Genomic DNA, 57,671 nt, shown 5'->3' with positions numbered 1-57,671 from the left:
TCCAAAGTTAGATTTAATATTATTTTCGTTGGCTCTTCCTTGTTCAGACACCCATCCAATTCTATGTAAATCTACGCCTTTATCCTTTAAGTAGATGCATAACTCTTCTATTTCCTTGAAATCTTGCTCGGCTATGCAAGTAGCTACAACCAATTGAACGTTCTTATTTTTAATAACTTCTAAGAATTTTATAGTTTTTTCAAATGAATCTGATTTTCCTCTTATAAAGTTATGTGATTCATTAAATCCATCAATACTAATTTGTATAAGTCCATTAACATTTTCTAACTTATCAATACATTTTAAAATTTTATCATTTAAAATATATCCACTTGTCGTTACCTGAACCTTTACTTCTTTACTAACTAAATAATCTATAACCTTATCTATATGCTCATATAAAAATGGTTCTCCTCCTGTTAGCTGAAAACATTGAACCCCTTGATCTATCATTTGTTCCAAAACGTTCATTAAAGTTTTATAATTCATTGAGTCTCCAACTCCTGCATTTAAATAACAATGCTTACATTTTAATGGGCAATTATGAGTCAACTCTAAAACAACAACTTCTGGAGTGTAATATTGTTTACTTCCTTTTATCTTGCAAGGAGTTAAATTCTTATTGTTATTGTAAGATACTACATTACCATCTTCTAATTGCAAAATAAATTGACTTACAAAATTTTTTACAGTGTCATAATTCTCATTATACTTTTTACATAACTTATCAATAATATCTTCTTGAGAGTTAGTTCCATTACATAATTCTAGTATATCTTGAGCACTTTGGTTAATTCCGAACTCTTTTCTAATTCCTTTTATTGCTACTGATATAAAATTGCAGTCTGGCTGTAATTTTATATAATTATTTTCTACTAGTGAAATATACATATTTTCCTCCATATATAAAAATAGTTGCCTTTGAAGAAGTTAGTAGAGAGTAATACATCATTACAATATATCACCCTCTAATTTCAAGACACCTATTTTTAGCCTGCTACAATTGCAAGAGCTCCACATATTGCTGTAAGAGCTGCTAACCCTTCTGTGAATCCTATAACCGCTAATTCAGGTTGAGCTATACATACTCCTAATTCTGCTTTAAATAACATTGGTTTTTCCATTTTGTTACCTCCTATGTATTAGATAATTTTTAATTTTTTAGATAAAATTGTTTAATGTCATAACATTTTTATCCCCTCCTTATTAACGTGTATTCGCTAAAATTCATATATAAAATTTCCTACTGATATATCATCAACTCTTGATTTAGTTCCTCTAATTTCTTTTGCTGAATTTAAAAACTCTATTAAATTTAATGTAGTTATCTTACTTTTAAAATTTGATTTATTAATCGTATGATTCGCTACAATAGATATGTTCATATTTTGAAAATCAATTCCTAGTATTTTGATATCTTGAATTATATTTTGACTATATTCATCTACTTCATCTGTAGATACTATAAGTGAACTATATTTTGATTGTAATTTACCTTCTGAATTTATTTCACAGTTTCCATATGCTGTCTGATTCAAAATAATACTTTGTTCTAAGGTAACTATATAATTTTTTAAAGTTCCATCCTTAATTAAGTATCCATCTGATATAGGCATTCCTTCATCATCTAGATCTAAAGGGCTTATTTTTTGCTGAAATATACTAAGTTTAGAAGAAAATACTTTTTTATTTAATAAATTGACATTAAATGCTGATTGTTCGCTTAATACTCTTTCTCCAGACAAGCTTTCTAAAATAATATTTATTAGTTTAATTACAACATTATTTTCTAATATGTACTTGCCTTTCAATTCTTTTTCTTGCAAGTTCTCATCATTTTTTATTAAATTTTTATAAATTTTATCTCCTATAGATGAAAATAATTTTATATTTTTATTATTATAAAAACGATAAGTTTTTCTTGTAAATATCGATATTTCACATGTTAACTTATCCTTAGAAATAATAGTATTCACACATGTCTTATTTTCAGATATTTTATTTATTTTTTGTTTATAGATCAATTTAAAACCTATATTGAAATCTTCATTGATTTTATTTCGTATAATTTCTTTTTCTCTACTTAGCCAATCTAATATCTTATATTCATCATAGTTAAATGTTTTATTTTCTATATGCCTACGTGTGTCTAAATAGCTAGTTGGATTTTCATTAATTTTTAAATTGCTTATATTTAACTTCTTTAAATTTTTATAATTAATAGTTCCTTCACTGCTTATAAAGGATGCATTAGTTGTGTATACTCCTTCATCTAATTGAATAATCAAATTCGGATAGTTTAATTCTTTTTTTGAACAAGTTTGTGTTTCATCAATGTCTTTAATTTCCAAAATAGAGTAATTTACTTTAGTTCAAATAAATTTTTTAATATCATTATCTTTACTTAATATCGAAATTAAATCTTTACAGCTCATATCCTACTCCTTTTACCTTCACATTAGTTATATGGATTGTTGGAGCTCCAATACCTACCCTTACAACTTGATTTTTTTTAACACAAAATCTTGATGAGATTGTTAAATCATCGCCTATTTCAGATATATTATTTAATATATCTACTATGTTCCCTTCTATTTCTAAGTTAGGTATGTAAAATATAGAATTTTGATTATATTTTATATAACCCTCTCCTATCAATTTATATGTAAATTTAGAAGGTATAAACTCTCCATTTATAATCGATGATAAATGGATATACTCTCCTTTTAATGGAGTTATCAACTTATTTCCTTTTAAAATTGTCATTCTCATTCTAGATAAAGGTGTATGCTGATAATTTTGACTCCTAGCAAACCCATATAAATCACTTTTTCTTAAGTTATCTTTACTGTCTATACTAATTATTTCATTAACCTTGCCAGAATCTATTAAAGTTAATGGTTTTATTTCTCTACCAATATCGTCTAGCTTATTTAACCCTATTTTGTGTTGGTGACCTTCTATATCATCTACTACAGTCATTTGCTTAGGAAACTCCATTTTAGAAATTTGTTCCCTTTTAATGTTGAAAATATCATTTTCTAAAAGATGACCTATTATTTCATGACAGAAATATCCACTTGAAATAGGTGCTAGCTCTACTTCTTTAAATACACTATCTATCTTTAATAGATTTTGCTTATTGTATATTGCAACTACTTTGTGGTGATTTTCTTTAAAAAAGTCATCTATCATAGCCTTTATTTTGATAAATGAAATTTCATTTATATTTATAGGCTCTTCAAAAATAATATTTATATTGGAATTTACCTTTATGACAAGTCTTAAAAGATTATAGTATCTTTTATCTAAATTCTCATTAATTGTAACTGTTTCCAAGTGATCTTTAATATAACAAACAATACTTGCATTATATTTACATATGTCTTTACTATAATAATTTAATAGCATTTCTAATTCTTTAATATGGTTTTCTAAAAATGCTAACGGGTTAATCAAATTAGACTCTTTATATACAACTTCATTCTTAACAACCTCTATTTTTGAATATTCTTTTCTGGATCCTTTGTCTATAGAATAATATGATATTGCCTTATTATTTATATATTTTATACAATACTCTTGTATATATTGTTTAAAAACCATATCTGCTCTCTACCCCTTAATATTATTAGTAACTCTTTTGTCTATAATCTTAGATACCGCTAATAATATGATTATAGATGTGAAAATTATTGAGTAAATAAAGTAGAATGTACTTTTGTATGGGTTAACTATAGTTATAATAATTACCAATATAGCAATTAAGCTTAGAACACAATATAATTGATAATACATTTCATCTTTAACTATATAAATTAACATAAAACTTATACATGACGCTAATAATGCTGCTAATAAACCTATAGTTAGATATAAATGAACTTCATTGATTGTATGAACATCTTTTATAAAAAGAACTTCATATCCTAACAAGATTAAGTCAAATAAAAATGAGACTATTACTGGTATCAGAACTTTACATCCCATATATACATATTTATTTATATCACTAGACAATATATATAAATTCATTTTATCTTTTTTATCGCATAATAAAGTATAGTTAGAAAATTGTAAGCAAATAGTTGAAGGGATTATTGCTAAAAACATGACTATAATACTTTCCTTGCTTATGAAACTATAATTTTTTGCTCCTATGATCATTGGCAAAAGAATAATTATTATCATTGATAATACGATGTTCTTCTTTTGTCTAAGAATACACTTTAACTCTCTATAAATAATCGCATTCATTTACTCATTCTCCTCTGTATATTCAAAGTATTTTTTTTGAAAATCATCAAATTCATAGTTTACATACTCGTCGCATACTATTTCACCTTCATTTAATATGATTGTTCGATCCGAAAGCTCGTAAGAAAATTGTAGATCATGAGTAACTAAAATAATAGTTTTTCCATTGTTCTTTAAATCCATCAATAGTCCTTTGAGTAAAACCTTAGTTTCTGGATCTATTGCATTAGTTGGTTCATCTAGCAATATCATTGTTGGATTTGACATTATTCCTAAAATTAAAGATAATCTCTTTTTTAATCCTGATGACAATTCATAGCAATATTTGTTTAAATGTTTCTTCATCTTAAACTTAACTATTAGTTCATCATTATCCCATTTGTATTTTGTTTTTTGGCCAAGAGCTAATCTCTTGAAGTTTAAGTTTTCTTTTACTGTCATATCATTGTAAAAACCACCACTATCAAATAAAAAGAATATTTCCGATCTTTTTTTTGCTATGGATTTATCTATACAAATTTGACCTTTATTAGGAATTAAATATCCATTTATTAAATTTAGTAATGTAGTTTTCCCTACTCCATTGTGACCAATTATAGATACCATTTCGCCTTTTTTGAAATTTAAATTTAAATCATTAAATATTAAATTTCCATTAGACTTATACTTAAAGTCCAAATTATTAATTTCAATCATTTTTATCACCACAATTCATAAAATTATTATAAGTTTTTAATTAATTAAACATAAAAACAGCATTTGATTGTTTTAAAATAAACAATTATTTATTGATACTTTATAATAAATATTCTTACTATTATAAAAACAGAAATAGTCTTTAGTATCAATGAATACGTTGAAATAGCTAAATGTAAGCTTTCGAATTGGACTGATTCAAAATTGTACATGTAATAAGAAACATGTTGTATTATCGGTGGAAAGCTCTTTTATATTTAATTTTTAAAACTCTTTGTTTATTTTATAACATATAAAAATCTAAAAGTCTTATTTTTAGTACAACTTGTCATTATATAGCATAATTGGTATTAAAATGTTTAAAATAAATTCATTTATATAATTAATTAAGAATTTTTATTTTATTTTTTATTAACTTTAAAATCATAGAAATTCTTTATATGGGCTCTAGTAGCTGATTCCAATTTTAAATAAGAATTTATTATCTTTTCTTAGATAAATCTATATCAAATAAAGAAAATGAAATTGATGCTAAAACTTAGAGATCTACTAGTAGGCGAGAATACTTTTTTACAATGTTAAAATCAATTATGATATCTTATAGATTTTCTATTTTTATTCAACCCCTATCCTTAAACATACTTTGATACTTAAATAATAAGAGAAGTATTTCAAGTTTAACTTTTTTCAATATTATGACTTTAAAGAAATTACTGGATAAGCATTTAAATGAATGATACTATAGATTCAGGTTTATAGGTAAAAATTACCAATTTAATAATTAGAACATTTCAATTATTAAATAATGTTGAAAGGGTTATTTATGAATAAAAAAAAGATAATATTAAGTATAATAATAGGTTTATTGGTGTTTTCATTTATTAACAAGAGATTTAATAAAAAAGAAGATATAGAGACATTTAACGAATCTTTTATAAATCCAGAATTCTATAGAATTTTAGATATAGATAAGTGGACTGAAAAAAAATCTCCAATGAATTATACTCAGTTAGAAAACGCTAAAATTAAAGTAACATCTAAAGATAAAAAAGATATTGAATCTATAACAAACATATTAAACAACGGCAAACTTATACCTATTGAAAAAAGCAGTTTTGATCAATACTGGGATAATACTTACAATACAGATAGATTTTGGTTATATATTTTTATGGATGCTAATAAACAAAAAACTGGATGTTATCCTGCAAATATTATAATAGAAAATAATTTAACATTTTATGTAGATGCATTTAACCAAAGTAATGGAAAATCGATATATCTAAAAGGTAAAATGAGTCAGGATGAATTTAATTTAATCGAAAAAATTTATAAAAAAGAAGAAAAAGTAAAATCATAGACATTTTATTATATGTCTTATAGTACAAGATACAATTAGCTAAGTTTTTAATCATTTAGTATGGGGGGGAGGTGTAAAAACTTGGTTTTAAAAAAATATAAAGAGATATTAAGCATTTTCATGGCATTATCAATAGTATTAGTAATAGCTATTGTAGGAATTCAATTAAATATTGACCTTTCTAAAAGCATAGAAAATGATATACCATTTAAATCTAAATTATTTAATAGTAAATCAGAATCTCAGACAGACACACCTTCTATAGATAATAAAATAATTAACAGAAGATATAAGGTACTAAATAAAAATGTTTTAACATACAAACTGGCAAGGAAGAATGTAAAAGAAAACTATTTTTTTGAGTTTGAAAATGCATTTGCTCAAAAAGTTTATACTTTCTTAGATTTAAAACCTATAAATAATGAAAAATATGGACAAATTTTATTAGGATATTCATACTATGATTTAGATAAATCACTTACTAAAGATGAAGCAATAAGTAAAGTTAAATCTATTTTACCTGATAATGCAAAAGAAGTTTATAACACTAAGTTTGAGAAGTATGAACTTATTAAATATAAAACAGATAAAGATACTTTTATAGCTTTTTTAGAGTATAAAAAGACTGTATCTAAGAAAAGTCCTTTTCCAATGATTTTGTATGATTATGATGATAATAAGATACAATCTATCGAATACTTTAAAGCAATAAAATAAAGATACTCCGGGGAGGTGTTTATTATCGAGTTTAAATTTATTAACACAATGGATGAGTATGTAAATGGATACAAGCTTATGATTAGACTAAGAAAAAATCTTTTTTTTCTATTTCATATACTTCCAAAGTTATTATGTATTGTAGGCATGATATACATTGTATATGGATTTAGAGTACTTTATCTAACTTCTTTATCTATAGAGACCTATTTAAATACTTTAGTGTTGATTTTGATATTAATCCTATTATTTAGAAGTAAAAAACACTTATTCAAATCAATAAAAAAGAAAGTTAAAGCTAGATATGGTGAATTTAAAGAAGTAACTTGTACAGTAGATGATAATAGCTTTTTGTGCGAGCAAGGAAATAATAGAAATGAAATTTTATTTAGTCAAATTTATAAAGTTGTTGAAGATAATAAATCTATTTACATATTTGGAGAAGAGTATATAATACTTTTGGTGATACCAACTAGCGTATTTAAAGACAATAAAGAAAAAGATGAGTTACTAATAAAAATGGAAGGATTAATGACTTAAAAAGTATTAATCCTTCCATTTTTATTCTTCATAATAGTTTACCATGTAAATATAATCTCCGTTTGCTAATATAGATATAATTCCATTCTTTCTTTCATATCTGTATGTTTTTAAATCAGGCATATTATCTTGAATTTTTTCATTATCTTGAACATCTTTTAAATTATACCCATAGTCCTCTAATATTTTTTGAGCATTACTAAAACTGTCACTTTCTTCTATGATAGGAGGTTCTTGATCCTCTAAGGAGCTAAAGTTAAATTTAGATACTTTATACCCTAGCATAAGTATAAACAACAAAACTATAGCTAAAGTGGTTTTTGTAATGTTTTTCAATAATTCACACCCCTTTATGTAAAATAAAATACTATATAGTTACTTATATTATAGTATATTTCATACTAGCTAGAAACTAAGGGCGGTACAGGACTAAAGTCCCCCAATACTAAGAGGACGTTTCATTAAACTTTTTATATTTTAACTCTTTTATAATTTGTGACACTCTACCCTTACTTAATCCAAGTTCTTTAACTATTTGTACCTGTTTATATCCTTTATCATATAATTCTTTTACTACATTGATATTGTCAATCCTACTTTGTTCCCTTTTAGTAAATCCATTTTCATTTCTTCTTTTAGCTTTTTTCTTTTCTTTTTGTTCTTCTGCACTTCTTCTATACTTTTCTTTACCTGATATAATAGTTCTTAAATACTGCTGCTCATATAAAGTTATATCTAATATTTGAATTAACTTTGTGTTTGTATATTTATATAATTTATTTTCATAGGCTTTTGTAGCTGATTTAGTATCTCTAATAACCTCATTCTTAGGTAGTGGCTTTGTAAACATAGAATTCAATTCTAATGCTCGTCTAAGTGCCTCTTCTGCATCCTCTGTAAAACATGCAGAATAATATCTATATAAAAATAAAATAACTTCTCTATGACCTTCTACATCATAATTTCTAAGCTCACAAATTTTTGATATATCCATCAATCTAGCATAATAAAGACTATACTCTGTAAAAAGACTTACCATCTTTTTAGGTCTGCCCTTTGATTTAGTTTTCTTAGGGCTAATTTCAGGAAGATATCCTTCTTGAATTTCTCTTAATGAGTATTCATAGTCGTATTCATCTAAAACTTTTACAGATGTTCCACTCTTTGAGTTCATAGTCCCGACAATTCTTAAAACCCTAGTTGGATCAAGTGCATTTGCATCTGCTCCAAACTCTTTTAAAGTATTAAATAAATATCTTTGAACTGCGTACCATAAAGGTAGCGCCATACTTGGAACTGGCTTAATTAAAACTATGTAATAAAGACCTCTTCCACTATCTATTAAATAGTTTGGCCTCGGTATTTTATATCCGTATAAATCATGTTCTAAAAAATATTGAACTGCATCTTTAGTATATTTTGAATTATAACAATCTATATCTATGTAAACGGCTCTAAGCTCTTTTATATTTTCAATTCTTCTTTGTGGCTTATAGAAAGTATTTTGAGATATATAATCGTTTATTCCATTTACTATCTCTTCTGTTTTATCTAAAAGTTCCTCTTTCTTATAGTGCCATTGACTGTAATTAGGATTTTTACTAGCAACTGTCATATATCCATTACTATTCCCATGTATTTTTTTTACGTATTTTTTAGAGTCATATATATTAATTTCAGAGTCAGTATTTAATTTAATTGCTTCCATAAAAATCCCCTCATTATTTTGATAAAATATAAAAAAGATAAGAGAGTTTCAGTATATAATACATAACTTCTCTTACCTTTTAGCGATAATGCTTAAATTTTAATCAACTAATGCATTTACTATAGCATTTGCAAATTTTTCAGCGTTATATCTATCCATATCATGGTCATTATCTATGAAACAACACTCAATAAGCATAGCAGGCATAGAGGTATGCTTTATTACATATAAATTTGGATTAGTTTTTACACCCCTATTCTTATAACCCAGTTTTTCAAAATTTGAGCACACTTTATTACCAATACTATGAGTTATATCGGATTTACTATATATGTAAACTTCAGTTCCATTCCCTCTTCCATCAGATGCATTAAAGTGTATTGAAACAAATAAGTTACAGTGATTACTATTTGCCTTTTTTACACGTAAGCTCAATGACTCTGAATTGCTACTAGCTTTATCTACTGTGCAATTTACAACTTCTACACCGTGTTGTCTTATAAGCGTTTCTACTAAGTTTCCAACTTCTCTTGTAAGATACTCTTCTTTTCTTCCGAGACCTTGAGCCCCTGTATTTGATCCAGATAGGCAATGTACCTTGTCTATGCCTATTTTCATATTTATTTATTCTCCTTTAGATGAATTTTAATTTATTTAATTTAGTATATATACACAAATAAACCAATTAGGAAATTAGTGTAATCGAGTATCTATACTATCTATATATTTTAGTTGAGCTTTAATTTAAGTTTGTTTAAAGCTCTTGTTTTAGTTTTATTTACAGATTGCCTTGAAATATTGAATAGATCTGAGATTTCTATATCTGAATAATTGAAGGCATATTTAAATGTAAGGACTTCTTGTTCCTTTGGGGTTAAAGATTTGATTAATTCTTTAAAGAAAAGCATATCTAGGTTATTTTCAACTTTTTTATTTTCTAAAATATTCAAATCAAGTTGAGACTCATTTAAAGTTTGTTTGCACACATTTTTATTAAGATGTATGTATTTATGCTTTATAGATTTACTTATATATGAAATTATGTATTTATCATAAGATAAATTTTTATTCCCAATAGGAAATTTGCTAATTAACTCTATAATGAATAAGGTTAACTCTGATTTTATGTCACAACAACTACTCTGCCTCGCTAATTTATTTAGCAAAGGATCAAACATATTTATAATCTCGACAACTGCATCTGCATTACCATGTTTAAAATCAATTATATTATTATATAAATTTTCCATTTTTACTTTCCCCTTAAAAAATATTTCGTTATTTAATAAGGTAGAAATTATAGAAAGTGTAAACATTAAATTACAATTTTTCCCAAATCTTTTTTAAAATATACAATTTATGAGTTTTAAAACTATTTACATTAAAAAAAGAGAGTATAAAGTGAACAATTTATTTAAATGACCTAAGGTTCTTGTACCTCTGTATGACCTGTATTAAAAAATTTCATATCTATCAATTCCTTATATAACTTTAATTACCGATATCAAAATAGATATTATCTATTTTTTCTCCAATTTTATCAATTTTTACAGTAATTTCTTTTGCTAACAGCTCATTAGTCATTAACAATTTTTCATTTACTTTCCTATTGTGCTTAATCTCATCTAATAAAATTTGCTTGTCTTCTTTTGTATCTAATCTTATTTGGTCAATAGTATGGTCAATAAAATCTTTAATGTACCATATAATAGCTACACACATAGCTATCGGAAATCCTAAATTTGTTATTATACGTTCTATTTCTATCATTTTTTTCTCCATATATGAAAAAAAAGACTAGTAGTTCTACTAGTCTTTTTTATTTATTTTTATAATATATTTATGTACTACCTAATAGACGGTACTTCATTTATTGTTATATTATTTAATGATGCTATTATTTCATCTATAACCTCTTTACATATTGCATTTAAATTTGATTTTATTGATTTATCATTAAACTCCATAAGATCATCATCATTTATTTTATCAGCTAATTCCATAGTTATTGCCAAAGTTCCTGCCTCTGCAATAAATGATTTATATACCTCTTGAATTTCTGTTTTATTTTGTTTGTATAATAATGGATATATTATATTCATATTTTGAACTAATCCACTATTTTTATCTATATACGCATTAAATGTGCATACCTCTATATCATTACCCATTATATTATCTCTTACTTTATATGCTTTTCTTATTTCTATATTATCAAACATTGAATTTCTCCCTTTTTCTAAATATATTTGTATTAAAGTTTTATGATATCTTTAATAACTGTATTTATCATAATTTTAAAATCTTGTGTAAAAGGTTTTAAATTATATAGCATTGAATTATTTATTTCTTCGTTATGTACTAGACCCATATCTGCAGCTATAGAATCTACTTCTGAACTAAACTCTCTGTAAGATTGTAATATATCTTTTTTGTTTTCTTTATATAATATAGGATATGTTATATTCAAATCTTGAGTTATTCCACTGCAAATATCTAAGTATGCATTAAAGGCACAAATTTCAATATCACCTTCATTTTTACTATCTTTTATTTTATATGATTTAGTTATTTTTATATTGTCAAACATATTATTTTATCTCCCCATTCTATTTAGTATATGTTATTTCTATTTTTGCATTACCTTCACACTTGAAATAAGTGGATGCATTATTGCTATCTGACTTAAGATAGAAATATTTTATGGCTCCAGATTGAATTTTAGATATTATAGAGTTATTTAAATTCACCCATACTCCTTCACCACGATCTATGTTTGTATTTGTAGTTATAGTAGTTCCATCAGAAGCATATAAACATAATTTAGAGCCCGTAGAATTACCGGAACTTGTTCTTCTTTGAATATATATTCTTCCTGATAAGTTAGTTCCTCCTGATATAGCATTTCGTATTTCAGAGAAGCCATCTGCCATTTGCATGTAACCAGTCCATCTACCAGTATTCCACCCAGAATAATATCCTTGAATAAGCTCACTTTTATTTTCCCATCCATTTAATGTTTCATCTGACCATATACTATTAAAATTCCATGTAGATACTCTTTGAGTTGGTTTATATATAGGATTCCATCCAGCAGATGGTTTTTTAATAAAGTTTACATTACCATAATGAACATAAGCAGTACCATCATCACCATTGCCAGTAGTGTTGCCAAATTTAGCATCTGGAACATAATCAGCTTGCTGAGATTTAAAATAAGTCTTTGAATACATACCACATGATACATACCAGTCAAGTTCTGAACCATAATTATTTCTAACATGTAAAGTTGATTCTCTATTAGATATAGCACACCAAGTATGACCCAAATCACAATTATCAACTATTACAAAACTTCCTTCATTGACGTGTATATTAGCACCACTATTGCCTCCACCAGTCCAAGTGCAGTTGTATATTTTAACATAACTACTTCTAAATATATTTAAAAAAGTTTTAAATGTAGCTCTTCCATTTGTAGAAACATCATTTATTCTTATCTTACAAGTACACCCATCTATGCTACATGGCTCATTAAATATAACATTATCATCTAAGTTTAGCTCTATAACACCAGCTCCAAATTTACCAGTTATATTAAATCCAGGTAAAGAGTTTTGTACATTAATTTTATAATGAGTATTTATAATATCTGGTATAAGACTTAAGGCTTTATCTATTGTTTTAAATGGACTATTTTGACTTAATCCATTATTATTATCATTACCAGTAGCACCATTTACAAAATAGTCAGTAAACATATTAGTATTTGTTAAAGATTTCATTGCTACATTAGTAGCATATATTCTTTCAGCATTAATAGTACCAGATGTAAGATTAGGTATATTAGAACTTCTTGAGAACTCAGCTACAGTTCCACCATTGTTATCATTAACAGAAAATGATGAAGAATCTATTTGAGTGTATGTATTAGAATTAGAGTTTCTAACTGTTATTCCATCTTTATCTATAGAAGTTATCCCAGAGTAAACTTCATCGGGATTAGGGGTAGCAGAAGTTGAAAGTTCACCTTCTTCTAGTTGAATATCCCAGAATCGTATAGGTCCAAATGAGTTGCCCCATCCACCGACACCAACATGTACAATGCAATAGATATCTTTAGCTGTAAAAGATAATTTTAATTTTTCAACGTACTGACCAGAATTACTAATTCCGGTTTCAGCAGGATACTCTCCACCATTATAAACTTGAATACCCCCAATACAATTAGGGTTAAAATCAACCATGCAAGATAGTGTATATTTTTTGCCGACGGTTAGGCCATAAACAGTTTGAGAGATTCCTTGATTATTAGCTGATGGATCTAATCTTATGTATTTTTTACCATTCTCATGAGTATCAAAGTTATATTTACATGATCCCCAATTGTCCCAGTAAGCTAAGTTATTATAAAAAGAATAGTTTTTTAGTAAATTATAACCACCACTTTCTTCAAATTTAATTTTTAAAGTATCAACTTTTTGTTCAACCTGTGATGAAGTTTGATATCCCTTGTTATCAACATCATTCTTTGTATAATAACTTTTAGATACTTCAGTCTTGAATCCTTTAAGATCTGTTGTTACTTCAGTCTTTACATTTGATATTTCAGTTGTAACATCTTGTTGACTTGGCGACCATGATGTTGCTTTATTTCCTTCTTCAATCTTAACTAATTTAAAAGAAATATTACCGTTTCTAAATAATGATAATCTTAATCCAAAATATTTTGTAGCTACTTGTTTAATAGTATATGTGTAAGTCATTCTTACCCACTCATTATTTATAAAAATAGGGGCATTTGTATCTTCATGTGTTATACTAACATCTATATTTTCAATTCTTGATTTTGAAATATCATATCCTTCAACAATAAATGGTATTTTTACATCCCAAGCATTAATATCTTCAACCTTTATATCAGCTGAAACAGTGAAAGTTTGCCCAACTTTACAAGGAACGTAAGATGTATATAAACTTAAAATATTATTACTTGTTTTGCCTGATTGTGATTTACTTGCTACATAACATTTATCCATATCTGAATATGTTATTCCATAACTATTTGAATTTAAAAAACCTTTAGTTCTATCATTACTAATAATAAAATTCTGTGTACCATGTACTAATTGAGATGTACCCACTTGTAGATTGTCTATCGCCGTGTTTATATCAGTTTGTTCAACCTTTAACTTGATTTCATTATTTAATTGTGATATGTCTGAAGTATTTTTAGTAAGTTTACTTTCCATTGCATTTTTATCTTCAATATATTTTTGGCTATCAACCTTTAAATTTATAGCCTTTTCATTTGCTTTTATTTGTGTTGTATGATTTTCAATAACCTTTCCATCATCATTTTGTTTGTTCTCAATTTGAGAAAGCTTTGCTGATAATGTTGATCCTTCAACTGATATAGCATGACCTGTTATCTTTTCAGTATCATCGTTTATTTCTCTTATAACTGAAGATATGTCTAATTTAGAACCATCAATTTGTGTATCTCCGCTGATGTGCTCATTTGTAATTAATCCATCAGTAATACCTTTTTCAGTAATACCTTTTTCATCAAATAAAACAGTATTCCCATCAGAACCCCTTACTAATAAGCCATAGTATGAACCATCATTATTAACATCACCCAGTGATACTCTTTCAAATCTTTCATTTCCTGAACCTGTAAAAACTTGTAACCTATTACCTCTAAGGTTTAACATACCATTTTTACCTTGGATGTTAATATTAGAAGTATCTATTGTTCCACTTGAAATTTGATCTGCTGATAATTCTGATATTTGGGCTGAGCCAATTGCACCCTGTCCAATTACTGTTGACCCTGCAAGGATTGAACCTGCACTTAAATGTTTTGCTGTTATTTGGTTTGCATCAATATGCTCAGCCTTTATACTATCACTTGACAAATGTTTTGCTGTTATTTGATTTGCATCAATATGCTCAGATTTTATTTGATCAGCATCTATATGTTTTGACTTTATTGCATCAGTATCTATATGTTTTGCCTTTATTTGATCAGCATCTATATGATCAGCTGTTATTTGGTTTGCAAATATATGTGAACCATATACCTGATTATCTTTAATTTTATCTGATGTTATAGCATCATTTTGGATATCATTATTTCCTATTGGAAACTTTTGATTTATCTTATCATCTACTTTTCCTTCTAAGCCATCTGCTAATGCTCTCATCTCACTAGTTATACTAGATTTAACCTCTTTAAAATTAGCCAAAGTACATCTATTACTTTGACTATCTGTCTTAGATCTTTCTAGTTTATTTACTCGTGCTGATAAATATAGTGGTGGATTAAACTCATTATCTATTATAAATACTTCATCTCCTAAATCTACATCTTCTCCTAATAGCTCTACTTCTAAGTTATATGTTATTTTAGGATTACATCTTCTTTTTAGCTCTTCTCTTGTTAACCTTAGTAACTCTTGTGGTGATTCGCTTTCACAATTAAATACACCCATTATATGTGAACCTTTATTGTTCCATCTATTGTAAGAATCTTCATTTATTATAAAGTCTTGATTTTGTGGTTTATCATCAGACTCAACTTCTTTAAATGTTATATCATTTTTGCCTAAACCTATAAGTGCAGTAACTAACTCTGATGAATCTATAATCTTTTCTACACTAGTCATATTTACACCATATTCAAATCTATGCTTAGTTACTCTTCCTCTTTTAGCAAATACATCTATATATTTAGCAATAATTCTATTGTTTGCTATCTCAACTCTAAACCTTATTTCTCCGCCAAATTCTCCAATAACAACATCTTGTATAACTTTATATACATTGTCATAACCAGATAAATCCACAGGTATAACTTTATTTAAACCAGCATCTAGCATACCTATTGACCATGAAGTTCCATTTAATATAGCTTTTAGAAACTGATTTAAATTAGCCGAGTTTATTTCCATTGGTCTAACTACCTCATTTAATAACTCTAAGCATGCACTTTCACAATATACAGCCTTTTCAACTTGCTCTGCATGAACTTCTTTAACTTCTCTAATTTGAAATATTTTATAATACTCTTTATCCTTAAATGCTACATAGTTCCCTACCTGTATACTGTTTGAAGCCTTTGAGTTAGATATTGTTTTAAACTCAAAAGTTTCAACTCCAGTATCTAACTCTTCTATATGAATATCTTCAAAATAAGGAACTACCTTATTCATATCTCCTTTGTTAGATAAAGTTGATATAATTTGTTCCTGTTTATTTAATATATATAACATAAATCAACCTCCTTTATACTAAAAAGAGAAAGGATATAATCCTTTCTCTTTTTAGCAATTTTACAACCATTTTTCAACAATTGAAGCCTCTACATCTATACTCTTATCATCTGATATACATCTAATTTCAGATATTCCATCTCTAACATCAAAAAATTCACTACCAATGTCTAAATACTGCATATAATCATTATCTTTAGAGTAAACCTTATTCTGTGCGCAATCTATTATTACCTCTTCTCCTGCTTTAAATATCTTTTGATTTACAGGTTCATTAGGTAATTTATTAAGTCTTCTTACTTTAATATCAGTTAAACACATAGTGTCGACTACTGTTGCATCTTTATATTGTCCAAACCATATAACTACATGATTTAAGGAACCTTTTGGGTAATTACCACTTGATAATGTATTAGTTTTTATACTGTTTGTGACTTTTCCATCTTTAACTTTATTAACTTCCGCATACCACTGGTAATTACCATCTGATAATTTAGTTCTTTTTAATTTAAAATTACCACAAAAATCATTCCAATCACCAAATCTACCACTATCAACTTCCTTTATTGTGGTTTTATTATTATCATCTTGTACTTTCTCAGTTATTGGTTTTGGGGCAGATTTATTATCTGATAGTACTAAACTATTTCCTATATATACCTCTGGCTCTGTATATTCAAACCATTCTTCTGAATCTTTTAATCCAAATTTAAATAATTTCTGTCCATTAGAGTCAAATCCATATAACTCTATCCTGCCTAGTCTATTTTCAGTTGAAGGGCTTTCATCTGAACTATAACTATTCATATTAATATTTTTATTAGTTGGTTTTAAACTTAAATAATCCATGCAAGAATATCCAGTTACTCCACCATAAGTAACTTTTCCCCATCCCTTTGATATATCAGTTACAGTTACATCTTTTCCTTTTGGTATAGAACCAATTTTACTACTATTTGTAGTTCTATCTCTCCTTATTCTTAAAGATGGCTCAGCGGTGCAAGTGTATACTGAATTATTAGCAGGTTTATCTGTAGCATTTGAACCATAACCTATTTTTCCACCTGAATCATGTTCCATCATTGCAACTATTTCAAATTCTTCTACATTAGGGGCAATACTTCTTTTTAATGCCCCTCCATGCCATCCATTTGTAGATGAACCATAATTTGCACATACAACTCCATATCCACCTTGATTTATTGTGCAATTTCCCATAACTTCTCTGTCTGAATCTAATACATTTCCTACACTTGTAAAGTCTGTAGTTACCTCACAAGGCTCGTTTAATACTAAATCAGATTGTGATACATTGGGTTTATCTACATCAGGCCTAGTACCTAATAATATTGTTTCTCCAGTAAAATATGTACATTGTAAAAAGTGAGCATCTTGTCCAAAAGATACATTTATTAATGGGCTAGTGAATGCTGTTCCTTTATTATCTATAGTTAATTTATTATTTTCTGATGCACCAAATATCTTCTCTTCTTTTGAATATGCTATTGGATCATGGCATACAAAAGATATTTTACCTGCACCATAGTTCATTATTTGATCTATATCTATACTACCATCCACAACTGCATAGTAGTATTTATCTGGCTCATCACTAAATTCTAGTTTAGTAGGAATAACTACATCTGTCAGAGATGCTAATTGTCTTGACTTAGTAAAGTAATCATCTTTGCTATCTCCAATAATAGCAAAATCTACTTCTATAGTTCTTATTCCATATTTATATCCACTATAATACTCTCCATTAACACTTGGTATTTCTTTTGTATAATTTTTTCTTTGAGGTAAGATTTGTCGTCTTACATCTACTACCTTAAAGTATTTTGTTAAATCATTTCCACCATAGGTTATTTGCATTTTTCTCCTCCTTATCTAAGAATTTTTATATTATCCCTAATTTTCTATTCTCTCTAGCAGATAATCTATTGATTTCATCTGCTATTTTCTTTATATCCATATCATTTCTGACAGACATATTATCAATATTTATAGTTACACCTTTGTTATTTTGTGATCCTGAAGTATTATCTAATGTAATCATAGATGCAACAGCATTTGCAAAAGGTCTCATTCTTCTTTTGTTACTTAATGGTAAAACTGCTTCATCTCCATTTTCACCAACACCTATTACTGAAGCACCTGTGAATATACCTCCAGTTTGATACCAACTAATCCCTAACTTAGGTACCTGTAGTGGATTTAATGAAAATTTACCTGATATATCAAAATGTGGTAACTTTATATTAGGTTTTAGTACCGCGTTAAATATTCCTTTTATAAAGTCAAATGCTCCAGATACTATACTTTTGGCTTTATCCATTACACTTTGTACTGTTGTTGATATGCCATTAAATACATTTGATACTGCACTTCCTATTGCAGAGCCAACTGAAGTAACAATATTTTGTATACCATTCCATGATGTGCTTATAAAGTTTGATATATTAGTAAATATACCTATTAAGAAACTAGAAACACCGCTCCATATTCCTATAGCTATTGAAGATATACCAGTCCAAATACCTGATAAAAATGAACTTATACCAGTCCAAATACTTATGGCTATTGAAGAGATACCAGTCCATAGTGTAGTAAAAAATTCACTAATACCAGCCCAAATAGTCATCGCCATTTCACAAATGCTAGTCCATAATGTAGTTAAAAACTCACTTATACCAGTCCAAACACTCATTGCTATCTCACAAATACCAGTCCATAATGTAGTAAAAAATTCACCAATACCAGCCCAAATAGTCATCGCCATTTCACAAATGCTAGTCCATAATGTAGTTAAAAACTCACTTATACCAGTCCAAACACTCATTGCTATCTCACAAATACCAGTCCATAATGTAGTAAAAAATTCACCAATACCAGCCCAAATAGTCATCGCCATTTCACAAACGCTAGTCCATAATGTAGTTAAAAACTCACTTATACCAGTCCAAACACTCATTGCTATCTCACAAATACCAGTCCATAATGTAGTAAAAAATTCACCAATACCAGCCCAAATAGTCATCGCCATTTCACAAACGCTAGTCCATAATGTAGTTAAAAACTCACTTATACCAGTCCAAACACTCATTGCTATCTCACAAATACCAGTCCATATATTTGCTAAAAATGCTGAAATTGAATCCCAATTCTTTATTACTAAAAATAATGCCATTATTGCAAAAGTTATAAGTCCTATTGGATGTGTTATAAATGCAATTATTGCTGCAAATGCTCCGGTTACTATAGCTGCTATTCCTGTTACTGTATTAAAAACTGTAGTCATTATTGTTGCTAGATTTAGAACTATGGTATATATTGCAATGCCTGCCGCTAAAATTGCTAAGAGCTGTCCAACTGTTTCCAGTTCTGATTTATACTCAGACAATTTTTTAATTGCATTTGATACTGAATCACAAAAATCAAGAATTGCATCTTTTGCCGTTATCATACCATCCCCAACAAAACCACTTATTTTATCTGCTATTGGCTGTAATAATGTTATTATTTTTTCTTTAACTTCTTCTAATTGCTTTGTTATTTCTTGAGTTGGTAAAAGTGAACTTATAATGTCTGACCCCATTGTTATTAAAGTACCCTTTAACCCACCAATCTGCTTTGTTATAAAACTAAAATCTGGTTTTATATTAGATAAGGTATTATCTAAATTTTCACTTTCGGTATTTACTTCTTTTATAGATTTTTTAAGGTCTTTAAAAGATGTACTTAAAGTGCTTGATACATCTTTTCCCATCTGTTTAAAATCTGTTTTAAATTTTCCTAATGCTTGACTCAAATTTTCCCCCTCCTTTTCTAAAAAATTATATATGAAAAGACCATTAGGATATTTTATCCCAATGGTCTTAAAATTTAGTTATTAATTTTAAAAATAGATAAAAGTTCACTCTCTAACTCAGCTTTTTTATCTTTTCCTATAAATTTTGCATCGTTAGATAGTTCAGATTTATCATCTGGTTTATATAAATCTTCTGGCTTTACTTTCTTTTTTAAAGTTCCCATGCAATTTATAATTATTGAAGTTTGCCATGCTAATATTTGCATTTTATTATCAATGTCATCTTCCCGATAAGCTACATATGACTCAACCATTTCTATTAACTCATCTGGCTCTAAATTATATAGTTCACATGGTTTTAAATGAAAAACTCCATATCCCCAGTAACATATATTTGACCAGCTACCTAGTTTTTTTGTCCCTGTAAACCCCCAAGAGCTTGTGTTAATGCTTCTACAACTATTTTCATATTTGACATATCCACTAATTCACCAACTTCTTCAAAAGATAACTCTGGATCATCTTTTAAAAGACCAACATGAAGTAACATTTGAATTTTTTCCATCGAAAAATCTTCATCTATTTTATCTAATGATATATTGTATTCTTTTTCTAACATTCTAACTGAGTTTAATGTGAATTTTAAATATCTTTCTCTATCTAACTTTATTAATGTTCCTTTTTTCATTTTAATTTCCTCCAATGCGTATCTTTCATATTAGTTTAAATATTTATCTATTTTAATTATTATTGAGCTGGTTGATTATTTTCTCTCACTAAAGCTGATGCTCCTTGTAATGTTGCCGAATATGTAGCTGCATCATCTTGTGCATACTCTTCCGGGAATTCTGTTATAAGAACTTTACCTTTATAAGAATATCCATCATTTCCACCAACTTTTATAATTACATCTATTAATGTTCCATTATCAAAACATGTATGTAAATGCTCTAATCCTTGATCTCCTAAAGATACTAAACCTTCACATTCTATAGACCATGATTTTAGTCCCATTATACTTTCAGACCATCCTCCAGATGTTTTATCTGTAACATCTATAGTTTCTGCTGTTCTAGTTAATGAAGCTCCTTTTTGTCCACCTATTGCAACCTTTTGTCCACCTATCTCTACCATTAATAATACGTCTACGCCTGCTATTTTCTTAGCCATTTAAATCACTCCTCTTTATTTTTGTTTTATTTTTTTGATATGTAGAATATTTTTAACAAACCTACATAATACACACTAACATCCTAAATTTACATGTGTAATAATGCTTACCATCTTCCAAGGTATCTTTGTGTTCTGGGTAAGGTCTATCAGCTGTTATTAATACAACTTGATATGCATTATATTCTATATTAGTTTTTCTATGAAGTTTGTTTATCATATCTATAGACAGCCTTTCAGCGTCCTTTGGATTATTTGCTTTTGTTCCTATTTCAATGTCAAAGTCATATAATCCACCTTTTTCTAACATAGCTGTTGTAAGTTCTACCTTACTTAATATTGATGATTCTATGTTAGGAAACTCGACAGGATATATTTGTACTCCTGTTATATCTCCTATTAAATTACATAAGGTTAATATATCCATTTAAATTTCTTCTCCTATACAAGCACATTTGTGCATAGTCATTTTTTATTACCATTTTTAATGATTACTTTTTAGATACTATTTGAACCATTTTTATCAGATATGAAAGAAATTAAAATATTTTGTAAAAAAATTTATACTTTTACACCTATTAGTGCAGCTACAATAAAAAAATGATAGTAGTTTTTTATTTTATTTTGGTTCTGTATTATATCTTACTTTTTTTGATTTTGGTTGATTTATATAATCTAAAGTTTCATACGGAACTGATAATTGCTTGTTATTTCTTCTTTTTATTTGATGATGAGATAATATAGGATAATCAGACTTAGATACCTTATCAACATCTTTTGATTTTAATATACATTCTAAAAACCAATTTGCTAAAATTATAAGTAACGTTTCTGGCATTAGTTCATTAGTCTCACAAAAGTATTCTTCTGTTATATCTATAATAAATAGTTTTTTTTCATCTAAAGATACATCCTTATCAGTTAATTTTTCTATTTTATTTAAATATTTTAAGTTAATATTATTTAAAAATTTGTACACTATATCTCACCCCAAAGTTCTAAAACTTTATTAATTTTTTTCTTTATTCTTTTAATTGTATCTCTTGGCGTATTGTGGTTATAGTGACCATATTTATCTGCAATCTCCTGTAATGTGTATCCATCAATATAATAAAGGGAAAACAATTCTCTTTGATAATCTGTAAGTTTTGCTTTTTCTAATAAAATTTCCATATCAACTAACATATCTACAATATAAAAATTTGATGTATAAAAAACTTGTTCTTCTATTGATGGAATATGCTTTAAGGCACTAAATACAACTTTTTCGGTATAATTAATTTCTCTACTCATACTTATGTTAATTTTAAATTATTCCTTTCTATCTATATCGTAAGCATTTTCATCTACCATAATGTAAGCAAATGTTTTTTAATATTGCTTAAAAAATCATTCTTTCTTTTCATTCATATTAAACAACAAATCCTTAAACTTAATAAATTCAGTTTTTTTTAATACAATCAGTATATGTGGAATTGTTAAATTCGTTTTTCGTACACTACTACATTTTAAATATTGTTATTACAGTATTTTCTTCATTAGAAGCACCTTCCTTTATTATTTATTTTGTTTAAGGTACTAAAGGATGAGTTTTTATTGCTTATTCATAATAAAGAAAAAAAAAGTTGAAGTGTAAACCCAACTTTTATGAAATATTAAAAATAGTTATTAGTTTTTGAAATACACTTTTATCTGGAAGGAGGTACTCAATAGAAATATAGAGATTACAAAGTAATTAGATAGGCCATAAGAAGTAATCATTGTAAACAGATAAAATATATAAATTATCTTTATAGGTAAACCCAAATACAATAAAAACTGTGAATAAAATAAGTGGAATAATTATAAAGTTAAAATGTAAACCTTAATAAATCTATAAGATATCTAAAAATGGACCTATATATACTTATTTATAGTGAAAGTTTAGTTCTGAAGATATGAAAATGTTACAAAGTATATATTACAAAGATTATATATACTACAGAATAAAGAATAAAAATAGTCACTTAGTAAAGTGACTATTTTTATTCTTTATTTATTTAAATTAGAACTCACCCTCACTAAACGATTTTTAAGCAATGAAAGTACTAAATTAAGAGTTATTCTTGATAATAGTTTACAATGTAAATATAATCTCCGTTTGCTAATATAGATATAATTCTATTCTTTCTTTCATATCTGTATGTTTTTAAATCAGGCATATTATCTTGAATTTTTTCATTTTCTTGAACATCTTTTAAATTATATCCATAGTCCTCTAATATTTTCTGAGCATTACTAAAACTGTCACTTTCTTCTATGATAGGAGGTTCTTGATCCTCTAATGAGCTAAAGTCAAATTTAGATACTCTATACCCTAGCATAAGTATAAACAACAAAACTATAGCTAAAGTGGTTTTTGTAATGTTTCTCAATACTTCACACTCCTTTATATAAAATCAAATTATACATAATTACTTATATTATAGTGTATTTCATAATTTGTAGACACTTTATTTGCATTCTATATTTATAAAAATTATAATAAAAAAAGTACATCAATAAATTAAAGGGGAATTTTTATGAGTAAAAAATTAAAAATTTTAATAATCGGACTTAGTGTTTTGATTATCGCATCTATTTATATAGTATCAAGATCTAATTCAGTTAAATCTAAAGAAACTTCTAAAACACTTAACTCATCTTCTCATCAACAATCTAGTGAGATAGATTCAATTTTAAAAACAAGAAAATATCAATTAATAGAAGGCAAAGAATATATCCAATATGAGTTACCTTATTCAACAAATGAAATAATGAAAAATACTAAATTAATGCTACAACTTAGAGATCTGTTAGTAGATGAGAATACTTTTTTCACAATGCTAAAATTGAATGATGGAAATGGAGTGTTAGTGCAAACTGAATTCCAATCATTAATGATTGGTGGTTTAGGTGATGAATTTTGTACATTAAATAATGTACTGTATGATGGTAGTGTGTATAAAGATAAAATTGATTATTTCAAATTTAAGGAGACACTTCCATATATCCCAGAATAATTGCATGAAGCCACATAAAACTTTAAATAGATGAACTAAGAAAAGAGCTAGTGCTCTATAAAACTAGCTCTTTTCTTTACTTAAAAAAATAAACTTTTCCACTAACTCAGTATATGCTATAAATTATAAAAACTAGATATAATCTTATACCTAGTTTTTACTTTTATTAAGCCTTATGATTAGCCATTATATTTTTAACCTCTTCTATGCACTCAGGTTTTATTAACTCCAACATTCTTGGAATAAAACTCATCATATATTCTTTATTAAAAGTTCCTTCATCTTGCTTTTTAAAACTTTCATTTAGTAATTCTTTTGCTTTGTCTTGATTTTCTAAAGCTACTCTTTCCATTATAAAATTAAAGAATCTTTCTTGGCCGTTATTCATTGTGTTTATCTCCTTTTAATTTGGGTTCTAAGCTATGTTGATTCAGTAATATATATTATATACCCAAAGTTGAATAAATAGATACATTTTAGTGATAGTTAATAAATATATTATTTGAGTTTTTCAAAACAAAAAATAGTACATAAAGTAAATATAAATCTACTTTATGTACTATTTTTACTAGTAAACAACACATACTAACTTTTTCGCGTTCGTTGATACAATTAAATAAATGTTTTTTATAAACCACATAAAAAACTATAAGGAATTTAATATAACATGCACTCTTTTGATAATAAGTTGTAAAAAAATATATATGCTATGTTTTTATTATATCATCTACCTTTGTATTATTAAAAATTCAAATATCTTATAGTATTTATTTAAATTTTTAATGTATTTAAGTACTAAATCAATTGTATAATCATTCATTACATTTCTAATCCCTTACTTCTTTTCTACGAACTTATTACCTTCTAACCTATAATTAAATAGCCAAAATAAGAAGCCTACATCTATCCCTAAACAGTTACTTATAGTTTTTACATCATAATACTCTAACATCTCATTTACTACATCTACCCTTTCCTTTAAACACATATTATTAAACTGACTTGTAGTTACATACTCATCTAAATTTAAATTGTTCATTTACATCACTCCCCCATACATTCTGCACATACAAATTTTAGCTTTTTCGCCAACAAATTATATATATGCTAACTAAAAAAAATTATGATATATAATTTTATATAAAAGGTTGTCCAAAATATTTTATAAAAATATCCTATATTAATTTGGATTATAAATTGCTTTCAAAAATCAGCCTTGAAATTTACTATTCACAACATAAAAATTTAATATATAGGATATATATAAGTAATTCATTTTAAATAAAAGATACTTTAAATTACTAGCATTAAACTCTATTTTAAAGAAATTCAATAACAAATGGTGTAACAAATTATATAACAAATATATTTTATATTTGTTATATAATTTGTTACACCATTTTAATAAGAAATTGTAAATGTATTTTAGTATTATACTAAAAGGATTCAATAACCACGTCTTAAACCCTTCTTTTCCATATACAATAAACCAAAACAACCAATATCCAATAGCAGCCAACATTCCTAAAATATCATTCTTTGTTGTATTAGATACAGATATCAATGAAAATAAAATAGTGTTTATAACCCCTAACATCAATAGTATTGCATATGATATATTAAGACCTAGTCTTCTTTGCATTTCACCTGAAATATTTTTAAATTTCTTATTACGTTGATCTGTTAAATTTACATAATCCATTATGACCAAGTAATCCAAGTATTTCACCTTGATTTACTTTAAATAAAACATTGTCTAAGGCTTTACTCCCTGATTTACAATACCTTTTAGTTAAGTTTTTTATTTCAATCATTATACTCCTCCTAATTCCTTATTTATTGCCTATTAAGTCCTTTATACTTAGGTAGTCTTGCGTATTTATTTACCCTATGATAAATACAAATTATACCGCCAACAATAACAACAACTGTAGAGATAATTATTATTGATTCCTTTATATCTAATAGATAATTTATATAGCTTAGCACAACTAAAATTACTCCTTGAATCATAAGAATTGAGCCAACAATGTCACAAAGTTTGCTTTTATCATATCTATCGAGATTAATTCCGCTTATAATATAAGCCAGTTTATGCTTTTTAACTAATCTGCCTAATGTTATTCCTATCAAACCTATCATTAAAGTTATAAAACTATCAAACATACTCCTAATTCTCCTATTTATTTTCTATTTTAAAAGGGTGTTACATTATAAGCACACATGCTTATAATGTAACACCCTTAATTTTAACTTTCTATAAATCAGTACCAGTAGCACCTATTTGGGTACAAGAGGTATAATAATTTTCATAACAAATCTATTTTCACTATAATCTATAACTACTTCTCCACTATATTTAGCAACTGAACTTTTTACACTTTTTATTCCTAATCCATGTAAATATGTATCTTTCTTATCTGTTTTTATATGCTTTTCTCTTATATTTACTTTATTTTGCTTAGTATTTTCAATTCTTATAACAAAGAAATCATTTACTATTGTTCCTCTTAAAATAATCTCTTTTTGCATATCTTTTATCTTCTCACAAGCCTCTATGGCATTATCTAATATATTTGAAAATATACTACAAACATCTATTGTATCTATGAAATCACAAGTTCCAAAGTTATTTATATCTATTAATAGTTTTATATCACTTTCTTTACAAGTTTTACTCTTTTCATTTAATATAATATCTAAAATTATATTTCCTGTATTAAAGCTGTTATCGTATTTATCTAACTCACTTTCTATGCTACTTATATAGTTTGTTGCATCATTATTGATTTGTGCAACACCTTTTATACATGCAATGTGGTTTTTAATATCATGATGTAACTGCCTAACTTTCATATGATCTTCTTGTACACTTACATAATGAGTATATTGCATTTTCATCTTTTCTTTTATTAAGTTTCCTTCTGCTATAATCCTATTATCAATGATAGTTTTTCTTATATATAAGATTAAGCATATATTAGAAAGAACTAATAAAAATGATATTATCATCAACTCTTTATTAGTTAGTACATAAACATTTTTTACTTCAATAACATATTTGTATATAACTAAGAATAAGAGTATATTAGTTATTATTGGTATAAAAATATATCCAATATCTCTCTTTGAAATATCTAGAGTTATTTTAATTTTACAATAACAGATAGCTGCTAATACAAGTATCCCTTTGGCTAAAATAATAACTTGTAATCTGTATACATTTAGACCCATTATAATATCCATTGAATCTAAGTTATTTATACATACTATAAAACTCATACTAAATGCATCTATTCCTAACAATATCATCCAGTAAAGCAGTGATACTATTGATACTTTAATAATCTTTTCACCACAAATATATTTATAGAACATAGTGGTTATACATATTGATATAATTACTCTGAGATTTGGAAATATACCTACTAAGTTCATAAATATCGCAAATAAAATTACTATAAATAATGCAGTATTAACCTTAAATTTAGATACTCTAGCAGTACTTGTGTGAAGTAATACTTTTCTTAAAACAAACCACTCTAAAGCTATTATAAAAACCGTAATTATAGTCCATATATAAGTATTGCTTAACATAATATATCTCCTAACATGTGAGCTAAGCTAATTTTCAGAGCTTTTAATTTATACCTGCTTACAGGTATTTCATATTTATCTATAATAACTAAATTATCTTTTTCCCTTAAAGCTTTAACTTTCTTTAAATTTATCAAATAACTTTTATGACATCTAAAGAAATTCTTTTTATTCAAACTATCTTCTATACTTTTCATACTAGTTTTGAATACCTGCTTTCCTTCTTTAGTATTAATAGTTATTTCTTTTCTTAGCACTTCAACATGCAGTATATCATTTATTTGTATAATAGAAGTTTGCGATTTATCTTTTATAGCTATTGTATCTTTCTTGTTTACTAATTCTTCGATACAAGTCTTCGTATGCTTTAAAATACATTCATATTCCAATGGTTTTAACAAATACCTATATGCTTTAACCTCATACCCCTCATGTATGTAATCAAGTATTGCTGTTGTAAATACTATTTCTACATTTCTATCAAATTCTCTTATTTTTCTTGCAGCATCCATTCCTGTTAATTTATCCATTTGTATATCTAGAAATAATATATCTATTTTATCTGGATAATTATTTAAAAGCTCCTCTCCTGAACTAAACTCAGTAAGTGAGTATTCCAGTCCTAATTCATTGAATATTTGTTGTAAGTAAGTAGCTAATAACTTCTTTTGAATAACATCATCTTCGCAAATAACAATATAAAACATTCTCTATCCCCCAGTTAATTGTATTAAAATAAACCCCCACATATTTATAAAGAGCCATTTCATGTCACCCCTAAGGTCTCTTTTTCAAACGTTGAACTTGCCGCACTGATAAACCTAGTTTTTGAGCTATATCTTTATTTTTTAATCCTAGTTCTACCAACTCTTTAACCTTATTTATATTATCAACTTTTTCTTGTTCCCTTTTAGTTAACCCTTCTTCATTTCTTCTCTCTAACCTTCTTCTTTTATTATTTCTATAGTACTTTTCCTCTTTATTAATTATAGTTATCATATGCTTTTGCTCTCTTCACGTAATTCCTAATCGTTCAATTAAAGCAGTATTTTTATACCAATATCCTTCCTTGTCCATCATCCTTTTAGAGACTTTTTTAATCTCTCCATTTCTTAAACCTTGTTCATACTCTATAAACTTTTCAATAGCTTTTGAAATACACCTTAGAATAGCTTGTACTTCGGTATGTTTAAGAGGTTCTTTAAAAGAATTATTTAACTTAATAACTTCATTTTTAAGTTCATCTAGATTTCTAGTATATATTCCTTTCCAATATGAATAACAATGAATAATCATATTTCTATAACCTTTCATATCAAAGTTTCTGAGTTTACATAAGGTTTGTAAATCACAGGCTCTTTGCATATGCAAGCTATATGAATTAAAGAATCTATTTGAAATGACTTTATTGCCTTGTCCTTTAGTGTCTTGTCCTTTAGTGTCTTGAATCTATAGTTGATATGATTTAGGATTATAATTTAAATACTTATCTCTTAATTCATACATAGTATATTCGAGCTCATCATCTATATATAAAACTTCGCAGTTTAATTGGTTCTTAGAATTTATAGTTCCTGGTAATCTAAGGACCCTAGCACTATCTGTAGCTTTTTTATCTGCGCCTAAATGTTTCAGGTTGTAATATATGTAATCTTCTAGTTCTTGCCATGTATTTAAAGCTCCATATGGAGCATTTTTTATTCTCCAGTATAAATGAATACCTCTTCCGCTGTCTGTTACCATAGTTGGCTTTGGTATTTTACCTTCATAGTATAACTCCCAAACCAAATACACAGTTTCAGCTTTTTCTAAACCTACGTTTTGACAATCTATATCTTGAAATAAAGATCTAAACTGTCTTATATTTTTTACCCTTCTCTTTGGAATGTACATTGTGTTTGGCGCACAAATACATGATTTTCTTCATGAAGCACTTCTACAATGTCTCTTAACTCCTCATTCCTAGTATTATATATTTCAATAGTTCTTTTAGTTGAATCTGTATTAGAACTTTCTTTATTTTCTTCATTGTTTAACTTTAAAATCTGTATATACCCATCTGTGCTATCATCGTATAAATGATCACAAAACTCTTTCATCCCCATAAAAAAAGCTCCTATATTTTTAGTAAATCGAATAATATCTTAAAGATTTAATCAATACTAAGGATAAGGAGAGCTCGTCGTCTCGCAACGTTTTGTGTTACTATTCTATTATTAATAATTAAAAAGTCTCTGATGAGAGTTCTCTCTTATCTAGAGTGTTTCTTAAGTCAGGAGTAAGTCTGAAAACTAGTGTATCCTGACTTTTTCTCATTTAAATATCGATTTCTTTAATTAAATTTTAACATAAATCGATATTTTCGTATATAAAATATGAGTTTATTATATTTTCGTATTTTTAGACACTAAAATCTATATAAAATATGAGTAATTGTAAATACGTTTATAAAATAAAGCCATTGTAATTAGTATATATGGATAAAAAACAATTGAGCATATACCTATAATGCCAAGGAATATCATCATTATAGTCGTACTAATTATGTTCCCTACGCATAAATAAATTAAAAATAATCCTAATAATATAAATACCATAGGTAAAAAACTAAAAATTAGTTTAAATGATTTAAATCTATTTTTTTTCATTATTTTTCTATAAGTTTTATAAATATCTCTAGTTTTAAATTCATTTTCTCCATCTAAGGCAATAAATGATAGCGAAAATATATTAGCATATATTATGAAGTTTATAGTACATAAAAATATAAAAAAAGATAGATTTTCTATTACCCCTAAGGTAACTGATATACCACCCAGTGAAAAAACAGATGCTATTGTAATCAAAAATACCACCGTCAATGCTACTCTAGATATATTTAAAATTACATACCATACAATTTGGATTAATATTGCTATTAATTTCGAATATAGATAATTAGATATTTTATTTAGTCTTAGCTTAATAGAATTTAGACTAAAAGTATTATTTTCCACAAGTTCTAGTGCTATTGATACTGCTATAAATTCAGGAATTAATGAAGATATTGTAAAAGAAATGCCTACACTTATGATATTTACTGTTGCATTGTATAATGCATAAGCCTTATTATCTAGATTTAATGACTTCATAATCACTTGTATAAAATCTTTAACTAAAGGATTTATCAAAAAAAATATTCCTAGTAATAGAATAATTATACCTGAAAACACTTTTAATATTTCATGTTTATTTTCTTTTATAATTTCTTTTGCACTCAACCTTAATGCTTTATTATTCAACGTTCTTTCCCCCATTTGTGTTTTAATAGTATGAATATAACCCCAATATATTATATCACTATGACTTATAACTTAATAGATTTTAAATACCAATTATTGACAAATTAAAAATGAAAATATATCCTTACTCTATGATTAGAATTAAAACTTATTAAATATAAATAAAATTTATAAAAGGGAGTAATTTAGAATGAGATCAAAGAAAAGGTATTTCCCAATAATTATTGTGGTTATTATTTTTGCGTTTTTCATGTTTAATAGGTCAAATACTATTAATAATAATATTGCTGATGTTGAAGAATTGTCTAATGTATCTACTAACTTACAGGATTCAGAAGATATATTACTACTAGACTCAAGTAAAGTATATGAAAAAGATGATTCAAAGAATATCCCAATGGAAAATGATCCTAACGACGTTGTACATATTGATAAAGAAGATATATACACAATAGAAAATTTATTTAAAAATACAGATCTTACGCTATCGACTCGACATGAGTTTTTAAATTTGGTTAGAACAAAAAATAAAAGTATTTATACAAAAACTAAATATCAAATAATGGCAGATATTCCAGGGGATGTTAAAAAATTATATTTAGGTCGTGGTTATATCCTTGATGATGGAACATTTTATCAAGCCTTTTCTAAAGGTGCAGATTCTATCTATGCTAAAGGTAAGTTTACAAAAGATGAAATGAAAGTAATTGAAGGTATTTATCAAAGAACTATTGAAAAAAAATCATAAAATATAAGCTACATAAGTTTTAAAATATAATAATTAATACTTATGTAGCAGTTTTACAAAACTATTTGAGTTCTGTCTTCAACTTCTATTAGAATACAATTACTTAGAACTCTCCCAATTTGAATTTATTTCTACTCTTGGAAATGTTATTCCTGATACTGTATTTAAGTCACTATGTTTAACATTATTTTCTAGAGGTTTATAAGGGTGTATGTAACAAACATAGAAAATAAAATCTTCTGTACCGTATTTAGCATAAGTTGCACCGTGATCTTTCATATATTTACTTTCAATTTCTTTAATTCCATCTGGTAAGATATTTTTTACATATTCTTTTGCCTCTTCCATTGTTTTAATAGCATTATCTTGACTATCATAAATACATGCGTTATACATTTTATCTTTCACTTCACTTAAACTATCGTTGAAACTAATTTTATTAACAGTATCTTTGTTTGTATTATGTTCGGTGCTAATTTTTTTAGAATCATCTTCTTTACTTGTGTTTTCAACCTTACTACATCCTAATGTAAATATACACACTAAAAATGTAAGCCCTAGTACTAATCTTTTTTTTATCATAATTTCCCCACTCCTTTATACTGACAATACAATTAATACTAATTATACCAGAGGATTATTTTAAAATAAAATTTCAATTCACTTGAGAGTCTACATCTGTTGCAACATCACCTAGCACTTCTTTTATTGCTAATAATAAGTTTTTCAGAAATTTATTAATTTTTTGTAAAAAAAAAGAGCACATAGAGTAAATGTAGTTCTAATTTATGTACTCTCTCTTTTATTAACAACACATATAAAATGTTTATTGTCCATTAACTTTGAATATGCAAATGAACAAATATTTTTTTATTGGTTAAATAAAAAAATCATAAGGAATTTAATAACATGCACTTCTTTGATAAATAAGTTGTAAACAATGTATATAAGTGTATCTATTTGCTCTGAAACCATTATATCATCTACCTTTGCATATATAAAAATTCAAATATGTAATAGTATTTATTTAAATTTTTAATATGTAGAATCTGTAGAGTTTAATGTCCTAAAAATGATCAGATAGTAATGTGTATAACTAATTATTGTTTATATATAATTGGAATTTTTAGTTATTCATATTATACTTATAGTTATTCCAATATATTTGGGCTATACATAGTTCAATAATTTATGCCTACATACTTACAATGACAACATATATTCTTTTATAAATATGTTGAAAATATATGTTACAGATTGATATAAGACTGATTTAAATCAATTTACAAAGAGTCTAAATAATGATATTGAAATAATATGTTAGAAATTCGAACTATTTTATATAAAAATAGATCTTATTAAAGGTATAATATCATGTACAATCAGAGAATAAAAACTACAAAATTAATTATATAATGCTTTAGACAAATACAGGAACAATAACTACTATTTTAGAAAAGGATGATTTATGAAAAAATATGATTATAAACAAATAGAAAAATTAGTTATTAAAGCGCAAAGTGGAGATAATGAAGCCTTAGAAGAGTTGTACAGTAAAACATATAAAAATGTATATTTTTATGTATTATCTATTTTAAAAAATGATACGTTAGCAGAAGATATATCTCAAGATGTATTTTTAATTGTAATGAAGTCTATAAATGATCTTAAAAATCCCAAATTGTTTATAGCTTGGGTCAAAAAAATTGCATATAATAGGTGTCTTCAAGAAATCAATTCTTCTAAAAAGCTTGCATACTGCAATTATGAAGATACCTTAAAAAATGATAATTTCTCTGAAGTTGATAATGTGATAGAACATACATATGAAAAGAAAGAAAAAAACACGTATCTTGTATCTTTAATAGACAAGTTATCATTGCAGCACAAGAATTTAATACTGTTTAAATATTATGAAGGCTTAAAAAGTGAAGAAATAGCATTTATAATGGATATGCCTCTAGGAACAGTAAAAAGCGGACTGCATTATGCAAAGAAAAAACTAAAATCTATGTATTTAAGTGATAATTTCTACGGAATGATTTTTATTCCAAGTATATCAAAATCATTAAATATCCATTATTATAATACTACAAAGAACATTGCAATTCCTGCTCTTACTAAAAATACATATTTATCCCAAAGTGCAGCTGCAAGTACAAACTATTTAGGAGCATCAAGTAAAATAAATATAGGCAATAAATTCAAATTTATAGCCGTATCCTCAACAATTGTAACTTCGGGTATTTTATTAACTACTATAGGAATAAATCCAAACATAAAATCTATATCTTATAATGATAGTAAATATATAAATAAAGATTTAGAACTGGAAATTACATTGAACAACTCTACATTTTTAAATGAAATATACATATTAGATAGCAATGGAAATAAGATTTATAGCAGTAAATCAAAACATAATAAAGTTTCAGCAGTTATAACAGAAAATGGATCTTATGAAATATATACTAAATCTATTTTTAACAAAACAAATAAAAAAGATATAGATGTTAATTGTATCGATAAAACAAAACCTCAAATTATAGATTATAAATATAATGAAGAGGAAATAGTTATAAACGTAACTGATGATTTATCAAATATAGATTATGCTAAATCCTATATAACTGATGTAAATGGAAATAAAGTTGAAATATTTTCAAATGAAATTAAAAATGAAATTAAGTTAAAAACAAGTAAATACAACACTGACTTTACATTGTATTTGTATGATAATGCTGACAATTTATCTAAATACTTGATTAATATAAAGTTTAAATAATAAATATTTAATATTATGGAAATTGACTTTAATGTAAAATGATTATTATATTTAGAGAAAAATACTATGTAAAATAGTATTTTTTTTTAAGAATTTGAACCTTTTTAATAAAACTCTACCTTATTAATTAGTATATAAATTTTTTTAAGTTGAAGACACAAAAGTAAGGGTATATAAATATAACATTGTAATAAGGAGACATCTTAAATGAAAAACAAGCAAATTAAAAAAGCAGTAGCAGGTGCAATGGCTACAACGATATTAATGAACCCAATGCCTCTAAGTATTTATGCAGATGAAATTAAACCAGATGTATCAACTGAAGATACTAACAACGTAGAAACTAATCCAGCAACAAACGATACAAATGAAATCACAAATAATCCAACTGAAAAAGAGAATACAGATATCGAAGTTAATAATGTTGAGGAAAAAGATAAACTCCCAATACCAGAAGTTACATCGGAAAATAATAAAGAATCAGATAAAGATGAAAAAACTGCATATAGAAATAGATATAGATTTAAAACTAGTTACTCTGATAATAAATATGGACATTTACACTATAATTTATCTACAGGAGAAGATATTCATACAAATTGGCACTTCGCTTTAACTGATGGGATGCTTAGTGAATACTCTTATACATTTACAAACTATACTGAAGAAGGTGAAAAGTATGTAGAATTTACTAAACTACCAGAAATAAAAGAAGATTCACAAGGTGCTTTCACTCTTGAATATTCAACTGACGGTATTTCATTTTCTGCCGATGTTCCAGAGTTAAAGAATCTTGTAGCTTTTAGAGTAACTTTAAAATCTACTATTTCAGGCCGTGAAAATCCTAAATTAAATGTTGAATATGCTTTTAAACCAATTAATATTCCTAAAGACTTTGTAAACACTGAACAGCTTATTATAGGAGGCTATCAAACAAATAAATACGGAGATACTTGGGTTTCTGATACAAATCCAAATATGATTTATTTTTATGAAAGCACACTAAACCATGCTCCTGTGATACATGCAGAAGATAAAACGATAGAAGTTGGAGATAAATTTAACCCAATGGATGGGGTTAGTGCTACTGATAAAGAAGATGGTAATATCACTAAAGATATTGAAGTTATAGAAAATACAGTAGATACAAGCAAAGCTGGTAAATATAAAGTTGTATATAAAGTAACTGATAGTAAAGGAGCTACAACCACTAAATACATAACTGTAACTGTAAAGCTTAAAGACTTAACGTTAAATAATATCCCTGTGATACACGTAGAAAATAAAACTATCAAAGTTGGAGATAAATTTAATCCAATGTATGGAGTTAGTGCTACTGATAAAGAAGATGGTAATATCACTAAAGATATTAAAGTTATAAAAAATACAGTAAATACAAGTGAAGTTGGTAAATATAAAGTTGTATATAAAGTAACTGATAGTAAAGGGGCTACAACTATTAAGTCTATAGTAGTAACAGTAAGAAGTAATGACAAACCAATAATAAGTGGTGCTGATGATACTAGTATAAAAGAAGGAACGTCATTTGATCCAATGGATAGAGTTACCGCTATTGACACTGAAGACGGTAATATAACAAAGCATATCAAAGTTATTGGAAATGTGAATACTAACAAACCTGGAAAATACGAACTAACGTATAAAGTAACTGATAAGGACGGAAATTCTACTACTGTTAAAAGAACTATAATTGTAAATTCTAAAGAATTACATGTAAATAATTTACCTGTGATACATGCAGAAGATAAAACGATAGAAGTTGGAGACAAGTTTAATCCAATGACAGGGGTTACAGCCTATGATGAAGAAGATGGCAATATAACTAAAGATATTAAAGTTATAGAAAACACAGTAAACACAAGTAAAGCTGGTACATATAAAGTTGTATATAAAGTAACTGATAGCAACGGAGCTGCAACTACTAAATCTATAACTGAAATTGTAAAAAGCAATGATAAACCAGTAATAAGTGGAGCTGATAGTACTAGTATAAAAGAAGGAAATTCATTTGATTCAATGAAAGGAGTTACTGCTACTGACAAAGAAGATGGTAATATAACAAAGCATATCAAAGTTACCGGAAGCGTAGATACTAATAAACCTGGAACATACGAACTAACATATACTGTAAATGATAAAAATAGAAATTCTACTACTGTTAAGAGAACTATAACGGTAAGCCCTAAAGATGCAGATACGAGTAATTTACCTGAAATAAATGAAGATAATAAAACTCCAAATGTTGGAGATACTGTTAATTCAACAGATAGACCTGGTGGTACTGATACAAAACCGACTATGGATAAACCTAATTCATCTAAAGAACATAAAAAGACATTAGAAGTAACTATTTCTAGTTTAGATGATAATAAGGAGGTGCTTAGTTCAAATCCTAAAACAATAGATATGGGTATAAAAGCATTCTTATTTGTAGGTGCAGTATCTGCATTCGGACTGTTTTTAAATAAACGAAATAAATATAGAAAATAATATTGAAGGAGTATAAAATACATGTATGTTGAGCTACTTATCAATATTATTAAAGAATTAAATAAAGATAAAGACTTTTAATTTAAAGTACTTCGGTTTACCAAAAAACTGTATTAAAATATTAACTTATTTTAATACAGCTTTTTTTTAGCTTTATACGCTTGACAATTATAGTTGTCATAAGCTATAGTTAATATTGACAAATATAGTTGTCATATTGACAATAAAAATAGTCAGGAGGGGTTATATGCCATTAAATAATCGCTTGAAAGAATATCGAGCTAAGATTAATGTAAATCAGACTGAGATGGGAGTATTAGTTGGCGTATCTAGACAGACCATAAGCCAAATTGAGAGAGGGGATTACTCTCCGTCAGTTACTTTAGCATTAAAAATAGCAAAGATTTTTAATGTAAGTGTAGAGGATATTTTTAGTTATGAGGAGGATGGGGTTAATGAGTAATAAATGTATCGATGAAATTAAAAAAGAGGATAAGAAAGCTTTTAAAAGTTTTATAATCATAATGATAATATCTGGCATTATTGGTGGTTTTGTTGGAGGTTTTCTTGGTGGTATGTCTGACAATCTAAAACAAATTTTAGGTGAAAATTTATCTAATTCGTTAGTAAATATTCTTCAAGAGATTACGCCATTTGCAAGTCTTATCCTTTCAATATTAGTGATAATAGTAGGTAAAATAATATATACTGATTCACTAAAAGGGTATGAATTATGGAAAAAATCAAATGAAGATGACACTACTATCGATAAAATTGGAGAAAATTTATCTTATTTAAAGCTACTAACTTCTATAAATACCATTCTTGGATTTTTATTCTTTGGATTAGGTGTTATTTTAACGCCCTTCCATGGTGCAAATGGTGAGATAAATATTGTAAATATTGTTTGCTTTTCTATAGGTTTTATAATATCTATGATGTCTTCTATATTGATTCATAAAAAAATAATTAATTTAGAAAAAGAAATGAATCCATTATTAAAAGGTAGCATATACGACATGAATTTTTCTAAAAAATGGATAGATAGTTGTGACGAATCTATAAAATTAGGGATATTTAAAAGTGCTTATAAAGCATATGTATCTGTATCTAAAACATGTATTATACTTTGGGTATTTTGTATTATAGGCCACGTTTTATGGAACTTTGGTATTATTCCTATAGTAATAGTAACTATTATATGGCTAGTTCAAACAATTTCTTATTGTTTAGAATCAATTAAATACTCAAAGGCACAATAAGGATTCGTATATTATAATATAAAAATTGCAATTTCCAATTTATTACAGTATGGTTACACAAATGAAAAAGTATCGAAAGAAAATACCTTTCGTGTTAGAATTTGGTAAAACAAGTTTTTACTAAAGGGGTAATGGGCATGGACGATAAAAATAAGATAGAAAAACTTACTAGAATAAGATGGAAAACTTTTAATTTATTTGGATGGCTTTTCGGAGCAGCAGCAATGACATTGTATATGTCTATAGGCAAAAAAGTTCCTGGATGGTTGTTAATATCTTTAGGAGTTGTAATACTTTTACTAGTCATTCAATCTTTATACATTGTCTATTGCAAAAAGGCTATTTCTCATAAATAAATGATAAAAATAGTTTCTAAATAAAAAACTGTCTTAAAATATTAACTTATTTTAAGACAGTTTTTTCTATTTCTTTATTTTATTTTTTATATTGTTTAAAATTAGATTTACTTCATCTACTTTTAAAAGAATTATGCATATACCATAAGTTAATGCCCCACATCCCACTGATCCACCTAATGAAATAATATCATATACCTTTTCAGCAGTTAATTTTTTCTCTAAGGCAGCAGGTAAAATTTTATGTAATAAATCTGGCAATACTCCATCTAATAAAGCAGGTACCGCCTCATTTAAGAAATTATATACAAATAGTGTTACAACAGCCATCAATAATGCTGATACAATTGATTTTATTAAAACGATTATAATTGATTTGCCGCCAAATGGTCCAATTTTTTTCCTTAAACTTATAAATAATAATATTATGGTAACTATTGCAGAAATACTAGTTGCGAAAGCCAACCCTGCATGTTGCATATTTGTATATCTTACAAATAGTAAGTTTAATACTATATTTAATACAATAGTAATTATCCCATTTACCATAGGTGTTGTTGTATCTTGCAATGAGTAAAACACCTTTCCAAGGATATCTCTAAGACCAAATCCTATGATCCCTATTGAATAAAATACTACTGCTATTGCTGTCATTTGTGTAGATTTCGCATCAAATGCACCTCTTTGGAAAAGTACTTTAACTATTGGAGTTGCAAGTATCATAGCCCCTATTGATATGGGTATTAGTAAAAGTATAACTGTGTTTACTGATGCTTTTATAGCTTTGTAAAATTCCTCTTTATTGTTTTGTGTTGTTAATTTAGCTAATAGTGGATACACAACAGAAGAAATTGATACTATAAACATACCCATTGCAAATGAATTCAATTTAGCTGCATAATCTAGTGCTGATATACTTCCTTCAGCGAGATTAGATGCTATTGTCCTATCTACAATAGTGCTAACTTGATTCACTGCAACCCCTATTAAAACAGGTATTACAAGCCATAGCATTTTCCTTAAATATTTATCATTAAAGTTAACAAATAAGCTATATTTAAATCCTCTTTTTTTAGCAAATGGTAGCTGGAATAAGAATTGTAAAAATAATCCTATTAAAGCTCCCCAAGGAAGTAAATGTATACTTATTATTGAACTCAAAACTATAGATGTTATAACTATAATATTATTTGGCACACTCATAAGCCCAGGTATTACAAAGTTTCCTTTTACCTGAAGGTAAGCCGTCATAATATAACTCATTCCTAAAAATGCTAATCCTATTATCATAATTCTAGTAAAGTATACTGTTTGAGCAAATATCTCACCTTTAAATCCCATTGCAAATACATGTACAATTTGAGGTGTAAATATCAATCCTAATATAGAAAATGCCATACAAATTAAAATAACTGTATTTAATACGTTATTTGTAAATTTGTTTGCTTCCTTTTCTCCATTATTCTTAAGTACCTCTTGATATAAAGGTATAAACGCTGTATCTAAAGATGTTCCTACTGCTGCGAATATAACTACCGGTATAGTCATAGATATTTTGAACACATCACTTATCCCCTGTGTTCCGTATACTCCAGCTAGAGTTAATTCTCTTCCAAATCCCAATACTTTTGCTATTAACGTAGCTATCATCAATCCTATCGTTGTTTTTGCTACCTTTGACATAAATATTTCTCCTTTTTTAAACTTATATAAGTTTAAATTAAAACATTAAATAACTCTGTTTTTTAAATTTATATAAGCTTTTTATTTATATAGTTTCACTTTAAAAAGGTTAAATTTATAACTATATAATTTACCAGAATTATATTATACATCTTTTTATGGCTTTTCAAGTTACAACTTTTACATTTATTTCCATTTGACTAAATCGTGAAATATTCTCTCTAATTGAAATTACTACATTAGTTAAGTTATCAATTCCTTTTATAAGGCTTCATATTCCTTAACTCTTCTATAAAATGTATTACTCTTTAATCCTAGCATTTCCATAGCTTTTACAGCAGTAATTTGTCCTGATTTCCATTCTTTATAAACTTCTTCGAATTTTTCCCCGGGATCTATTTTACGTCTACCAAACTTAATACCTTTTTCTCTTGCTATTTTGATACCTTCTCTTTGTCTTTCTTTAGTTCTAAGTCTTTCGTCCTCTGCCATATAACTTAAAAGTTGAAGAATTATATCTGATATTAAATTTTCTAATCCGTTCATGTCTTTGTATTTAGTAGTATCTAAAAGTGGCATATCTAAAATTACTATATCTACTTTTTTAACTTTAACTAATTCATTCCATTCATCTAATATCATTTGTTTATTTCTTCCAAGTCGGTCTAGCGATTTTATGTATAGTACATCCCCTTCTCTGAGCATCCTTTTTAAAAGTTGGTACTCAGGTCTTTTAAAATCTTTTCCACTGGCAACTTCTAAAAATATATAACTTTCATCAATTCCTAATTTTTTTGCTTCTACAATTTGTCTTTCTAAAGTTTGGTCTTTTGTACTTATCCTTGCATAAAAAAATTTTCTCATACAGGTTTATCCTTTCAAGTGTCATTTTCTCTTTCAATAAGTATACTATCATTTTGAAATGTTGCAAATATAAAATTGTTTAATTTTTGAAATAAAATAACTTTTAAAAAGCAAGTATGTCAAAAAGTAGACTTTTTGACATGCTTATTTTTTAAAAAAATCAGTTGAAAAACTTTAAGGTTTATTTAAGGTTAACTTTAAGATGTCTTAAACTTCAGCATGTATAATAATATCGTACCAAGGAGAAAGGAGAAACTAGATGTTAAACTGGGAAATTAAAAAAATATTAAAAGACAAATCAATTATAGTAGCACTTATATTAATGATAGTATCCATATTAATAATAAGTATTTTTAAACCATTACTAGAAACACAAAATGAGTATTTTGATGAATCAAAGAAAAAAATTGTAATAGATAACAGGAGCAAAGAGGAAATTGCAAATGAAAAATTAGGTATTAAAAAAGAAATGATACAGTCAATCATATACTCACCAGATAGTGATAAAACATTAAAATCTATATCAGAAGAAAAACTTAATTTAGATAATGGACACAAGTATGAAAATGTAGACTTTTATAAGGTATTTACAGAAAGAGTAGATTTTTCTGCATCAATCATTATTATGATGATAATTATTGTTATGCTAATATCAAATCTCTATACAGATGAGGTAGTAGCTAATGTTTCACCAATAATTTTATCATCCAAACAAAGAAATAAGGCACTATACTCTAAAATAATAATAGCTATATTACTACCAATAGTAGTATATAGCGTGTATATAGGTGCTACATGGCTAATAACATATATACAATATGGAGCCCCTTTAAACGGTAACTTACAATCTTATAGAATAATTGATGCAGCAATGATTGCTAAACCAATGACTATAAATCAATATGCTTTATCAAAAATAATAACTACAACACTTATACTTTTAGGAGTATCCACAGTATCTTTACTGGTTTCGTTCCTAAGTGACAACTCAGTAAAATCAATAAGTCTGTCTGCTGGGTTTATCGCAATTGGAAAAATACTTACAAAGTTTAATTTCTTACCAAAAGAGATACTTTCACTTTTGGGGCAAGGAAACTATATTGATGTAATTACAGGACCTATTAAAATACTTGGTTTTTATAATGGACAGATAGATATTCTATCGAAAACAGTGGATATATCAAATTTAATAATAATGATATATGCATTAATAGTGATAATTGGACTATTAGGATGTATTTATACTATAAAAAAAGTTTTAACTAAATAGGAGGTAACTATAATGAATAAATTAGAAATGATAAATGTAACAAAATCATACAAGCATAAAAATGCAAATGAAAATATAAACCTAGTATTAGAAAGTGGAGTATATGGACTTTTAGGACCAAATGGTGCAGGAAAATCTACTTTAATGAAACAAATAGTAACAGTAACTAGCCCTACAAGTGGAAAAATACTATACAATGGGAAGGATATAAAAAGCTTAGATGATAGGTATAGAGCTATAGTTGGTTACTTACCTCAGGACTTTGATGCGTACAAAAATTTTAAGGCAAAAGACTTCTTAATGTATATGGCAGCGCTTAAAGGAATGGATAAACAAACTAGTAAAAAAAGAGTTGATGAATTATTAAAACTAGTTGGACTTTCTGAAGTTTCAAATAAGTTAGTTTCAAAATTCTCAGGTGGTATGAAAAGAAGAGTAGGTATTGCACAAGCTCTTTTAAATAACCCTAAAGTACTAATACTAGATGAGCCAACTGCAGGACTTGATCCTCAAGAAAGAACAAGATTTAGAAACTTATTATCTCAAATAGGCAGAGATACAATAGTTATACTTTCAACTCATATAATATCTGATATTGAATCTGTTGCTAAAGAAACTATAATGATAAAAGATGGTCAGGTATTGCTTCAAGGAACACATAAAGAAATATTAAACGGTATGGAAGGTAAGGTTTATAGCTTAGATACTAATGATGAAGGTTTAGTATCTAAAATACAAAGTAAATATAAAGTAGTTAGTATAAATCGTGGAATAGAGAATATAAGTATAAGATTTATAAGTGAAACTAAGCCAAATTATGAAAATATAGAAATAATAGAGCCAAAGTTTGAAGATGTATATATGTTTTACTTTGATTTAGAAGATGCTAGGGAGGTATAGAAATGTTTAATTTAATAAAATGGGAAATTAAAAAGAATTTAAGACCTGGGGTACTTATAACTTGGGCATTAGGATTAGCATTAGCATTTCATGGTGTTTTTACTAACTTTGGTATAAATGAGGCTTATTCAGCTTTATTTAGTAAATACTATTTACTAATGGCTCCAATTATGGGAATTATAATGTTTACAATGTTCTCTGGAAGTTTTGTTCGTGAATATAATTCTAATGTAGATGGATTGATAAAAGCTAGTAAAAATGGTAGAAATAAATTAGTTTTAGCCAAGTTTTTAGCAAATGGAATATGTGCAAGTATCATAAATTTATCTATACTTATGATTATGCTTGGAAGAATTATGTCTGCATTTAAATTTAAAGGACTTGCTTGGCCATTAAAAAACTTATGGTATTTTGGTAATAGCGGTTCTAATATTACAATATTACAAATGTTATTAATAGTTAGTTTAACTGTAATACTAGGATCATTTGTATTTACAGCAATAGGTTTATACCTTTCATCTATAAGCAAAAGAGCTACTATGCCATTTATACTTGGTGGACTTACAATGGGGATACCATATTTTATAGCATTCATAGGTAAAAAAGAAGTAATATTTAGTTTATTGCTAAATGGAATGTACTCTCAATTACTTGTAAGATATGCTCTTTCAGTTGGTTATTGGGTAGCGTTTATAGCAATAGCGTTAATATTAATTGTTGGTTTATATAATTTAACTAAAAAAAGATTTTTAAAAGAAATATAATCTAAGAGAGAAAAGTTTTTACTTTTCTCTTTTTTGGTATACTAAATATAAGCAAAACTATGGAGGATGACATGGATACAAATATAAAAAGTAAAAAAATACTTATAGTAGATGATGAAATTGAATTATTAAATTTATTAAAACTAGTATTAACAAAAGAAGGATTTGAAAACATATATACTGCACAAAATGGAAAAGATGCGATAGATTTATTTGAAGATATTAACCCTGATTTAGCAATTTTAGATGTAATGCTGCCAGATATGGAAGGCTATGATATATGTAAGATAATAAGAAAAACATCTAATATTCCAATATTGTTTTTATCTGCAAGGGGAGAAGAATTAAATAGAATAATGGGGCTTGCAATTGGAGCAGATGATTATATAACGAAGCCTTTTAGTCCAATGGAAATAACTCTTAGAGTAAAAATTCAACTTACAAAATCCATTATGATAAATAATAATACCCCTAATAATAAAGAAAATTTAATTACAAAGACATTTGAAATAGATGAAGAAAAAATGGAAGTAAGAAAAAATGGACAGGTTATAGAATTGAAACCAAAAGAATATAAAATGTTTTTGTATATGTTAAAACACAAAAATCAAATAATAAGTAAAGAAAGATTTTATAATGAAGTTTGGGGAGAAGACTTTTTTGGATTTGAAAATACAATAATGGTTCATATTAGAAAACTTAGAGAAAAAATAGAAGAAGATCCATCCAAACCTGAATATATATTAACTGTAAAAGGATTAGGATATAAGTTGCAAGTAGAGGATGAATAATTATGAAAATAAAATTAACTTTAAGATATGTTTTGAGTGTAGCGATAGTTGCCGTGCTTGTAGTAACAATCAATATAGGTATGGCTTTTTTATTAATAAATAATCAAAGCAAAAATGATCAAAGTAAATATGGTACTAATTACAAAATAACGAACTTTGTTAGGAATTTTGAAAACTATATCGACTTAGGTAAAGATAATAAATTATATATAAATAATAATGGTAAAAACTTGATAGACAAGTCAAACTCTTGGGTTCAAATATTAAATGAAGATAATAGAGAAGTATACAGTTATCATAAACCTAAAGAAATTAAAGATAAGCATACAACTATAGAAATAATAAATGGATATAAATATGCTGGTGGACTTGGCGATACTTCACAAATATTAGCTGGATATAAGAATATAAATAATGTTACATACACATATTTAATTGGATTTCCTAGTAATATTCTAGAAAAGCATATATTTATTACAGCCCCAGATATTGCTAGTAAATCTATAAAACTAGGAATACAAGCAATAATACTAGTAGATTTTATAATAGCAATAATATTTGGTTATATATTTAGTAAAGGTCTTACTAAACCTGTAAAAAATATAATAAATAGTGTAGATCACTTATATGATGGAAATTATGAAATTTATTTTAAAGAAAAAGGACTCTATATAAATGTGTTAAAAAAACTAAACATTTTATCATATAAGCTAAAAGAAAATGAATTAGAACGAAAAAAGATAGATAAAATGAGAGATGAGTGGGTAGCCAATATTTCACATGATATAAAAACACCCCTTTCATCAATAAGTGGATATGCAGAGTTTTTAGAACAAGATTATGATTTTTCACGTGATGATATAAAGTCTTATGCAAGTATAATACATAATAAGTCTAATTATATTAAGGAACTAGTTGATGACCTAAACTTGAACATACAGCTTAAAAATAATATATCTATATTAAAAAAAGAGGAAGTAAACATAGTAAGTTTTGTAAAAGACTCAGTTATAGACATATTAAATGATTCCAAATATAGTAAAGTAGATATTAGGTTTGAATGTAGTGAAGATAAAATATTTATAGATATAGATAAATTTCTTATAAAAAGAGTTTTAAATAATTTAATATACAATGCATTAGTTCATAATGATGAAAATATAAGTATAGTTGTGAGCGTGTATAAAAATGACAAAACTTTTATATCAATTAGTGATAATGGCAAGGGAATAAGTGAGAAAGATTTAGAGAATATATTTAATAGATACTATAGAGGCACAAATACTGGAGAATCTCATAAGGGTTCAGGATTGGGTATGTCTATAGCTAAAGAAATTGTAAATGCTCATAATGGTGATATCACAATTAATAGCATCTTGGGAAAAGGAACGGATATTAAAATCACGTTGTAAATTATATTGACCTTTAGAATTTATTAAATGATTTTAAACAAAAATGGAGGGAAATCCCCTCCATTTTTTATTACTTAGTGCCTATTATTAAATTGTTATTTAGCTTGTTAACTTGGTTTATATCAACATTCCCTAATCTTAATTTTCAACAACAAAATAAACTTTACTCTAATAGTTCGCATAGTTATATAATTTAAAACTTACTTCTTATAAATTTAATATGTCTATTTTTTCTTTTTATATATTATGCTGTTAAAAGATGTATTATCCTTTGAAAAATTACATACAGCTGAGTTAATCCATATCTATTTAAAATAAATATTAACATTGAACAAAAAATTAATATAACAGTAATTCCTAAAACGCTTCTCTTGTTTATTTCCATATGATCTCCCTCTTTATAAAAGTAAACTAAGAATACACTTACCTTACTTTAATTTTGCTTTTAGATATTTTCTACATCCAACATTATAAATCTCATAAAGTGAAACCCCCAAGTGAAATATACAATGTTAAAATTTTACAATTAATATTATTACATTGTATACAACAGACTTTCAATGTAATTCATAATTCAAATTATTTCAAAGTTCGACAACTTCCATTCTCATCGTGAAAGCTCATTAGCATTAATCCTAGCAATATGCTGAAGGATATTTGTTGAAATTTTATTATCAAATATTTTTACATCAATTAAATGAAATCCTAATGTTAATAAAAATATTAAAGTTAAAAGTCTGTGATATTTAATCCAATTCCCTTGTTTTCTTAGTATTTTTCTAGCCATCCAGCTTACCCCAAGAGTTATACTTATAACCCAACATATTGTTCCTGTATTTAGGCTTATTACTGATTCACCTGAAAATATCCCATGTATAACCCCTATTATTACAAGTGATATCCCCATTAGTTTGTGAGTATTTGCCATATATTTATTTAACTTTTTTAATTCATTTGTGTAAGTTTTACTTTTTTTCATTCCTATTCTAACAACGAATTTACATGTTAATATTAATCCAAATGCTAATGATAACCATGCAAATCCCTCATTTAGAATTTTATGTATTATGTCCATATATTAATTCCTCCGTTGCACTATTGTATGCTAGTTGTATCTTTTCTCTAATGATTAAATACTACTCCTAAAAGGTTAATTCTACATTAAATCATAATTAGGTTAACATTAAAGATATTATTATTTAAAGCAGCAACTAAAGTTTATACTTTTGAAATACTATACAATAAAAAAGCCAAGTTTGTAGGCTCAAACTTGACTTTTTTATTATCTAAATATCATTGTAACAATTCAGTTGTAATTGTCTTAATTTTAAATCCATATATATTTATTTAAACTATTTTGGATTTTTTAACACTGTTGTATATATATAATTATATAAATTAGCATGTCTTAATTCATCTGTTAATATATTAAATACATTATCTCTATAGTATAAATTTGGCATTCCATTCATTATTTCTCTATATCTTTTAACAGCATTTAGTTCTCCATTAAGAGCTTTAAGTATACCTTCTGTAAAATTTTTAGGTGGTATAAACTCAGTTTCTTCTGGCTTTGCATCTAATCCAGTTAATTGTTTATACATTATCTTAAATTTTTTATTATGAGATATTTCATCTTCTCTTATTGATTCAATAGTATCTTTTATAGATTTTGATTCTTCTTGAGTTAAACTATCTGTAGGTATATTGTTTATTAACCATTCATAGAAAAGTGCATCTGACTTTTCACCTTCTACAGATTGTTGCATTAAATTTAGCGATTGCATAAATGATTTTGATGTTGGGTAATTATAATTAAACAACTAAAACGCCTCCCTTAAAATCATACATTTCTATATATCTTATTCAGGATATGACAATAGTGTTCTTTGTTTTACATACAACTTATAAAATCCTACCCATCTCTCTATTTTTTATCATAATAAGGCTCAATATGAACTATAACTTGAGCCCTTTTATTAATTTTTTCTTTTATAATCTCCTCAATATCGTGAGTTAGCTTATGAGAATCTTCTAATGTAATTTTAGGTTCAACTAAAATATGCATATCAATATAAACATTATTTTCGCTACCTCTACTTCTTATATTATGAACTCCCTTTATAGATTCAAATTTTTTAATCACTTTCTTTATGTCATCTTCATCTATTACTGCTGTATCAACTAATACATCAATAGTTGATTTAAATACTTCATACGATGCGTGAAGTATAAACCCTGCAACAATTAAAGATGCTATTGGGTTAATTATAGCTGGAAGGCCAAGTTTCACACCTACTAATGTCATTAAAACTCCTATAGATACAAAAATATCACTCTTTGTGTGAAGTGAGTTGGAAACAAGAATATAACTATTTAATTTTTTACCTATTCTATATTCATAAGTACATACAAGTATATTAATTATCAATGTAATAACTAAAACTATTAAACTAGCCATAGTTATAGTTGGTTCAACTGGATTTTTAATTAAGGATATGTATATAAGAGTTAATTTTATACAAAAGTTTAAAAAATAGATAATCAAAATAACTATTCTGATGAGGAATATCTAATTAATCAATCTCAAATGGTATATGATTGCGCATTTGAAAAACTAATAAATATATATAAAAAATGCATTTATAAAATAGCATTTTTATATGTAAAAATAAGCACAATGCTTTAGATGATAAGTTATTATTTTAAATAAAGTTAATGACCTTAAAATCGAAATAAATAAATTTCAAAGTTATTTTTACTATATACCTTTAAATGTGTTTTAAAAGTATTCTTCTTAATTTACAATACCTACCAATAAAATATTCATAGCCTTATTAAGAAGTATGATTTAAAATATAATTACTGACTAAATAAAAGGAGCCTCGTTTATGAAAAATTATATCAACACTAACATTCCTAATTTCAAAATTAGATTTGCAACAAAAGAAGATAATAACTTAATCCTTACATTTATTAAAGAATTAGCAGATTATGAAAATCTATTAAATGAAGTAGTTGCAACAGAAGAAATATTATATGAATCTTTATTTGTTAAGAAACAAGCTGAAGTAATAATAGGTGAATATAATAATGAACCAGTTGGATTTGCATTGTTTTTCCATAACTTCTCTACATTCTTAGGTAAAGCTAATTTATACTTGGAAGATTTATATGTAAGACCGAGTATGAGAGGTCTTGGAGCTGGAAAGGCATTACTTTCAGCTTTGGGTAAAATAGCTATAGATAGAGACTGTGGTAGATTGGATTGGTGGTGTCTTGATTGGAATAAATCTTCTATAGAATTCTATAAAAAAATGGGAGCAATTCCTATGGATGAATGGACTGTTTATAGAGTCGAGAACCAATCTCTTATCGATTTAGCCAATGGGCTAAATGAGTAACTATTTTATTTTCAATATAAACTATTTATTTAATATTCTTTAAACTTCACTTTAGAGACTAGTTAAATATTTAGAATAAAGTTAAAGCCCTTAAAATCTAAATAAATAGATTTTAAGGGCTTTTTTACTAGATATCTTTAAGTATATTTTAGTAAGTATTATTTTTTATAATAATCACAAAAACAACTGCTTTAGTAGTTATTTTGTTAAACTCTAAGTATATATAAACTAGGAATTCTTTTAAAAGTTTAAGTTAAAATCAATAATTATTTTACGAAGGGGTAAATTTAATGAAAAAGGTAATTACAGCTATTTTACTATGTATGTTTTGTATTTGTATAAGTGGATGTAGTAAGGATAATCAAAAAACAACTTGGAATATGAGATCTATTCAAGATAATAATGGAGAAGTTATTTATTGTTCAAATAAAAGTAAAGATGCTTTTCCAAATGCTATTGTCAAAGATATTGTCTGCATTTTACAAGGTTCTTCTGTTACTATTACAGATAAAAGTAGCGACAATAAATGGATTGGAAACTGTACAAAAAGGGATTCTTCTCAAGATATTTACGAAGTAATATTTGATAATAATAAAAAAGGTATTTTAAGTAAAAGTATTACTAAATATTCAGATACCACAAAGGAGAATACATTGGTCATTTCCTGCGAGGGCTACACATTGTATTTTACTGAAAATACAGATGAAACAAATTGAGATTAAATTAGTAATTACTATATAATATAGGTAAATTTGAATTTTAAAAGGGGAGTTGTAAATTGGTAGAATATAAAAATAGAGAAGAATTAATTTTAGAAATTTCAAATCGTTCAAAATTATTCATAGAAGAATTTAATGGTATTAATGAAAAAGATAAAGATAAATTAATTGATGGAGTAGATAAAACTCCAGCTCAAATGATCGCCTATCAATTAGGATGGATGAATCTTATTCTTGATTGGGAAAGTAAAGAGCAGCAGGGGATTGATGTTGTAACCCCAACCCCAGACTATAAATGGAATAATCTTGGTAGTTTATATGAAAGTTTCTATAAGAAGTATGATGTATATACTCTAACAGAATTATGTAATATGTTTGTAGAGACAGAAAAGAAAATTATTCAATTGATAAATACATATACAGATATTGAATTGTTTCAACAAGGAGGAAGAAAATGGTCATCATCAACACCTTCAAATTGGCCAATATGGAAATGGATTCATATAAATACTGTTGCACCTTTCAAGTCATTTAGGACAAAAATACGAAAGTGGAAAAAACTGCAACAACAATAAAGTTAATCCTCTTAGAATCCAAATTAATGTATTTTAAGGGTATTTTTACTAGGTGTATTTAAATAAGTTTTAAAGAATGGTTTCTTGAAATTAGATGTCGTTTTAGGTAAAGATGTTCTAATTCAAATTTTAGGTGATAGATTTATAGATAAAAAATATACGTATAAAAAATAAGATTAGGATCTTGCACTTAACTCTATTTTTTCATAAAAATCAAATAAAAATAGAGTTTATATATGATTGTTGAATTCCATATATAAACCCTATTTTAAATATACACCTAATTGGTAGTCTGTTTACTTCTATTATCTTTTATATCTTTTATAAGTTTTTCAACTTCAGATGATGACTTTTGAGGTGTTGCCTTATAATTTTTTAATAATATTTCAAGTGGTGGAGTACCTTTCTCTACCTCAGATTTCCAAGAAGTATTACCTTTCATTTCTAATAAAATACCAGTTGGACCACCTATATCATATGATTCTTCATCGGGTAAACCAAAGAATCTATTAGCATCTAATTTGTAATCTTTTGAAATCATATCTTGATACATCTTAAGTGCATCTTTTTTACTTACATTCATACCTGCTACAGATCTAACATTCATAGCCATGTCAAAGTATCTGCCAGACCCTTCTAACACGTCAGCAGTTTTTACTAATTCATATTCTTCTTTGTTATCCTTTTTGTACTCTTCAAACCACCATTTAGCAGATTCTAAATATTCCTTTTGTTTTTCAGGTTCAAGTACTGCTTTTTTTAGTGCATTTATTATTTCATATCTTTGGGCTCTAGCTTTGAAATTTTTTTGTCCGATTTCTTCTAATTTTTCTTGATCTGTAGCCCCTACTTTCCAAGTGTCTTGATATCTGTGAAACTCTTCATGAGTAACAAATGGAAATAACATCGTTGAATCAGGTAAAGACTCAAACTCACCAGTATCATAATCATTTTTAAACTTATTAGCATCTAATTCTACTTTAATAGTTGGGACATTATTTAATTTATTTTTAGAACTTTTAAAAATAAATGGCACCCCCTCTGCCTTATAATCAGAAGGTAAATCTTTAGCATTAATTTTACTTATTTTCTTATCTTGAGATACTAGCCAAGCATTCTTACCTTCAGTATCAACAAATAATACATTAAATTTGCTATAATCAGTACCTGGCCATACTTTATTTGAATATGGCCAGGTATTCCATATTTGCTGAGCCGCTCTAACTATATATCTTTCTAAATTCATATTCTTCCATTCTGCTTTTAAATCCTTGTATGGCTGAGATTCTATACTAGTTTCCATCTTTTGTGGTTTTATTTCCATCTTACTATCTTTAGAACAACCAACGATCCCGACTATAGTACATAATAATACAGGAACTAGAAGTCTTTTTTTATTCATAATATTTCTCCTTATTTGTTTTTTATTGTATTTTTAATAAATAGAATATTAACTTTAATTGATTTATATATCGTTTTAAATTTGTATATAATATTGCTTTAAAAGTTAATCTTTTTTTATTATATATTTATTAAATACAATATGCATTGTAATTACCTTACATATACCTTACATATTAGTAAGAGAATATATTTGAAGTAAATTTCTAAAGAGGTATACTATGTTTGAATAGCTTTGGAAAGCCATAGGTATTAAATTTGATTTAAGCAAACTTTTAGGATCCATAAAAGTTTTTTTCTGTTTTTATAATATCTTTCGTTTCATACATGGTGGCAAAATTTTATAACTAGCCTTAAAATTTCACCTTAATGACTAGTTATGTACTTAATCCCTTAAAGTCCAAATAAATGGATTCTAATGGCATTTTTACTAGATACCATTAAATAAATTTTTATAAAATAATTTATATTTTTTATATTGACCTTAACACAACGTAATACTTTAAAATTTAAATATACACGAAGGGAGTAATTACAATGATTGAGTTTTATCAAATTCCTTTATTTGTAAAGTTAAAGGTTAAAAATATAGAGGATTCAAAGAATTGGTACAGTGAAGTATTAAATTTCCATTCAATATTTGATTTTAGGGATGCCAACGGTGATATTTCAATGGTTCATCTGAGAGGTAAAAAATATCAAGATTTGATGCTATTGAAATCTACTGATGTTAATCCTACTGATTCAGTAAATATTAATTTATTTTTCAATGATATCAATGCAATCTATAAATCTGCACTAAACCATAATATACAAATAATTCAAGAGCCAACAATACAACCTTGGAATGCAAAAGAATTAATAATACAAGATATAGATGGTCATATTTTTACAATAACAGAAAGTCTAAATTCTAATAAAACCTTTGACTCTGTCATAGATAATGTTAAAGAAGAGTTCTAATTTTTTTGTTAAAGCCCTTAGAATCTAAATGAATAGATTTTAAGGGCTTTTTTACCACTACATTTTAAATAAATTTTAAAGTGTAATTTATTCTATTTTTAATAAGTAAACTTATTGCTTTTTTCTAAATTAAAATATTTCAAAGATATTACACTTCTATAGGTATTATTTATTCAACTCTATTTTTATGGATTTATCTTTTAATAATTTTACATCATTCACATAAGAAACAGAAATTTTGCTTATACTTTTTATCTTTTCCTCATTATGTTTATATCCCTTTAAATCAATAGTTTCAGTATATTTTCCAGTTTTTCTATCAACGTATGTATCTTGTAATCCACCAAAATCTACTTTATTTCCATCTTTGTCGAAATACTCTAAGTAAGGTTCAATGTCTACAAGCCCTTCTTTATAATAAGTAAATTCTATTTTGTCTCCAGTTACCTTGAAACTGTCTATCTTTATCTTTCCAACTTCACTTGTTTTAAATGTTAAAGGAAGGCTATTTATGCTCTTTGGTTCAGACATTTTATCGTCTGCAAAACGTATATATTTTGTCGGTACAACTTGTAAATATTTTGTACTACTATCTGCTCCTATAAACTCAAGTGAATTTGTTGCAATTCCAGTTGTTTCATCTGGACCATGACTTCCATTATCTATTATATTTAGAACTTTCCCTTTATCATCCATAAGTGCAAATCCAGCTAAAAATTCATTTTCTTCATTTGATTTATTTGATTTATTTGAATCCTTTAATTCACTAGTTTGAATAAGCATCTTATTTCCTAATGGAGAAATTATAACTTCTTTTATATCATAATTAGTTTCCCCTATTGTAAATTTCTTATTAACTTTATAGACATGACTATCTACGTTACTTTTAGATTTATCTACATTAGTAGCTATATTCCAGTTACCATCTGTATTAAATATATTATCTGTCTTTAATTCTACTTTATCATTTACTTTTATATCTATACCACTCATATCAAATCTATAAATACCTTCTAATTTATTGCTTCCTACAAACTTAGACTCTAATTCTGGATTACGGTACTCATTGACCTCTTTCCCATTTATATATAAATTAATAAATGGAGTATCTAAAAAAGAATTTTCAGCTATATTATAATTTTCTTTTATATTTTTATCTGTTTTTATAGTATAAAATACAGTCATACAACTTTCATCATAAGATATGCTATTTACTTTAAATTCTATCCCCTTATCTTTAACAAATAAATTTAAACTCTTAGAAGTTTTCTCTAGTTCATGTTTATCACCTTTAAATCTAGAATCTTTATTGTTATCAAAATATTTTACTATATTTCTCACTATAGGTATAGAATCTGCTATTGAAGGATTTATAACCCCCATAACACCACCGCCTATGACTAATGTGGCTATTGATGCAACCATTACATTTCTGTACTTTTTTATATTCTTTTGTTTTCTTCCTTTTGATATCGCAATCTTAGTTATATCATCTATATTATCTGGTATTTTTATATCATCATATCTACTCATTATGATTCCTCCTTCAACAAATCATATAATTTTTTCTTTCCTCGTCTTATATATGACTTTACCGTATTTTCATTACAATCCATTATTTTAGATATTTGACTTATTGTTAAATCCTGAAAATATTGTAGTATTATAGGTGTTTTATACTTTTCCTCTAATACATCTATTGCATCATATAAATCTATTTTTTCCTCTATACTTGAATATTCTATTTCCCCTATGTAATCTTCTACTTCCACATCTTTAAACCTATTTACGTGTCTATTTTTAATATTTACATTATTTATAAGTATTCTTGTTATCCAAGTTTTAAAATAACTTGAATCTTTAAGTTTACCTATATTTAAATAGGCCTTATACACTGTTTCTTGATAAATATCTAATGCATCATTCTCGTTTTTTGTATAAATAAATGCCATTTTATAAAGGTATTCTTTATATATATTTATAAGATCTTCAAAAGCTTGATCTGAGCCTTTTTTAGATTCATTTACTAAATCTATTTCTTCTGTTAATTTGCTTTTTTTACTAAAAAGCCTAACTCTTTTTAGTATGGTATTTTCTATCATATTGTCCTCCCTATAATCATGATTACGCATATTAGATTCAGTAGATATTCATTTAGTTGCACATTTTTACAATTTTTTAATTCATATTGAATATCTCTCTACAAAAACTAAAAAAGCTATCCTCAAATATGAGAATAGCTCTATATTTTCATAAATATTTTTATTTTAATTAACTTCTAATATCCGCATGATATTATTTTATAATCTCCATCTTCGTTCTTAATTAAATTATATTTTAGATAATTTATACCTGATTCTTCAGGTTGATTTTCAAATAGGTATTTAACTTTATATTTAACATCAAGTGATTTTCCCTCTTTAAAATAAAGATATTCTCCATTTTTCAATCTACCTTCAACAGTTTTAAATGGAACCTCTTCTGAATCTAGATATTTGATATATATCAAATCATCAAACGTTCCTTTCGCTGGACCATCAAAACCTATATAATTATAATCATAACCATCCATATTAAATATACATTCATTTATAAAATCTAAGTCTTTTGTATTTATTGCATTTATATATACTTCCATAACCGATTTGGCATCTTTTTTCCAATCTACAGGTAAACTTTCCTTATCAAAACTTTTATATTTGACCTTGAAAAATATAACCCCAGTTAAAAATATTAAGCATATTAAAAAAAATTTTGTACTATTTTTCATAAAATAAAGTCGTCATTATTATCTCATTTTAAGTAATCTTATGGTTTGAAATAAATCTAGCCCCCATAAATTGTCCTACTTTAATAACTTTCATATTATAACAAATATATAAATTTAATTTTTAAACTTGGAATAAAACATATAAATTCTGGACTAAAAGATAAGTAGTCTTATAATTTCACTTTAGATAATATAGTTAATGCCCTTACCCATCTATAGAAGACTTTATAGATTTAAAGGTCCGTTTAAAAAGTTTACTGGAAACTTTAAGGGTTTAGGTGTTCTTATAATGAAGAGAATATGTGACTATGATATGTACTAATAGAAATGAATAGTTGTATTAAAGAAATATAATTATATTAGTCCTAAATAGTCCTGTTTTAGTCCAAGTTTGATAAATCCTCTAACATTATATGTTAAAATATTCCAGTTAGCACAAAAGACAAAACTAGTGGGGGATCTGATGAAAGAGAGATTAATAATAGGGTTTTTGGGGCTATTTATTTTCTTAATGGCAGGGTGTAGTTCAACGAAAATTTCAGAAGTAAATATATTGGCAACTTCCGATTTACATGGATTTATGCCTTATGAGTTATCTTCTTATATACAAGGTGAAAAATCTAAACATAAAAATACAATTGTAGTTGATGCAGGAGACTTTATAGATTATGGTAACCCTGGTTCAGATATGAATAAATATTGCTTTGATAGAGACTGTGATGATGATAGAAATCATAAATATGTAGAATTTCCATTTGCAAAAGAAATGAAAAAAATAGGTTATGATACTGTAGTACTTGGAAATCATGAATTTCTATTTAATAGCAAAGCTCAACTAGATGATGTAGTTTCTGATTTTAAAAAACAAAATATTGATATATTATCTGCAAATACTCATAATAAAAATGGTGATAACTATTTGAAACCTTATACAATGAAAAAAGTTTCTACTCCTGATGGGGATGTTAAAATAGGAATTTTAGGGCTTACTGTAAAAGAAGTAGGTCAAAGATATGAAACGTTAAAAAATGGCACTGT

Annotated in this window: 65 protein-coding genes (2 of these 65 cut by a window edge); 20 read left to right on the top strand and 45 right to left on the bottom strand. The window is 26.4% G+C overall.

The features are described 5' to 3' along the window. The 6 genes from GFJ41_RS14030 to GFJ41_RS14010 form a co-directional block, all read right to left on the bottom strand. Positions 1 to 891, bottom strand: the 5' portion of a protein-coding gene (locus GFJ41_RS14030) for a PqqD family peptide modification chaperone (protein ID WP_170075670.1). Its footprint begins 387 nt before the window's first position; the window shows 891 of its 1,278 coding nt (coding positions 1–891); its start codon is at positions 889 to 891; its stop codon lies off the left edge, out of view. A gap of 98 nt (positions 892 to 989) precedes the next feature. After that, positions 990 to 1,124, bottom strand: coding sequence for a hypothetical protein (locus GFJ41_RS18885; RefSeq protein ID WP_263346502.1), 135 nt, complete (start codon positions 1,122 to 1,124; stop codon positions 990 to 992). Positions 1,125 to 1,220: 96 nt separating this feature from the next. Continuing rightward, the gene (locus tag GFJ41_RS14025) at positions 1,221 to 2,351 is read right to left on the bottom strand and encodes a metallopeptidase TldD-related protein (RefSeq protein ID WP_170075669.1); all 1,131 of its coding nucleotides are present in this window, start codon (positions 2,349 to 2,351) and stop codon (positions 1,221 to 1,223) included. 73 nt (positions 2,352 to 2,424) lie between these two features. Next, on the bottom strand, positions 2,425 to 3,606 hold the full coding sequence (locus GFJ41_RS14020; protein ID WP_170075668.1) for a metallopeptidase TldD-related protein: 1,182 nt from the start codon (positions 3,604 to 3,606) through the stop codon (positions 2,425 to 2,427). Positions 3,607 to 3,615: 9 nt separating this feature from the next. Next, positions 3,616 to 4,257 (bottom strand): hypothetical protein, encoded by a 642-nt coding sequence (locus GFJ41_RS14015; protein ID WP_035117279.1) that lies wholly within the window; start codon positions 4,255 to 4,257, stop codon positions 3,616 to 3,618. After that, complete coding sequence (locus tag GFJ41_RS14010) at positions 4,258 to 4,953, bottom strand: ATP-binding cassette domain-containing protein (RefSeq protein ID WP_035117281.1); 696 nt, start codon at positions 4,951 to 4,953, stop codon at positions 4,258 to 4,260. It lies immediately after the preceding gene. 823 nt (positions 4,954 to 5,776) lie between these two features. Between GFJ41_RS14010 and GFJ41_RS14005 the strand changes: the two genes are divergently transcribed. The 3 genes from GFJ41_RS14005 (at position 5,777) to GFJ41_RS13995 (ending at position 7,570) form a co-directional block, all read left to right on the top strand. Next, on the top strand, positions 5,777 to 6,313 hold the full coding sequence (locus tag GFJ41_RS14005; protein ID WP_170075667.1) for a hypothetical protein: 537 nt from the start codon (positions 5,777 to 5,779) through the stop codon (positions 6,311 to 6,313). 81 nt (positions 6,314 to 6,394) lie between these two features. Next, positions 6,395 to 7,030: a hypothetical protein gene (locus GFJ41_RS14000; RefSeq protein ID WP_170075666.1), complete on the top strand. Its 636-nt coding sequence runs from the start codon at positions 6,395 to 6,397 to the stop codon at positions 7,028 to 7,030. A gap of 48 nt (positions 7,031 to 7,078) precedes the next feature. Continuing rightward, the gene (locus GFJ41_RS13995) at positions 7,079 to 7,570 is read left to right on the top strand and encodes a YcxB family protein (protein WP_170075665.1); all 492 of its coding nucleotides are present in this window, start codon (positions 7,079 to 7,081) and stop codon (positions 7,568 to 7,570) included. Between the two features lie 21 nt (positions 7,571 to 7,591). Here the strand turns inward: GFJ41_RS13995 and GFJ41_RS13990 are convergent, their stop codons facing one another. The 17 genes from GFJ41_RS13990 to GFJ41_RS13910 all read right to left on the bottom strand — a co-directional run bounded on the left by GFJ41_RS13990 (position 7,592) and on the right by GFJ41_RS13910 (position 23,950). Beyond that, complete coding sequence (locus tag GFJ41_RS13990; protein ID WP_170075664.1) at positions 7,592 to 7,906, bottom strand: hypothetical protein; 315 nt, start codon at positions 7,904 to 7,906, stop codon at positions 7,592 to 7,594. Between the two features lie 109 nt (positions 7,907 to 8,015). After that, positions 8,016 to 9,278 carry a DNA-binding response regulator gene (locus GFJ41_RS13985; RefSeq protein WP_206001562.1) on the bottom strand — a complete coding sequence of 421 codons (1,263 nt, stop codon included), beginning with the start codon at positions 9,276 to 9,278 and terminating at the stop codon, positions 8,016 to 8,018. Between the two features lie 99 nt (positions 9,279 to 9,377). After that, complete coding sequence (locus tag GFJ41_RS13980) at positions 9,378 to 9,896, bottom strand: N-acetylmuramoyl-L-alanine amidase (RefSeq protein ID WP_170075663.1); 519 nt, start codon at positions 9,894 to 9,896, stop codon at positions 9,378 to 9,380. Positions 9,897 to 10,006: 110 nt separating this feature from the next. Beyond that, complete coding sequence (locus GFJ41_RS13975; RefSeq protein ID WP_170075662.1) at positions 10,007 to 10,528, bottom strand: sigma-70 family RNA polymerase sigma factor; 522 nt, start codon at positions 10,526 to 10,528, stop codon at positions 10,007 to 10,009. 241 nt (positions 10,529 to 10,769) lie between these two features. Further along, positions 10,770 to 11,048 (bottom strand): hypothetical protein, encoded by a 279-nt coding sequence (locus GFJ41_RS13970; protein WP_170075562.1) that lies wholly within the window; start codon positions 11,046 to 11,048, stop codon positions 10,770 to 10,772. 77 nt (positions 11,049 to 11,125) lie between these two features. Then, positions 11,126 to 11,500, bottom strand: a complete 375-nt coding sequence (locus GFJ41_RS13965) for a hypothetical protein (RefSeq protein ID WP_170075661.1) — start codon at positions 11,498 to 11,500, stop codon at positions 11,126 to 11,128. A gap of 32 nt (positions 11,501 to 11,532) precedes the next feature. Continuing rightward, positions 11,533 to 11,868 carry a hypothetical protein gene (locus tag GFJ41_RS13960; protein WP_170075660.1) on the bottom strand — a complete coding sequence of 112 codons (336 nt, stop codon included), beginning with the start codon at positions 11,866 to 11,868 and terminating at the stop codon, positions 11,533 to 11,535. 19 nt (positions 11,869 to 11,887) lie between these two features. Further along, positions 11,888 to 16,555, bottom strand: coding sequence for a phage tail spike protein (locus tag GFJ41_RS13955; protein ID WP_170075659.1), 4,668 nt, complete (start codon positions 16,553 to 16,555; stop codon positions 11,888 to 11,890). A gap of 60 nt (positions 16,556 to 16,615) precedes the next feature. Beyond that, positions 16,616 to 18,430: a distal tail protein Dit gene (locus GFJ41_RS13950; RefSeq protein ID WP_170075658.1), complete on the bottom strand. Its 1,815-nt coding sequence runs from the start codon at positions 18,428 to 18,430 to the stop codon at positions 16,616 to 16,618. 25 nt (positions 18,431 to 18,455) lie between these two features. Beyond that, complete coding sequence (locus GFJ41_RS13945) at positions 18,456 to 20,366, bottom strand: phage tail protein (protein ID WP_170075657.1); 1,911 nt, start codon at positions 20,364 to 20,366, stop codon at positions 18,456 to 18,458. A 74-nt stretch (positions 20,367 to 20,440) separates the two neighbouring features. Continuing rightward, the gene (locus tag GFJ41_RS13940; RefSeq protein ID WP_170075656.1) at positions 20,441 to 20,680 is read right to left on the bottom strand and encodes a hypothetical protein; all 240 of its coding nucleotides are present in this window, start codon (positions 20,678 to 20,680) and stop codon (positions 20,441 to 20,443) included. A gap of 92 nt (positions 20,681 to 20,772) precedes the next feature. Beyond that, entirely contained in the window at positions 20,773 to 21,054 is a 282-nt protein-coding gene (locus GFJ41_RS13935) for a hypothetical protein (RefSeq protein WP_170075655.1), read from the bottom strand. 59 nt (positions 21,055 to 21,113) lie between these two features. Then, positions 21,114 to 21,536 carry a phage tail tube protein gene (locus GFJ41_RS13930; protein WP_206001561.1) on the bottom strand — a complete coding sequence of 141 codons (423 nt, stop codon included), beginning with the start codon at positions 21,534 to 21,536 and terminating at the stop codon, positions 21,114 to 21,116. Positions 21,537 to 21,597: 61 nt separating this feature from the next. Continuing rightward, positions 21,598 to 21,963 carry a hypothetical protein gene (locus GFJ41_RS13925; protein WP_170075654.1) on the bottom strand — a complete coding sequence of 122 codons (366 nt, stop codon included), beginning with the start codon at positions 21,961 to 21,963 and terminating at the stop codon, positions 21,598 to 21,600. Between the two features lie 192 nt (positions 21,964 to 22,155). Continuing rightward, positions 22,156 to 22,515, bottom strand: coding sequence for a hypothetical protein (locus GFJ41_RS13920; protein WP_170075653.1), 360 nt, complete (start codon positions 22,513 to 22,515; stop codon positions 22,156 to 22,158). After that, positions 22,515 to 22,829, bottom strand: a complete 315-nt coding sequence (locus GFJ41_RS13915) for a sigma factor-like helix-turn-helix DNA-binding protein (RefSeq protein ID WP_170075652.1) — start codon at positions 22,827 to 22,829, stop codon at positions 22,515 to 22,517. Before GFJ41_RS13915 ends, GFJ41_RS13920 begins: the two co-directional genes overlap by 1 nt. Before the next feature lie 806 nt (positions 22,830 to 23,635). Next, entirely contained in the window at positions 23,636 to 23,950 is a 315-nt protein-coding gene (locus GFJ41_RS13910; protein WP_170075651.1) for a hypothetical protein, read from the bottom strand. A gap of 147 nt (positions 23,951 to 24,097) precedes the next feature. Between GFJ41_RS13910 and GFJ41_RS13905 the strand changes: the two genes are divergently transcribed. Next, positions 24,098 to 24,577, top strand: coding sequence for a hypothetical protein (locus tag GFJ41_RS13905; protein WP_170075650.1), 480 nt, complete (start codon positions 24,098 to 24,100; stop codon positions 24,575 to 24,577). A gap of 166 nt (positions 24,578 to 24,743) precedes the next feature. Here the strand turns inward: GFJ41_RS13905 and GFJ41_RS13900 are convergent, their stop codons facing one another. From GFJ41_RS13900 to GFJ41_RS13865, 11 genes are all read right to left on the bottom strand, one after another. After that, positions 24,744 to 24,965, bottom strand: a complete 222-nt coding sequence (locus GFJ41_RS13900) for a hypothetical protein (RefSeq protein ID WP_025163165.1) — start codon at positions 24,963 to 24,965, stop codon at positions 24,744 to 24,746. A 447-nt stretch (positions 24,966 to 25,412) separates the two neighbouring features. Beyond that, a complete protein-coding gene (locus tag GFJ41_RS13895) occupies positions 25,413 to 25,616 on the bottom strand; it encodes a hypothetical protein (RefSeq protein WP_035117289.1) in 204 nt (67 codons plus the stop codon). 631 nt (positions 25,617 to 26,247) lie between these two features. Then, positions 26,248 to 26,391 (bottom strand): hypothetical protein, encoded by a 144-nt coding sequence (locus GFJ41_RS13890; protein ID WP_170075649.1) that lies wholly within the window; start codon positions 26,389 to 26,391, stop codon positions 26,248 to 26,250. Positions 26,392 to 26,413: 22 nt separating this feature from the next. Further along, the gene (locus GFJ41_RS13885; RefSeq protein ID WP_170075648.1) at positions 26,414 to 26,743 is read right to left on the bottom strand and encodes a DUF3784 domain-containing protein; all 330 of its coding nucleotides are present in this window, start codon (positions 26,741 to 26,743) and stop codon (positions 26,414 to 26,416) included. A 114-nt stretch (positions 26,744 to 26,857) separates the two neighbouring features. Then, a complete protein-coding gene (locus GFJ41_RS13880) occupies positions 26,858 to 28,174 on the bottom strand; it encodes a sensor histidine kinase (protein WP_170075647.1) in 1,317 nt (438 codons plus the stop codon). Further along, complete coding sequence (locus GFJ41_RS13875; protein WP_170075646.1) at positions 28,168 to 28,881, bottom strand: LytR/AlgR family response regulator transcription factor; 714 nt, start codon at positions 28,879 to 28,881, stop codon at positions 28,168 to 28,170. Before GFJ41_RS13875 ends, GFJ41_RS13880 begins: the two co-directional genes overlap by 7 nt. Positions 28,882 to 28,951: 70 nt before the next feature. Then, positions 28,952 to 29,173 (bottom strand): helix-turn-helix domain-containing protein, encoded by a 222-nt coding sequence (locus tag GFJ41_RS18755; protein ID WP_226890266.1) that lies wholly within the window; start codon positions 29,171 to 29,173, stop codon positions 28,952 to 28,954. Between the two features lie 15 nt (positions 29,174 to 29,188). Further along, positions 29,189 to 29,539 carry a hypothetical protein gene (locus tag GFJ41_RS18750; RefSeq protein ID WP_226890265.1) on the bottom strand — a complete coding sequence of 117 codons (351 nt, stop codon included), beginning with the start codon at positions 29,537 to 29,539 and terminating at the stop codon, positions 29,189 to 29,191. Positions 29,540 to 29,623: 84 nt separating this feature from the next. Further along, entirely contained in the window at positions 29,624 to 30,067 is a 444-nt protein-coding gene (locus GFJ41_RS18745; protein ID WP_226890264.1) for a hypothetical protein, read from the bottom strand. Continuing rightward, positions 30,043 to 30,279, bottom strand: coding sequence for a hypothetical protein (locus tag GFJ41_RS18740; RefSeq protein ID WP_226890263.1), 237 nt, complete (start codon positions 30,277 to 30,279; stop codon positions 30,043 to 30,045). Before GFJ41_RS18740 ends, GFJ41_RS18745 begins: the two co-directional genes overlap by 25 nt. Before the next feature lie 309 nt (positions 30,280 to 30,588). Continuing rightward, positions 30,589 to 31,455: a hypothetical protein gene (locus tag GFJ41_RS13865; protein WP_170075645.1), complete on the bottom strand. Its 867-nt coding sequence runs from the start codon at positions 31,453 to 31,455 to the stop codon at positions 30,589 to 30,591. Between the two features lie 250 nt (positions 31,456 to 31,705). Here GFJ41_RS13865 and GFJ41_RS13860 point away from each other — a divergent pair, with 250 nt between their 5' ends. Beyond that, the gene (locus GFJ41_RS13860) at positions 31,706 to 32,203 is read left to right on the top strand and encodes a hypothetical protein (protein ID WP_206001560.1); all 498 of its coding nucleotides are present in this window, start codon (positions 31,706 to 31,708) and stop codon (positions 32,201 to 32,203) included. 99 nt (positions 32,204 to 32,302) lie between these two features. On the opposite strand, the gene GFJ41_RS13855 is transcribed toward GFJ41_RS13860, so the two are convergent. Beyond that, positions 32,303 to 32,785 carry a hypothetical protein gene (locus tag GFJ41_RS13855; protein ID WP_170075643.1) on the bottom strand — a complete coding sequence of 161 codons (483 nt, stop codon included), beginning with the start codon at positions 32,783 to 32,785 and terminating at the stop codon, positions 32,303 to 32,305. Between the two features lie 886 nt (positions 32,786 to 33,671). Here GFJ41_RS13855 and GFJ41_RS13850 point away from each other — a divergent pair. The 5 genes from GFJ41_RS13850 (at position 33,672) to GFJ41_RS13830 (ending at position 39,117) form a co-directional block, all read left to right on the top strand. Further along, positions 33,672 to 34,988 carry an RNA polymerase sigma factor gene (locus GFJ41_RS13850; protein WP_170075642.1) on the top strand — a complete coding sequence of 439 codons (1,317 nt, stop codon included), beginning with the start codon at positions 33,672 to 33,674 and terminating at the stop codon, positions 34,986 to 34,988. Between the two features lie 207 nt (positions 34,989 to 35,195). Next, positions 35,196 to 37,499, top strand: a complete 2,304-nt coding sequence (locus GFJ41_RS18735; protein WP_170075641.1) for a DUF5011 domain-containing protein — start codon at positions 35,196 to 35,198, stop codon at positions 37,497 to 37,499. Between the two features lie 265 nt (positions 37,500 to 37,764). Next, on the top strand, positions 37,765 to 37,962 hold the full coding sequence (locus GFJ41_RS13840) for a helix-turn-helix transcriptional regulator (protein WP_438943020.1): 198 nt from the start codon (positions 37,765 to 37,767) through the stop codon (positions 37,960 to 37,962). Further along, complete coding sequence (locus tag GFJ41_RS13835) at positions 37,955 to 38,761, top strand: DUF3169 family protein (protein ID WP_170075640.1); 807 nt, start codon at positions 37,955 to 37,957, stop codon at positions 38,759 to 38,761. Before GFJ41_RS13840 ends, GFJ41_RS13835 begins: the two co-directional genes overlap by 8 nt. Before the next feature lie 137 nt (positions 38,762 to 38,898). Then, positions 38,899 to 39,117: a hypothetical protein gene (locus GFJ41_RS13830; protein WP_170075639.1), complete on the top strand. Its 219-nt coding sequence runs from the start codon at positions 38,899 to 38,901 to the stop codon at positions 39,115 to 39,117. Positions 39,118 to 39,183: 66 nt separating this feature from the next. Here the strand turns inward: GFJ41_RS13830 and murJ are convergent, their stop codons facing one another. Further along, positions 39,184 to 40,800, bottom strand: a complete 1,617-nt coding sequence (murJ, locus tag GFJ41_RS13825; protein ID WP_170075638.1) for a murein biosynthesis integral membrane protein MurJ — start codon at positions 40,798 to 40,800, stop codon at positions 39,184 to 39,186. A 261-nt stretch (positions 40,801 to 41,061) separates the two neighbouring features. Beyond that, positions 41,062 to 41,664, bottom strand: a complete 603-nt coding sequence (locus GFJ41_RS13820) for a recombinase family protein (protein WP_170075637.1) — start codon at positions 41,662 to 41,664, stop codon at positions 41,062 to 41,064. 259 nt (positions 41,665 to 41,923) lie between these two features. Here GFJ41_RS13820 and GFJ41_RS13815 point away from each other — a divergent pair, with 259 nt between their 5' ends. The 5 genes from GFJ41_RS13815 (at position 41,924) to GFJ41_RS13795 (ending at position 46,801) form a co-directional block, all read left to right on the top strand. Then, a complete protein-coding gene (locus GFJ41_RS13815; RefSeq protein ID WP_170075636.1) occupies positions 41,924 to 42,934 on the top strand; it encodes a hypothetical protein in 1,011 nt (336 codons plus the stop codon). A 12-nt stretch (positions 42,935 to 42,946) separates the two neighbouring features. Next, entirely contained in the window at positions 42,947 to 43,834 is an 888-nt protein-coding gene (locus GFJ41_RS13810) for an ABC transporter ATP-binding protein (RefSeq protein WP_170075635.1), read from the top strand. Between the two features lie 2 nt (positions 43,835 to 43,836). Further along, positions 43,837 to 44,598, top strand: coding sequence for an ABC transporter permease (locus tag GFJ41_RS13805; RefSeq protein WP_170075634.1), 762 nt, complete (start codon positions 43,837 to 43,839; stop codon positions 44,596 to 44,598). A 71-nt stretch (positions 44,599 to 44,669) separates the two neighbouring features. Further along, positions 44,670 to 45,389, top strand: a complete 720-nt coding sequence (locus GFJ41_RS13800) for a response regulator transcription factor (RefSeq protein ID WP_170075633.1) — start codon at positions 44,670 to 44,672, stop codon at positions 45,387 to 45,389. Between the two features lie 2 nt (positions 45,390 to 45,391). Continuing rightward, on the top strand, positions 45,392 to 46,801 hold the full coding sequence (locus GFJ41_RS13795) for a HAMP domain-containing sensor histidine kinase (protein ID WP_170075632.1): 1,410 nt from the start codon (positions 45,392 to 45,394) through the stop codon (positions 46,799 to 46,801). Positions 46,802 to 47,045: 244 nt separating this feature from the next. On the opposite strand, the gene GFJ41_RS13790 is transcribed toward GFJ41_RS13795, so the two are convergent. The 4 genes from GFJ41_RS13790 to GFJ41_RS13775 form a co-directional block, all read right to left on the bottom strand. After that, positions 47,046 to 47,186 carry a hypothetical protein gene (locus tag GFJ41_RS13790; RefSeq protein ID WP_170075631.1) on the bottom strand — a complete coding sequence of 47 codons (141 nt, stop codon included), beginning with the start codon at positions 47,184 to 47,186 and terminating at the stop codon, positions 47,046 to 47,048. 222 nt (positions 47,187 to 47,408) lie between these two features. Beyond that, positions 47,409 to 47,876 carry a hypothetical protein gene (locus GFJ41_RS13785; RefSeq protein ID WP_170075630.1) on the bottom strand — a complete coding sequence of 156 codons (468 nt, stop codon included), beginning with the start codon at positions 47,874 to 47,876 and terminating at the stop codon, positions 47,409 to 47,411. A 277-nt stretch (positions 47,877 to 48,153) separates the two neighbouring features. Continuing rightward, positions 48,154 to 48,624 carry a ferritin-like domain-containing protein gene (locus tag GFJ41_RS13780; protein ID WP_170075629.1) on the bottom strand — a complete coding sequence of 157 codons (471 nt, stop codon included), beginning with the start codon at positions 48,622 to 48,624 and terminating at the stop codon, positions 48,154 to 48,156. Between the two features lie 104 nt (positions 48,625 to 48,728). Beyond that, positions 48,729 to 49,349: a cation diffusion facilitator family transporter gene (locus GFJ41_RS13775; RefSeq protein WP_206001559.1), complete on the bottom strand. Its 621-nt coding sequence runs from the start codon at positions 49,347 to 49,349 to the stop codon at positions 48,729 to 48,731. 343 nt (positions 49,350 to 49,692) lie between these two features. Between GFJ41_RS13775 and GFJ41_RS13770 the strand changes: the two genes are divergently transcribed. From GFJ41_RS13770 to GFJ41_RS13760, 3 genes are all read left to right on the top strand, one after another. Beyond that, a complete protein-coding gene (locus tag GFJ41_RS13770; RefSeq protein WP_170075628.1) occupies positions 49,693 to 50,205 on the top strand; it encodes a GNAT family N-acetyltransferase in 513 nt (170 codons plus the stop codon). Between the two features lie 290 nt (positions 50,206 to 50,495). Then, entirely contained in the window at positions 50,496 to 50,921 is a 426-nt protein-coding gene (locus tag GFJ41_RS13765; RefSeq protein WP_170075627.1) for a hypothetical protein, read from the top strand. Between the two features lie 62 nt (positions 50,922 to 50,983). Continuing rightward, a complete protein-coding gene (locus tag GFJ41_RS13760; protein ID WP_035117319.1) occupies positions 50,984 to 51,499 on the top strand; it encodes a ClbS/DfsB family four-helix bundle protein in 516 nt (171 codons plus the stop codon). Between the two features lie 280 nt (positions 51,500 to 51,779). On the opposite strand, the gene GFJ41_RS13755 is transcribed toward GFJ41_RS13760, so the two are convergent. After that, positions 51,780 to 52,901 carry a hypothetical protein gene (locus GFJ41_RS13755; protein WP_035117321.1) on the bottom strand — a complete coding sequence of 374 codons (1,122 nt, stop codon included), beginning with the start codon at positions 52,899 to 52,901 and terminating at the stop codon, positions 51,780 to 51,782. A 536-nt stretch (positions 52,902 to 53,437) separates the two neighbouring features. On the opposite strand from GFJ41_RS13755, the gene GFJ41_RS13750 reads away from it, so the two are divergent. After that, on the top strand, positions 53,438 to 53,863 hold the full coding sequence (locus tag GFJ41_RS13750; protein ID WP_052169224.1) for a VOC family protein: 426 nt from the start codon (positions 53,438 to 53,440) through the stop codon (positions 53,861 to 53,863). A 165-nt stretch (positions 53,864 to 54,028) separates the two neighbouring features. On the opposite strand, the gene GFJ41_RS13745 is transcribed toward GFJ41_RS13750, so the two are convergent. From GFJ41_RS13745 to GFJ41_RS13735, 3 genes are all read right to left on the bottom strand, one after another. After that, positions 54,029 to 55,396: a DUF4179 domain-containing protein gene (locus GFJ41_RS13745; RefSeq protein WP_035117322.1), complete on the bottom strand. Its 1,368-nt coding sequence runs from the start codon at positions 55,394 to 55,396 to the stop codon at positions 54,029 to 54,031. Continuing rightward, positions 55,396 to 55,965 carry a sigma-70 family RNA polymerase sigma factor gene (locus tag GFJ41_RS13740; protein ID WP_170075626.1) on the bottom strand — a complete coding sequence of 190 codons (570 nt, stop codon included), beginning with the start codon at positions 55,963 to 55,965 and terminating at the stop codon, positions 55,396 to 55,398. The genes GFJ41_RS13745 and GFJ41_RS13740 overlap by 1 nt, the downstream gene beginning before the upstream one ends. Positions 55,966 to 56,141: 176 nt before the next feature. Beyond that, a complete protein-coding gene (locus tag GFJ41_RS13735; RefSeq protein ID WP_170075625.1) occupies positions 56,142 to 56,633 on the bottom strand; it encodes a DUF4829 domain-containing protein in 492 nt (163 codons plus the stop codon). A 463-nt stretch (positions 56,634 to 57,096) separates the two neighbouring features. Between GFJ41_RS13735 and GFJ41_RS13730 the strand changes: the two genes are divergently transcribed. Beyond that, a protein-coding gene (locus tag GFJ41_RS13730; RefSeq protein WP_170075624.1) for a metallophosphoesterase crosses the window boundary here: on the top strand, positions 57,097 to 57,671 show its 5' portion. Its footprint extends 838 nt past the window's final position; only the first 575 of its 1,413 coding nucleotides appear in the window; its start codon is at positions 57,097 to 57,099; its stop codon lies beyond the right edge, outside the window.

The sequence above is a fragment of the Paraclostridium dentum genome, from assembly GCF_012922555.1.
Taxonomy (GTDB): domain Bacteria; phylum Bacillota; class Clostridia; order Peptostreptococcales; family Peptostreptococcaceae; genus Paraclostridium; species Paraclostridium dentum.
Note: the sequence above shows the minus strand (reverse complement) of the source record. Positions and strands in the feature narration are given on the sequence as shown.

What these genes read in the sequence shown, in the direction of transcription:
- GFJ41_RS18885 (WP_263346502.1), bottom strand. Translation starts at nt 1,124, where the DNA reads ATGGAAAAACCAATGTTATTTAAAGCAGAATTAGGAGTATGTATAGCT.
- GFJ41_RS14020 (WP_170075668.1), bottom strand. Translation starts at nt 3,606, where the DNA reads ATGGTTTTTAAACAATATATACAAGAGTATTGTATAAAATATATAAAT.
- GFJ41_RS14015 (WP_035117279.1), bottom strand. Translation starts at nt 4,257, where the DNA reads ATGAATGCGATTATTTATAGAGAGTTAAAGTGTATTCTTAGACAAAAG.
- GFJ41_RS14010 (WP_035117281.1), bottom strand. Translation starts at nt 4,953, where the DNA reads ATGATTGAAATTAATAATTTGGACTTTAAGTATAAGTCTAATGGAAAT.
- GFJ41_RS14005 (WP_170075667.1), top strand. Translation starts at nt 5,777, where the DNA reads ATGAATAAAAAAAAGATAATATTAAGTATAATAATAGGTTTATTGGTG.
- GFJ41_RS13995 (WP_170075665.1), top strand. Translation starts at nt 7,079, where the DNA reads ATGGATGAGTATGTAAATGGATACAAGCTTATGATTAGACTAAGAAAA.
- GFJ41_RS13985 (WP_206001562.1), bottom strand. Translation starts at nt 9,278, where the DNA reads ATGGAAGCAATTAAATTAAATACTGACTCTGAAATTAATATATATGAC.
- GFJ41_RS13980 (WP_170075663.1), bottom strand. Translation starts at nt 9,896, where the DNA reads ATGAAAATAGGCATAGACAAGGTACATTGCCTATCTGGATCAAATACA.
- GFJ41_RS13975 (WP_170075662.1), bottom strand. Translation starts at nt 10,528, where the DNA reads ATGGAAAATTTATATAATAATATAATTGATTTTAAACATGGTAATGCA.
- GFJ41_RS13970 (WP_170075562.1), bottom strand. Translation starts at nt 11,048, where the DNA reads ATGATAGAAATAGAACGTATAATAACAAATTTAGGATTTCCGATAGCT.
- GFJ41_RS13965 (WP_170075661.1), bottom strand. Translation starts at nt 11,500, where the DNA reads ATGTTTGATAATATAGAAATAAGAAAAGCATATAAAGTAAGAGATAAT.
- GFJ41_RS13960 (WP_170075660.1), bottom strand. Translation starts at nt 11,868, where the DNA reads ATGTTTGACAATATAAAAATAACTAAATCATATAAAATAAAAGATAGT.
- GFJ41_RS13955 (WP_170075659.1), bottom strand. Translation starts at nt 16,555, where the DNA reads ATGTTATATATATTAAATAAACAGGAACAAATTATATCAACTTTATCT.
- GFJ41_RS13950 (WP_170075658.1), bottom strand. Translation starts at nt 18,430, where the DNA reads ATGCAAATAACCTATGGTGGAAATGATTTAACAAAATACTTTAAGGTA.
- GFJ41_RS13940 (WP_170075656.1), bottom strand. Translation starts at nt 20,680, where the DNA reads ATGGTTGAGTCATATGTAGCTTATCGGGAAGATGACATTGATAATAAA.
- GFJ41_RS13935 (WP_170075655.1), bottom strand. Translation starts at nt 21,054, where the DNA reads ATGAAAAAAGGAACATTAATAAAGTTAGATAGAGAAAGATATTTAAAA.
- GFJ41_RS13930 (WP_206001561.1), bottom strand. Translation starts at nt 21,536, where the DNA reads ATGGCTAAGAAAATAGCAGGCGTAGACGTATTATTAATGGTAGAGATA.
- GFJ41_RS13925 (WP_170075654.1), bottom strand. Translation starts at nt 21,963, where the DNA reads ATGGATATATTAACCTTATGTAATTTAATAGGAGATATAACAGGAGTA.
- GFJ41_RS13915 (WP_170075652.1), bottom strand. Translation starts at nt 22,829, where the DNA reads ATGAGTAGAGAAATTAATTATACCGAAAAAGTTGTATTTAGTGCCTTA.
- GFJ41_RS13905 (WP_170075650.1), top strand. Translation starts at nt 24,098, where the DNA reads ATGAGTAAAAAATTAAAAATTTTAATAATCGGACTTAGTGTTTTGATT.
- GFJ41_RS13900 (WP_025163165.1), bottom strand. Translation starts at nt 24,965, where the DNA reads ATGAATAACGGCCAAGAAAGATTCTTTAATTTTATAATGGAAAGAGTA.
- GFJ41_RS13895 (WP_035117289.1), bottom strand. Translation starts at nt 25,616, where the DNA reads ATGAACAATTTAAATTTAGATGAGTATGTAACTACAAGTCAGTTTAAT.
- GFJ41_RS13890 (WP_170075649.1), bottom strand. Translation starts at nt 26,391, where the DNA reads ATGATTGAAATAAAAAACTTAACTAAAAGGTATTGTAAATCAGGGAGT.
- GFJ41_RS13885 (WP_170075648.1), bottom strand. Translation starts at nt 26,743, where the DNA reads ATGTTTGATAGTTTTATAACTTTAATGATAGGTTTGATAGGAATAACA.
- GFJ41_RS13880 (WP_170075647.1), bottom strand. Translation starts at nt 28,174, where the DNA reads ATGTTAAGCAATACTTATATATGGACTATAATTACGGTTTTTATAATA.
- GFJ41_RS13875 (WP_170075646.1), bottom strand. Translation starts at nt 28,881, where the DNA reads ATGTTTTATATTGTTATTTGCGAAGATGATGTTATTCAAAAGAAGTTA.
- GFJ41_RS18755 (WP_226890266.1), bottom strand. Translation starts at nt 29,173, where the DNA reads ATGATAACTATAATTAATAAAGAGGAAAAGTACTATAGAAATAATAAA.
- GFJ41_RS18750 (WP_226890265.1), bottom strand. Translation starts at nt 29,539, where the DNA reads ATGCAAAGAGCCTGTGATTTACAAACCTTATGTAAACTCAGAAACTTT.
- GFJ41_RS18745 (WP_226890264.1), bottom strand. Translation starts at nt 30,067, where the DNA reads ATGTACATTCCAAAGAGAAGGGTAAAAAATATAAGACAGTTTAGATCT.
- GFJ41_RS18740 (WP_226890263.1), bottom strand. Translation starts at nt 30,279, where the DNA reads ATGGGGATGAAAGAGTTTTGTGATCATTTATACGATGATAGCACAGAT.
- GFJ41_RS13860 (WP_206001560.1), top strand. Translation starts at nt 31,706, where the DNA reads ATGTTTAATAGGTCAAATACTATTAATAATAATATTGCTGATGTTGAA.
- GFJ41_RS13855 (WP_170075643.1), bottom strand. Translation starts at nt 32,785, where the DNA reads ATGATAAAAAAAAGATTAGTACTAGGGCTTACATTTTTAGTGTGTATA.
- GFJ41_RS13850 (WP_170075642.1), top strand. Translation starts at nt 33,672, where the DNA reads ATGAAAAAATATGATTATAAACAAATAGAAAAATTAGTTATTAAAGCG.
- GFJ41_RS18735 (WP_170075641.1), top strand. Translation starts at nt 35,196, where the DNA reads ATGAAAAACAAGCAAATTAAAAAAGCAGTAGCAGGTGCAATGGCTACA.
- GFJ41_RS13835 (WP_170075640.1), top strand. Translation starts at nt 37,955, where the DNA reads ATGAGTAATAAATGTATCGATGAAATTAAAAAAGAGGATAAGAAAGCT.
- GFJ41_RS13830 (WP_170075639.1), top strand. Translation starts at nt 38,899, where the DNA reads ATGGACGATAAAAATAAGATAGAAAAACTTACTAGAATAAGATGGAAA.
- murJ (WP_170075638.1), bottom strand. Translation starts at nt 40,800, where the DNA reads ATGTCAAAGGTAGCAAAAACAACGATAGGATTGATGATAGCTACGTTA.
- GFJ41_RS13820 (WP_170075637.1), bottom strand. Translation starts at nt 41,664, where the DNA reads ATGAGAAAATTTTTTTATGCAAGGATAAGTACAAAAGACCAAACTTTA.
- GFJ41_RS13815 (WP_170075636.1), top strand. Translation starts at nt 41,924, where the DNA reads ATGTTAAACTGGGAAATTAAAAAAATATTAAAAGACAAATCAATTATA.
- GFJ41_RS13810 (WP_170075635.1), top strand. Translation starts at nt 42,947, where the DNA reads ATGAATAAATTAGAAATGATAAATGTAACAAAATCATACAAGCATAAA.
- GFJ41_RS13805 (WP_170075634.1), top strand. Translation starts at nt 43,837, where the DNA reads ATGTTTAATTTAATAAAATGGGAAATTAAAAAGAATTTAAGACCTGGG.
- GFJ41_RS13800 (WP_170075633.1), top strand. Translation starts at nt 44,670, where the DNA reads ATGGATACAAATATAAAAAGTAAAAAAATACTTATAGTAGATGATGAA.
- GFJ41_RS13795 (WP_170075632.1), top strand. Translation starts at nt 45,392, where the DNA reads ATGAAAATAAAATTAACTTTAAGATATGTTTTGAGTGTAGCGATAGTT.
- GFJ41_RS13790 (WP_170075631.1), bottom strand. Translation starts at nt 47,186, where the DNA reads ATGGAAATAAACAAGAGAAGCGTTTTAGGAATTACTGTTATATTAATT.
- GFJ41_RS13785 (WP_170075630.1), bottom strand. Translation starts at nt 47,876, where the DNA reads ATGGACATAATACATAAAATTCTAAATGAGGGATTTGCATGGTTATCA.
- GFJ41_RS13770 (WP_170075628.1), top strand. Translation starts at nt 49,693, where the DNA reads ATGAAAAATTATATCAACACTAACATTCCTAATTTCAAAATTAGATTT.
- GFJ41_RS13765 (WP_170075627.1), top strand. Translation starts at nt 50,496, where the DNA reads ATGAAAAAGGTAATTACAGCTATTTTACTATGTATGTTTTGTATTTGT.
- GFJ41_RS13755 (WP_035117321.1), bottom strand. Translation starts at nt 52,901, where the DNA reads ATGAATAAAAAAAGACTTCTAGTTCCTGTATTATTATGTACTATAGTC.
- GFJ41_RS13750 (WP_052169224.1), top strand. Translation starts at nt 53,438, where the DNA reads ATGATTGAGTTTTATCAAATTCCTTTATTTGTAAAGTTAAAGGTTAAA.
- GFJ41_RS13745 (WP_035117322.1), bottom strand. Translation starts at nt 55,396, where the DNA reads ATGAGTAGATATGATGATATAAAAATACCAGATAATATAGATGATATA.
- GFJ41_RS13740 (WP_170075626.1), bottom strand. Translation starts at nt 55,965, where the DNA reads ATGATAGAAAATACCATACTAAAAAGAGTTAGGCTTTTTAGTAAAAAA.
- GFJ41_RS13735 (WP_170075625.1), bottom strand. Translation starts at nt 56,633, where the DNA reads ATGAAAAATAGTACAAAATTTTTTTTAATATGCTTAATATTTTTAACT.